The sequence below is a fragment of the Pandoraea soli genome (assembly GCF_902459595.1).
Lineage (GTDB): Bacteria > Pseudomonadota > Gammaproteobacteria > Burkholderiales > Burkholderiaceae > Pandoraea > Pandoraea cepalis.
Genome location: NZ_CABPSG010000011.1, coordinates 57,672 through 115,342, shown reverse-complemented (window position 1 = coordinate 115,342; position 57,671 = coordinate 57,672). Strand labels below are relative to the sequence as shown.

Below are 57,671 nucleotides of genomic sequence, written 5' to 3'. Positions count from 1 at the left end.
CGACGCTTTGCACCGCCGCACGCCGCTCCGATACCATCGTGCTGCGTTCATGCCAGGCGGCCCAGCCGCCGAAAATCAAAAGACCGAGCCACATCAGCGCAAGCGCGGACCAGAGTTTTGCCTTGAGACTCAATTGCTTCATGATGTGACCCTCCACTACCCGCACGTCGCGTGCGCGATGCACGCGGCGGCTTTCGTCTTGCCGATTGTTGCCACTTGCCGACACGCGCCCCGTGACCTCCGGTTCGTCCCGCGATGGGGAGTGGCGCGTGCACCGTTCCAATAGTTGTTAACGAGTTGCCCGAGTGAGCGCGCGCGGCGCGATCAGAAGGTCTCCCAGTCGCCGCTGGCGTCATCTGTGCCGGTGCGGGCGCTTGCCGCCGGGGCAGCCGCCGCCGGCGCCGGTCTGCGCAGCGCAGCGGTCGCGGCCTTCGGGGCCACGGCTGACGTCGGTGCGGACGCAGCGGGCGCCGTCGCCTTCGCCTTCTTCGCCACAGGGCGGGCCACCGGGGCAGCCGCGAGCGTCGGCGCCGTGTGGCTGGACGCCGCCTGGCTGGCGTCCAGACGGAACACCGAGACGACCGTCTTCAATCGATTGGCCTGCTCTTCGAGCGAGCCGGCTGCCGCCGCCGCTTCTTCCACGAGCGCCGCGTTCTGTTGCGTGACCTCGTCCATCTGCGTGACGGCGCGATTGACCTGTTCGATGCCGCCCGACTGCTCGCTCGACGCCGCCGAGATCTCGCCCATGATGTCCGTCACGCGCTTGACCGCCTGCACGATCTCTTCCATCGTCTGACCGGCTTGCTCGACGAGCGACGAGCCGTCCTGAACCTTGTGGGAGGAGTCTTCGATCAGTTCCTTGATTTCCTTGGCCGCGGCCGCGCTGCGCTGCGCCAGCGTGCGCACTTCGCCCGCCACCACCGCGAAACCACGGCCCTGCTCGCCGGCGCGCGCGGCTTCCACCGCCGCATTCAGCGCGAGAATGTTGGTCTGAAAGGCAATCCCGTCGATCACGCTGATGATGTCGACGATCTTGCTCGAGCTGGTCGAGATGCCCTGCATCGTGCCGACCACGCGGCCCACCACTTCGCCGCCGCGTGCGGCGATGTCCGACGCGGTCACGGCAAGCTGGCTCGCCTGGCGCGCGTTGTCCGCGTTCTGCTTGACCGTGGCGGTGAGCTGCTCCATCGACGACGCCGTCTCTTCAAGCGACGCGGCCTGCTGTTCGGTGCGTGCCGACAGATCGGTATTGCCCGCGGCAATCTGCTGCGCGGCCGAGGTGATCGACTCGGTACCCGAGCGGACCTCCGTTACAGTGCGCACGAGGCTGTCCTGCATATGCTTCACGCCCTTGAACAGACGCCCGGTTTCGGTGTCGTTCCACACTTCGATGCGCTGCGTCAGGTCGCCGCCCGCGATCTTCTCGAAATGCTTGATGGCGTCGTCAATGGGGCCGACGACCGCGCGCGTGAGCGTGATCTGCGTGATGATGCCGACGAGAAGTCCAATGACCAGGCCGATACCGACCAGCCACATCACCAGCGTGTAGCGAGCCTGGGCGGCCAGGTAACGGTTCTCGGCACTCTTGTTCTGCAAGTCGGCCAGCGTCACCATCGCCTTGGTGTAATCGGAGAAGAGGCGCGGCACGTCCATGACCGTCTTGGCGTGGAAGTCCGGGATATCGCCCGACTCAATGGCCTTGAGTGCGGGCACGATGCCCTCGTTGACCACCTTGCCACGGGCGGAGATCACCGCATCGGCCAACGGCTTTTCGCTGTCGGACATCGGTTTCGCCGCGTAAGCACCCCACGCGTCATCCGCCGCCTTGAGGTTCTGACGTACGCGGTCGATTGCCGTCTTGATCTCGGTCGGATCGGCAATGAACTCGATGCGCGAGAGCGTCACGCGCGCCGACAGGGTGGAAATCGTCGTCTGTGCGAGGGAGCGCGACGACGCCATGTCGTTCCTGTAGATATCGCGCAGCGACGCATTGCTTTGTTGCAGCGAGAGGAGACCCGCCGCGGCGCCGACGACCAGCAGCACCATGAAGAGTCCCAGCGCCAGCGTCAGCCGTGCCCGGATGGTGACATTCTTAAACATAACGATCTCTACCTCGTGAAGACCGGCCTGCGGCCGGCGTATCCATCTCAACTATCCGAATTACCGACCCGTCAAAATTCTTCCCACTCGCCCGAATCACTCGTGTTTGCGCCCGACTTCGATCCGGCCGATCCGCCCGCCGGTGCCTTGCCTCGACGCGCGGCCAGTTGCAGCACCTGCGCGTCCTCCGGCGTGCCGGCGGCGGGCACCGTCGGCGCGGGTGACTGCGGGCGTCGCGTGACGGTGCGCGTGGCGCCGCCTGCGCTGGCCCGTGCCGGCGCCGCGCGGGCCGCCGAGACCGCCGGGACCGACGTCGAAGCGGCCTCCGGATGGCGTTCCGCGGACGCGCTGTGTCGCGCGGCCGTGTTGTGCGCCGCATCTGCCTTGAAGGCGTCCCCGACACGGAAGACGGCCACGGCGTCGCGCAAGCGACCCGCCTGATCTTCGAGCGAGCCGGCGGCCGCCGCCGCCTCCTCCACGAGCGCCGCGTTCTGCTGCGTGACTTCGTCCATCTGGGTGACGGCGCGATTGACCTGTTCGATGCCGCTCGACTGTTCGCTCGATGCCGCCGAGATCTCGCCCATGATGTCGGTCACGCGCTGCACCGCCTGCACGATTTCCTCCATCGTGTGACCGGCCTGCGCCACCAGCGTCGAGCCGCTCTCCACGCGCCCGACCGAGTCTTCGATGAGCACCTTGATTTCCTTGGCCGCCGCCGCGCTGCGCTGCGCCAGCGTGCGCACTTCGCCGGCCACCACGGCAAAGCCGCGTCCCTGCTCGCCCGCGCGCGCCGCTTCCACCGCCGCGTTCAACGCAAGGATGTTGGTCTGGAACGCGATGCCTTCGATCACGCTGATGATGTCGACAATCTTGTGCGAACTCGACGAAATCCCGTGCATCGTGTCGACCACGTTGCCGACCACGCGGCCGCCGCGGGCAGCGATCTCAGAGGCGTTCACGGCCAGCACGCTCGCCTGCTTGGCGTTGTCGGCGTTCTGCTTGACCGTGGCCGTGAGCTGCTCCATCGACGACGCCGTCTCTTCCAGAGAGGCCGCCTGTTGCTCCGTGCGCGCCGACAGATCGGTGTTGCCCGCCGCGATTTCGTGCGAGGCCACGTTGATCGATTCGATGCCTTCGCGCACATCCGAGACGATGGACAGCAGGCTGTTCTTCATGACGGTGAGGCCGAAGAGCAACTGGCCGATCTCGTCGCGGCCCGTGCCTTCCGCCTTGACGGTCAAGTCGCCCGCCGCGATCTGCTTCGACATCGAGAGCGCCACGCGCAGCGGGTGATTGATCGCGCGGCGCAGCACGCTGCCGAGAACGAACAAGAGGATGATGCCGCCGATCACCGCGATCACCGTGGCCGCACGCACGAAGGTGTGGGCTTTCTGCGATTGCTGATACAGGTCGGTCGCCTGGGTGAGTTCAAGGCGTGTGAGCACGTTCAGCTCGTCACGCATCGGGCCATAGGCCGGCTTCACCTTTTCGAGATACGTCTGCTGTGCGCCTTCGGCCGAGCCGGCCTTGAGCATCTCGACCGTCTGTTGCAGGCCGTCGGTCGTAAAGCGCTGGCGAATCGTGTTGAAGCGCTCGGCTTGCGCGCGCGTGTCCGGGTCGACCGACGCCATGTATTCGGTCCACTCGCGGTTGATGTCGTCGAGGCTGCTCGTGATTTCGTCGCCCGCGCGTTTCATGGCGTCGAGGTTCGGGCTGCCCACGGCTTCGGCCACGAGCAAGACGTCGCGGTCGAGCTTCTGGCCGATGACGGCCAGCGTACTCACCGGCACCATGCCGTGCTGATAGACGCGCAGCAGTTTCCCGTTGCTGCTCGACATCCCCCACAGGCCCAGACCGCCGACCACGGCCAACAGCGTCGCGCCGAGCACGATGATGCCGGTCAGCCGCGCGCGCAGCGTGTCCAGGCGGATTTTGCGCGCCACCGCAGCGAATCCGCCGCGCTCGATCTGGCCGCCGCGAATGCGCAAGTTGCCGGCCTGCCCGCTGCGAAAGCGTGCGTAGATCGTGTCGGCCTGCGCCGTCGTGCCCGCCGCCGGACGCACGCGCACCGACGTGAAGCCAACCACGGCGCCGTTCTCCAGCGTCGGCGTTACCGTGGCCAGCACCCAGTAGAAATCGCCGTTCTTGCGGCGGTTCTTGACCAGCCCGGTCCACGTATCGCCGCGCTTGATCGTCTCCCACAGATCACCGAACGCTTCCGGCGGCATATCCGGATGGCGAACGATGTTGTGCGGAGCGCCCAGCAGTTCTTCACGCGAATAGCCGCTCACCTCCACGAAGGCGGGATTGGCATACGTGATCCGCCCCTTCAGATCCGTCCGTGAGATCAGGTACTGATGCTCGCCGATGACGAATTCGTTCTGGGTAACGGGCTGGTTATTGCGCACGTGCTCGGTCTCCGTGGATTACAGGTCGGGGGGTCTCGGGTCTGTCGGGTGGCGCGCCGGGTCTCAGCTCGCCAGACGCTCGATAAGCGCCATGTCGCTGCTGGTCATGAGCTTCTCGATGTCCATCAGGATCAGCATGCGGCCTTCGACGGTGCCCAGCCCGGTGATGTACTCGGTGGCCAGTTGCGCGCCGAATTCCGGCGCCGGCTTGATTTCGCCACGGGCGAGCGTGAGCACGTCAGAGACCCCGTCGACCACCATGCCGACCACGCGGCCCGCCACGTTCAGAATGATCACGACCGTCTGCGTGTTGTACTCGACGCGGCCCAGACGGAATTTGATCCGCATGTCCACGATCGGCACGATGATGCCGCGCAGATTGATCACGCCCTTGATGAAGTCCGGCGCATTGGCGATGCGCGTGACCGCGTCGTAGCCGCGAATCTCCTGCACCTTCAGGATGTCGATGCCGTATTCCTCTTCACCGAGCGTGAAGACCAGAAACTCCTGACCGTCGCCATCGGTCTGCATGGCGCCACCCTGGCGCGACACGGCATGCTCTTGCGAAAGGTTGTCCATCTGACGCGTCTCCGACTTCAGTTGAAGATGGTGGCGGCCGCCGAGCGCTGGCCGCGCTGAAGCGCCGCCACGTCGACGATCAATGCCACACTGCCGTCACCCATGATGGTGGCGGCGGAAATACCGTGAATACGGCGGTAATTGGTTTCGAGATTCTTCACCACGACTTGCTGCTGGCCGACCAGTTCGTCGACGAGCAGCGCAAAGCGGCGGCCTTCGGCCTGAAGGATCACGATGATGCCCTGCGTGGGATCGGCGCGCGCCTCCGGCACGTCGAACGCGCGGTACAGCTCGACGAGCGGCAGGTATTCGCCGCGCACCAGCACGACCTGACCTTCGCCGGTCACGGCACGAATGTCGTCGCGACGCGGCTGCAGCGACTCCATCACGAAGTTCAGCGGCAGGATGAAGATCTCCGGTCCGACCTTGACGGACATGCCGTCGAGAATCGCGAGCGTGAGCGGCAGCACGATGCGGATCGTGGTGCCCTTGCCGCGCGAGGACAGAATCTCCACGTGCCCGCCCATCTGCTGGATGTTGCGCTTGACGACGTCCATGCCCACACCGCGGCCCGACACGTCGGTGATCGCCTCGGCGGTGGAGAACCCCGGCATGAAGATCAGTTGCCACACGTCTTCGTCGGACATCGAGTCCGAGACCGGCAGCCCCTGCTGCTGCGCCTTGGCAAGGATCTTTTCGCGGCGCAGACCTGCGCCGTCGTCGCTCACTTCGATCACGATGTTGCCGCCCTGATGCGCCGCGGACAGCACGAGCTGACCGACCGGGTCCTTGCCCGAGGCCAGGCGCAGCTCCGTCGTCTCGATGCCGTGATCGAGGCTGTTGCGCACAAGGTGCGTGAGCGGATCGATGATGCGCTCGATCAGGCTCTTGTCGAGTTCGGTCGCCTGACCGAACGTGACGAGTTCGATCTGCTTGCCCAGCTTGGTCGCGAGGTCGCGCACCAGGCGCGGGAAGCGCGAGAACACGTAATCCATCGGCATCATGCGGATGGACATCACGGCCTCTTGCAGGTCGCGCGCATTGCGCTCGAGCTGGCCCATGCCGTTGAACAGGCGATCGTGAAGCATCGGATCGAGGCTGCTCGCCGTTTGCGCGAGCATCGCCTGCGTAATCACCAGCTCGCCCACCAGGTTGATGAGCTGATCGACCTTCTCCACGCCCACGCGAATCGAACTGTTCTCGTGTCCGGCCGCGCCGCCTGCCGGTGCGGCCACGCGCTTCTCGGCCGGCGGATGCGCACCATTGCCACCACTGCCACCGGCAGCGCCGGCATGCGCGGCGGGCGCCTCGGGCGGCACGATGATCGGCTCGGCCGCAGGTGGCGGCACGGGTGCCTCCGGGGCAGCCGCCGCCACCGGGGCGGCGACCGGCACTTCGATCGACGGCGCGGCGACTGGCGCCGGCGCAAAGATTTCCGAGGTCTGGACCGGGGCGGCCACCGGCGTCTCGACCGGCACCGCGGCGGCCATTGCCGCTGCCGCCGTCGCGGCGTCCTGCACGTCGATCTGCGACGGCTCGATCACGAAACAGCACACCGCGAGAATGTCGTCGGCGCCGCACGTGGTATCGAGCCACAGGTGCAGCGTGTCGCCGCTCGACTGGCGGCCAGCCACGTCGCCCAGGTTGCCCAGCTCTTCCGCGAGCAACGTCTGGTCCTTCTCGCCCACGCCGGTGAGCGCGACCTTCAGACGCGTCTGGCCCGGCGGGACAGCGCTTGCGGGAGCGCCGCTCGCGTCCGTCGCCGCCATGGCTTCGGCCGGGGGAGCGGCGGGCGCGGCAGCCGTTGCCGATGCGGCAGGCGCCACGGGGGCGGCAGGGGCGGCCGGAACACCGCTCTCTTCGGCGGCGAGTTGCTGAAGGACTGCGCAGATGCGCTTCATCGCCTCGGCATCGGGCTCACTGGAGGCGCGGTAGGCATTCAACTGTTGATGCAACACGTCTTTGGTTTCCAGGAAGGTGTCGACCATCTCGGTGCGCAACTGCAATTCGCCGCGACGCGCGCGGTCCAGCAGGTTTTCCAGCAGGTGAGTGGTCTCGGTGAGCGCGGTGAATCCGAACGTCGCGGCGCCGCCCTTGATCGAGTGCGCCGCACGGAAGATCGCATTGAGCTGCTCGTTATCGGGTGCATTGATATCGAGCGCGAGCAGGAGATGCTCCATCTCGGCGAGCAACTCTTCCGCTTCATCGAAAAAGGTCTGGTAGAACTGGGTGATATCCACCGATTTCCTCGTCCTAACTTGGTTGTGCCATCGACGACATCGTCATGCGCCTTCGCCGACGAGCGAGCCCACTACGTCGACCAATGCCTCGGGGTCGACCGGTTTGATCAGCCAGCCGCTGGCGCCCGCTTCGCGGGCCGCGGCTTTGTACGCGCCGTCGACTTCGGTGGTGAGCACCAGAATCGGCGTTTCGGCAAACGTGTCGAGTTCGCGCAGCGCGCGAATGAGCGACAGGCCGTCCATGCCAGGCATGTGCTGGTCGGTCAGCACCAGATCGAACGCCGTGTTCGACGCGAGCGCCAGGGCCTCCTGCCCGTCGCGGGCAGTCGTCACGGCGTAGCCGGCCTCGTCAAGCGTGGCCGCCAGTATCTGGCGCATCGACGCAGAATCGTCGACGGCGAGAATCGTGTTGCGTAGGGCCTGCATGCGTCTCCTCTTGTCCGTTATCGCAGAGCGGCGTCGGGTGCCGCCGGGGGGGCAGGCGGCGCCGGCAGCTCGCCGTTGATGAGGGCGTTCACGGCATCGCTGCCGGCGCCGCGGGCGTTCGCTGCGTCGATCGTCGGTTGGTCGGCCTCACGCTTGACCGACTGCTCCGCGCGCCGATTGAGCACGATGATGCTGATGCGGCGATTGATCGGGTTGTACGCGTTATCGCGATCAAGCGGCACGGTGGACGCCAGGCCCACCACGCGCAGCACCTTCTCGCCATCGAGACCGCCGGCAATCAGTTCGCGACGCGACGCGTTCGCGCGATCGGCCGACAACTCCCAGTTGCTGTAGCTCTTGTCGCCCTGTGCGTAGGCCGTGGCGTCGGTGTGGCCCGACAAACTGATGCGGTTCGGCATGTCGTTGAGCGACTTGCCGATTTCGCGCAGGATGTCGCGCATATACGGCTGCACCTGCGCGCTCGCGTTGGCGAACATCGGCCGGTTCTGGTCGTCCACGATCTGGATGCGCAAGCCCTCGGTCGTCACGTCGATGAGCAACTGCTTGCGGAACTGCTTGAGCGTAGGATTGTTTTCGATCGCCTTCTCGATGCGCGCCTTGAGTTCGCGCAAACGCTGCGCTTCGGCCCGCTCGGCCAGCTCGGCTGACATCGCCTGACGCGATCTGGCTTGATCGCCGCGCGATTTCTGGCCGTCGGTGCGCGTCGTGTCGGGGCCACCGCCGGGAATGACGCCGCTATTGTCTGCGGCGTTATGTCCGCCGGAGAGTGCGACCATGAGCGGCGTGCGGAAGTATTCGGCAATCCCCGTCAGCTCCTTGCTCGTCGCGGAACTGAGCAGCCACATCAGCAAGAAGAACGCCATCATCGCCGTCATGAAGTCGGCGTACGCAATCTTCCACGCGCCGCCGTGATGGCCGTGCGCGCTGCGCGCGCGGCGCTTGACGATGATGGGCCGCTCTTCTTTCTCGCTCATTGCTGCGACCCGTCAGCGTGCCTTGACCTGTCGCACGTGCTCTTCAAGCTCGGCGAACGACGGACGGACAGTGGAATACAACACCTTGCGGCCGAACTCGACCGAGAGTGCCGGCGCGTAGCCGTTCAGACTGGCGAGCAGCGTGACCTTGATGCACTCGTAGAGCTTCACGGATTCGTTGATGCGGTGTTCGATGAGTTGCGCCAGCGGCGAGATGAAGCCGTAGGCGAGCAAAATGCCGAGGAACGTGCCCACGAGCGCCTGGGCGATCAGCGCGCCCAGCACCGCCGGCGGCTGGTCGGCCGACGCCATCGTGTGCACCACGCCCATCACGGCCGCCACGATACCGAAAGCGGGCATGGCGTCGCCCGTCTTCTGCAGACAGTGCGCGGGGACTTCGCCTTCATGACGGTACGTTTCGATTTCGTGATCCATCAGGTTCTCGATCTCGAACGCGTTCATGTTGCCGCTGACCATCAGGCGCAGGTAATCGGTGAGGAATTCCATGATGCGCGGCTCGCCGAGAATGCGCGGGTACTGCGAGAACACCGGGCTCGATGCCGGGTCTTCCACGTCGCCTTCGATGGCGAGCATGCCGTCCTTGCGCGCTTTGGCCAGCAGCACGTACAGGAGCGCCATCAACTCCATGTACAGATCCTTGGTGTATTTCGAGCCCTTGAACAGCATCGGCAGCGCTTTCATCGTCGCCTTGATCGCCTTGCTGTTGTTGCCCACCACGAACGAGCCGATGCCCGCGCCACCGATGATCAGCAGCTCAGTCGGCTGAAACAGCGCGCCCAGGTGGCCTCCGCCCATGACGAAACCGCCAAAGACCGATGCCAGAACGATGATGTAACCAATGACGACAAGCACTGCCGGATACCTCTCGCAAAAATACGTCTACGGAAAATTGTCCGTCCTGTTCAGAGGGCTTAACGGCAGACACGCAGGGAAACTGTAGGGGGTGCGACCTCGTGACGTAGGCTTGCCTAGGCGGCCAGCGGAGAAATATCGGTGACCGGTGCCAGATCGGCCGCATGCGCATGCTTCGCCTTGCGGGTCTTGCCGGCGCGCGACGGCGGCTGGCAAAGCCCGCAAACGTACTGGCCATGCGGTTCATGGGCGTGCGTGACGAAATGTCCGCTGCAGCGCGTGCACGGCGTCATCTGCAACATCTTGCTGTCGAAGAAGCGCACGAGCGTCCACGCGCGTGTAAACCCGAGCACCGCTTCCCAGTCATGCAACTCCACATGCTCCATGTACAGGCGGTACGCCTTGACGATGGCTTCGATGCCCTGGCACCCGCCGTGCTGCACCAGGTGGCGATAGATATTGTGGAAAAGCGACGAATGGATGTTGGGCAGCCATGTCACGAACCAATCGGTCGAGAACGGCAGCATGCCCTTGGGCGGCGATGCCCCCTTGAGTTCTTTGTAGAGTTTGATGAGCCGGTCACGGCTCAGGCTCGTTTCCGCTTCCAGCAACTGGAGGCGGGCGCCGAGTTCAATCAGCTCGATGGCCAACTGAATTTCACGGGCCTCGAGAACGACGCTTTTGGTACGCATGGGCAAACTTCCTGGCAAGTCACGCGAAGCGCCGCCCACCGGGCGGCGTAGCGTGCGTGGCGTGCTTAGCCGATCTGCTCGACGGGTTGCCCCGCCAATAGAATCGAAGCGTGCGACTGCTGCATACCCACGTCTTTCGCACTGTGCGTGAGACTCGACAGCATCACGTGGTCGTCAAAGCGAAATCGGCACAGAAGCTGGTTCGACCCCGCGAATTTGACGAGTTGAGCCAAGGTGAGACGGCCGAGCACGTCGGCCAGTTGGTCGCTGATCCCCATGCGGAACATTGCCGTGGCGCGATCCTCACGGATCAGGCGCTGAGCCAGGACGAGATAAGAGAGATTCAATTCACGAATCTCATTGAGTGTTTCGTTGTTTCGCATGCGGCCCCCCGGCGCAATGGATGGATCTGGCGTACGACTGCCCAGTCCCTCGCATTGTGGGCAAGGGCGAAAGATAAAGAAATCGGAGAAAAACTACGTGAGGCAGTGAGAAAAGCGGAAGTTTTTTGTAGGAGTTTTTCCTACAGGCGGGGCGCGAGCGTCCCCTTCGATGCGCTTGGGGATAGCGATCGGTGGCGAAATTATGTCGACGTCATGAAGACGTCATCAAGCTGCGCTTTACTACTTGACTGTATTTCGGCAGGCGGGTGCCGAACTTTAGCCATTCTTGCAAAAAATTTCCGGGGGCTTTGCAGGAGGGCTATGAATCGCACTTTGCCTATCGCGCCAGCGCGCGAACAGTTCAATTACAAACTGTTACAGGTGGCATGACCCGTTTCGAATGTCAGGGTTGGAAGCCAATTTCGCGCATCGGTTCCCCGAAAATCTTCGGCGTCGGCGTTCAACCGCCTTTCGCCCCCTTCCCGGTGTGGCGGGAATCCAACACTCGATGCTGCCGGGTGCGGCGGCGTTGGTGACTTTCGGCGACGTAGCGTGGGATCAAGCCGGTCCTGCGGCGGGAGGCGACGCCCGGGCTACGCGACGGATCAGTACCGTGTGGAAACACCACGACAGCACACCGCACACGGCCATGACGGCCGCCATCGGTACCGCCGAGCGGGCGTGCATCAGACCGACCGCGGCCCCGGCGCTCGCAGCGGCGAGGAACTGCAGCGCACCCAGCAGGGCCGAGGCCGCCCCGGCGCGTTGATGCTGCCGGTTCAGCGCTTCGGCCACCGCATTCGGCTGGGAAAAGCCCAGGCTCGTGACATAGGCGAACAGCGGCACCATCAACCCGACCAGTCCGCCGAGCTTCAGCGCCGCCACCGCCAGCATCAACAATCCCAGCACGGCGACCAGGTTGTTGGTTCGACGCAGCACGTCGGCCGGACGGCGTTTGCGCAACAGGTGGGCGTTGACCTGCGAGCCGGCAATGATGCCGCACGCGTTCAACCCGAAGAGCCAGCCGTAATGCGCCGGGTCGACCCCATACAGGTTGATGAACACGAAAGGTGAGCCGGTGATGTAGGCGAACATGCCCGCTTGGGAGACGCCCCCCGCGAGCGCATTGCCCATGAATTCGCGGTCGCGCACGAGTGCGCCGTAGTTGTGCCACGCCGTAGCGAGCCAATGGCGGGCCTGCTTTGCGGCCGCGCGCGTCTCCGGTAGCCAATAGACGGACATCGCGAAGCACCCGGCACCGAACACGGTCAGGCCCCAGAAGATCCAGCGCCAGCCGACGAACAGCAGGACTTGCCCGCCGATCAGCGGCGCGAGGATGGGGGCCGCGCCCATGATGAGCGTCATGCGCGACAGCACACGCGCGACGGTGCTCGTGTCAAACAGGTCGCGCGCCATCGCCCGCGCGATCACGAAGCATGCGCAGCCGCCCACCGCCTGAATGAAGCGACAGACAATCAGCGTCTCGATATTCGTGGCGAGCGCACAACCGGCCGACGCGATCGTATAGAGCGCCAGACCGGCGTAGAGCGGCCGCTTGCGCCCGTAACGGTCGGCCAGTGGCCCGTGCAGCAATTGACCCAGCCCGAGACCGATAAAGAACGACGCCAGCGAGAATTGCGCGGCGGCGTCCGTCGTATTCAATTCGCGCGCAATGCTCGGCAGCGCGGGCAGATACATGTCGATCGACAGCGAGCCGATGGCCGACAGAATGCCGAGAACGAAAACCGTGCGGAAGGTGTGGGCAGGCATGGCGCGAAACCTAGGGTAATCCCGAATCATACGGCATTGTCCCCGGGCGCGCTCAAAAAATAAGCAAAGGCCCGCCGGTCACGCGGGACCCGACCCGGCGGCGGTCAGGCTGTCTTCGCTTCCGACAGCCCCAGCGATTCGACCATCTGCTCGCGCATGACGAACTTCTGCACCTTACCCGTGATCGTCATCGGCATCTCGGTCACGAAGCGGATGTAACGCGGAATCTTGTAGTGCGCGATCTGATCCTGGCAGAAGGCGCGGATATCGTCTTCCGTCGCGCTCTGTCCCGGTTTGAGAATGATCCAGGCGCATACTTCCTCGCCATACTTCGCATCCGGCACGCCAAACACCTGCACCGCCTGCACCTTCGGATGACGGAACAGGAACTCCTCGATCTCGCGCGGGTAGATGTTCTCGCCCCCGCGAATGAGCATGTCCTTTACCCGGCCGACGATATTGCAATAGCCGTCCTCGTCGATCGTAGCCAGGTCGCCCGTGTGCATCCAGCCGTCGCGGATCGCCTCACGCGTGCGCGGCTCGTCGTCCCAATAGCCCTGCATCACCGAGTAGCCCTTTGTGCATAACTCGCCCTTTTCGCCCACCGGCACGATCTCCCCGGCAGCATCCACGAGTTTCACTTCGAGGTGCGGCTGCACGCGCCCGACGGTCGTCACGCGCTTCTCTAGCGGATCGGTCGTCGTGGTCTGGAACGACACGGGACTCGTCTCCGTCATGCCATAGGCGATCGTGACTTCGCGCATGTGCATTTGGCTGATCACGCGCTTCATCGTCTCGATCGGGCACGGCGAGCCGGCCATGATGCCCGTGCGCAGCGTGTCGAACCGGTAGATGTCGAAGTCCGGATGATCGAGCTGGGCGATGAACATCGTCGGCACGCCGTGCAACGCGGTGCAGCGCTCTTCCGACACCGCGGCCATCGTCGCCTTCGGGTCGAACGCCTCGCCCGGGAACACCATCGTCGCCCCGGTCGACACGCAGGCGAGCACTGCCAGCACCATGCCGAAACAGTGGTAGAACGGCACCGGAATGCACAGGCTGTCATGCTCCGAGAAGCGCATCGCCATGGCGATGTAACGGCCGTTGTTGACGATGTTGTGATGCGTGAGCGTGGCGCCCTTCGGGTTGCCGGTGGTACCGCTCGTGAACTGGATATTGATGGCGTCGAAGCAATCGAGCCCGTCGGTGATCTCGCGCAGCGCATCGAGATTGGCGTCCGCACCGAGCGTGACCACGTCGCTGTAATTCATCATGCCCGGCGTCACGCTCGAGCCCATGCGAATGACGGTGCGCAACGTCGGCAGCTTCGCCGAGTGCAATTGACCGGGAGAACTCTCCGCCAGCTCAGGCGCGAGCGTGTTGAGCATGTCGAGATAACGCGACGTCTTGAAGGACTCCGCGGCGATGAGCGCTTTGCATCCGACCTTGTTGATCGCGTATTCGAGTTCGGCCAGCCGGTACGCCGGATTGATGTTCACCAGAATCAGGCCGATGCGCGCCGTGGCGAACTGCGTGACCAGCCACTCCACACGGTTCGGCGACCAGATGCCCACGCGATCGCCCTGCTTCAGGCCCAACGACATCAGCCCGGAGGCAAACGTATCCACGTGCGCGATGAATTCCCGCCACGTCCAATCCACGCCCTGCTCGCGGAACACGACGGCCTGCCGCTCCGGATATTTCGCCGCCGTCTCGGCGAGCAGACCGAACACCGTCAGCGTCGATAGCGGAATGGTGGTGTCACCCTTCACATACGACAGTCCATTACGAGGTACAACGCCCGAACCTTCCCGGCTTTCCATGCGCTTGTCTCCTGAGGCAATGCTGAAGGGGTGAAATGCTGATGTTCGGCGCTCGCCCGCGTAAATGGCCCACCTGCCGTCTCATGGAACAACGGGGGCGCTAGTCATAACAATAGCGCGCGATGCTGACTTGACGTTTACGTTAACGGAATTCCGGTAACGGCACGAGTGGGGATGGCCCTGAGTCGCGCAAAGAATACGCGGGGCGGCGGACACGCGGGGCCCCCCGGTGGCGCGCAGGCGCCGAGTAAAACAAAAGCCCCACGCACTTGCATGCATGGGGCTTTTGGCCGCGGCGTGGCGATGGTCGTCGCGAAGACGGCCCCCGTTGCGCTACGGCGAGCATGGCGTACAGCGCCGACCGTGAGGCCGTCGCCGCAACCATGCGGCTTTACTTCACCTTGCGGAACTTCTGGATCGCAGCGAGTTGGGCGATGGCTTCGGCCAGTTCGGCTTGGGCAGTCGCATACTCGATGTTCGAATCCTTGTTCGACAGCGCTTCTTCGGCACGGCGCTTGGCTTCGGCCGCCTTGGCCTCGTCCAGATCCTTGCCGCGAATTGCGGTATCGGCGAGCACGGTCACCGTACCCGGTTGCACTTCGAGAATGCCGCCGGCCACGAAGACGAAGTCCTCGTTCCCTGCCTCGTCCTCGATACGCACCGCGCCCGGCTTGATGCGCGTGATCAGCGGCGTGTGGCCGGGCAAAATGCCCAGTTCGCCGGCTTCGCCAGGCAGCGCCACAAAGCGCGCCGGTCCGGAGAAGATCTGCGCTTCGGCGCTGACGACGTCTACTTGAATGGTTGCCATAATCGCTCCCGTTGAGTGTGATGAAGCGGCAGGCGCGCCAGTCCGGACATTGCCGTCCTCGCTTCGCTACCCCGCCCCGCAACAGTCACCTGCCGGCGTGCGGTGGCGTCTCTCGCGAGACCCCGCCGTCGCGCGGCACTCAACCGTTTACTGCATCTTCTTGGCTTTTTCGAACGCTTCGTCGATCGTGCCAACCATGTAGAACGCCTGTTCCGGCAGGTGGTCGCACTCGCCATCGACGATCATCTTGAAGCCGCGGATCGTTTCCTTGAGCGGAACGTACTTGCCCGGCGAACCCGTGAACACTTCGGCCACGTGGAACGGCTGCGACAGGAAACGCTGGATCTTACGCGCACGGGCCACGGCGAGTTTGTCGTCCGGCGACAGTTCGTCCATGCCCAGAATCGCGATAATGTCGCGCAGTTCCTTGTAACGCTGCAGCGTCGATTGCACGCGACGGGTCACCGTGTAGTGCTCTTCGCCAATCACGTTCGGGTCGATCTGACGCGAGGTCGAGTCGAGCGGATCGACGGCCGGGTAGATACCCAGCGAGGCGATGTCACGCGACAGAACGACGGTGGCGTCCAAGTGACCGAAGGTGGTGGCCGGCGACGGGTCGGTCAAGTCATCGGCAGGCACGTACACGGCTTGCACCGACGTGATCGAGCCGGTCTTGGTCGACGTAATGCGCTCTTGCAGCTTACCCATTTCTTCCGCCAGCGTCGGCTGGTAGCCCACGGCGGACGGCATACGGCCGAGCAGTGCCGAGACTTCGGTACCGGCCAGCGTGAAACGGTAGATGTTGTCCACGAAGAACAGCACGTCGCGACCTTCGTCACGGAAGTGCTCGGCCATCGTCAGACCGGTCAGCGCCACGCGCAGACGGTTGCCCGGCGGCTCGTTCATCTGGCCGTACACCAGCGCGACCTTGTCCAGAACGTTCGAGTCCTTCATTTCGTGGTAGAAGTCGTTCCCTTCACGGGTACGCTCGCCCACGCCGGCAAACACCGAATAACCGCCGTGTTCCTTGGCGATGTTATTGATGAGTTCCATCATGTTCACGGTCTTGCCCACACCGGCGCCACCGAACAGACCCACCTTGCCGCCCTTGGCGAACGGGCAGATCAGGTCGATCACCTTGATGCCGGTTTCGAGCAGTTCGGTCGACGGCGACAGTTCGTCGAACGCCGGTGCCTTCTGGTGAATCGAACGGGTGTGTTCCTTGGCGATCGGACCGGCTTCGTCGATCGGACGGCCCAGCACGTCCATGATGCGACCCAGCGTCGGCTTGCCGACCGGCACCGTGATCGGCAGACCGGTGTTTTGCACCTTCATGCCGCGGCGCAGGCCTTCGGAGGAACCCAGACAGATGGTACGAACCACGCCGTCGCCCAGCTGTTGCTGGACTTCGAGCGTCAGTTCCGACCCTTCCATGGTGAGCGCGTCGTAGATCTTCGGCATGCTTTCGCGCGGGAATTCCACGTCGATAACGGCGCCGATGCACTGTACGATTTTGCCTTCAATCAAAGCAGTACTCATCGCTTTTCCTTTAGATACTCAAATTCATTTCGCCTTGCGGCGCATCGGCCCGTGCCACCGCTCAGACTGCGGCGGCGCCACCCACGATTTCGGACAGTTCCTTCGTAATCGCGGCTTGACGACCCTTGTTGTAGATCATCTGCAATTCACCGATCACGGTCTTCGCGTTGTCCGATGCGGCCTTCATGGCCACCATACGGGCGGACTGTTCCGACGCCATGTTCTCTGCGACAGCCTGGTACACGACAGCTTCGACGTAACGCACCAGCAGGGCATCGACGACCGTCTTCGCATCCGGTTCGTAGATGTAGTCCCACGAATGCTGTGCCGGCACTGCGCTCGCGTCTTCCGACTCGCCCACGAACTTCTCGGGCAGCGGCAGCAGCTGTTCGACCACGGCTTCCTGCTTCATCGTGTTGACGAAGCGGTTGTAGGCCAGGTACACGGCGTCGAGCTTGCCTTCGGCGTACGCATCGAGCTGCAGCTTCACTGCGCCGATCAACTTGTCCAGATGCGGCGTGTCGCCCAGTTGCACGACATGCGATACCACCTTCGCGCCGATACGGTTCAGGAAACCGAAGCCCTTGCTGCCGATGGCAGTGGCCTCGATCTTCAGGCCATTCGCTTCGATGTCCTTCATCTTGGCCACCACGGCACGCAGCACGTTGGTGTTCAAGCCGCCGCACAGGCCCTTGTCCGTCGTCACCACGATGAAGCCGGCCGCTTTCGCGTCGGCATGCTTCACCATGAACGGGTGGTGGTATTCCGGATTCGCCTGGCCCATATGCGCGGCGATCTGGCGCACCTTGTCCGCGTACGGCCGGGCGTGACGCATGCGTTCCTGCGCGCGGCGCATCTTCGACGCAGCCACCATTTCCATGGCCTTGGTGATCTTGCGCGTGTTTTGCACGCTCTTGATCTTGCCGCGAATTTCCTTCATTCCAGCCATTGCTTACTCCTTGTCTCGGCGCGACGTTCGCTGTTGGCTGAACATCGCGCCTTCCCGGGTCCGTTGAACAGTTACCGATTCAACCGGATTAGTAAGCGCCGGTCTGCTTGAAGTCCTTGATCGCAGCGTGCAGGGCGGCTTCGTCGTCCTTCGAGAGATCTTTGGTCTCTTCGATACGGCCGATGAGCGCGCCGTGGCTGGTCTTCAGAACTTCGCGCAGACCCTTCTCGAACGGCAGCACCTGAGCGATTTCGAGGTCGTCCAGATAGCCGTTGTTGGCGGCGAACAGCGACACAGCCAATTCCCAGACTTGCAGCGGCTGGTATTGCGGCTGCTTGAGCAATTCGGTCACGCGGCGGCCGCGCTCGAGTTGCTTGCGGGTGGCTTCGTCCAGGTCCGACGCGAACTGCGCGAACGCAGCCAGCTCACGGTACTGTGCGAGGTCGGTACGAATACCGCCCGACAGCTTCTTGATGACCTTGGTCTGCGCCGCACCGCCCACACGCGACACCGAGATACCGGCGTTGATTGCCGGACGGATGCCTGCGTTGAACAGATCGGTTTCCAGGAAGATCTGACCGTCGGTAATCGAGATCACGTTCGTCGGAACGAACGCGGTCACGTCGCCGGCTTGCGTTTCAATGATCGGCAGCGCCGTCAACGAACCGCTCTGACCCTTGACTGCGCCCTGCGTGAACTTCTCGACGTACTCTTCCGAGACGCGAGCGGCGCGCTCGAGCAGGCGCGAGTGGAGATAGAACACGTCACCCGGGTAGGCTTCACGGCCCGGCGGGCGGCGCAGCAGCAGCGAGATCTGGCGATAGGCCCAGGCTTGCTTGGTCAAATCGTCATAAATGATCAGCGCGTCTTCGCCGCGATCGCGGAAGTACTCGCCCATCGTGCAGCCGGCGTACGGTGCGATGAACTGCATGGCTGCCGAGTCCGACGCCGTCGCCGCCACCACGATCGTGTATTCCATCGCGCCGTGCTCTTCGAGCTTGCGCACCACGTTCATGATCGACGAGGCCTTCTGACCGATCGCGACGTACACGCAGGTCATGCCCTTGCCCTTCTGCGAGATGATCGCATCGATGGCCACAGCGGTCTTACCCGTCTGACGGTCACCAATGATCAGCTCACGCTGGCCGCGGCCGATCGGCACCATGGCATCGATTGCCTTGATACCGGTCTGCACCGGTTGCGACACCGACTTACGCCAGATCACGCCCGGGGCGATTTTTTCGATGGCGTCGGTCAGCTTGGCGTTGATCGGGCCCTTGCCGTCGATCGGCACGCCCAGCGCGTCGACGACGCGACCCTTCAGTTCCGGGCCGACCGGCACTTCCAGAATGCGACCCGTGCACTTGACGGTGTCGCCTTCCGAGATGTGCTCGTATTCGCCCAAAATCACGGCGCCGACGGAGTCGCGCTCGAGGTTCAGTGCCAGACCGAACGTATTGCCCGGGAATTCCAGCATTTCGCCCTGCATCACGTCCGACAGGCCATGGATGCGGCAGATACCGTCAGTCACCGAGATCACGGTGCCTTCGTTACGGACTTCGGCGCCGCTCTCGAGACCTTGAATCCGGCTCTTGATCAGTTCGCTGATTTCAGAGGGATTGAGTTGCATATGTGCTCCTGATATTCAATTCTTGCCGTCGCAGTCGTATCGCGCCGGCCTCAGGCCGTCAGCGACGTCCGCATAGCTGCCAGGCGGGCGCGCACCGAAGTGTCCAGCACCTCGTCGCCAACCACCACACGCACGCCACCGATGAGCGACGGGTCTACCGTCACGCTCGCGTTGAGCTTGCAGCCGAACTTGTGCTCGAGGCCCTTGACCAAAGCGGTCAGTTGCTCGCCTTCGAGCGGGAAGGCGCTTTCGATCGTGGCATCCGCCGAACCGGAGGCAGCGTTCTTCAACGCTTCAAACTGTTCGGCGATCTCCGGCATGGCGGCCAGACGGCCGTTCTCGACCACAGCGGCGACGAAGTTGCGCACTTCGGCGTCGGTCGATTTCACGGCCGCAGTCAGCACATCGACAATTTGCGCCGGCGTGATTTTCGGATCGTCGGCCAGATTGGCCACTTCGGACAGCGCTGCCACTTGCGCCAGTTCACGCACCAGCCCAGACCAGCGATTCAGGTCGCCGGTCTTGGCCACGCGGAACAGCGCTTCGGCGTACGGACGAGCGATGGTTGCGAGTTCGGCCATGATCAGAGCTCTGCCTTGAGTTGGTTCAGCAGGTCGGCATGGGCCTTGGCGTCAACTTCACGCTTCAGGATCTGCTCGGCGCCCTTGACAGCCAGACCGGCAACGTCTTCGCGCAGCGATTCACGGACCTTGACGGCCTGGTTCTCGGCTTCGGCTTTGGCGTTGGCGATGATACGGGCGGCTTCGGCTTGCGCCTGGGCCTTGATTTCGTCGGCCACGGCCTGAGCACGCTTCTCGGCGTCGGCAATACGCTTCGCGCCTTCGTCGCGGGCTTCTGCGAGGGCTTGCGTGGAGCGCTTGTTGGCGGCGTCCAGTTCGGCCTTACCCTTGTCGGCGGCAGCCAGACCGTCAGCGATTTTCTTCGCGCGTTCGTCGATAGCCTTGATCAGCGGCGGCCACACGAACTTCATCGTGAACCATGCCAGGATCAGAAACACGACGGTTTGCGCGAACAGAGTTGCGTTTATGTTCACGGTGTTTCCTTTCGGTGATGCGAGTCGATTGGCAAAACAGCGCGCCCCATGGTGCCAGCTGGCTTGGGCGCGCCGTTCATGTCCAGTTGGCCGCGCGGATCATTGCGCGACCGGCCGAAAGAAACTTAAGCGAGCTTCGACAGCAGCGGGTTCGCGAACGCGAACAGCATGGCAACGCCCACGCCGATCAGGAATGCCGCGTCGATCAGGCCGGCCAGCAGGAACATCTTCGTTTGCAGCGGGTTCATCAGCTCGGGCTGACGGGCGCACGCTTCGATGTACTTACCGCCCATCAGCGCGATACCCAGGCAGGCGCCGATAGCACCCAGACCGATGATAATGCCGATAGCGATGGCGGTCAGACCCTGGATGTTGGCGATGAAAGCTTGCATGATTACTCCTTTTGGTTAGAGACTTGAAACTTTAAATTTAAAAAACTGTGAAACCGGGAAACACGTCACTACCTGCAACGACCGATCAGTGATGGTCGTGCGCCTGGCCGATATACACCAGCGTGAGCATCATCATGATGAACGCCTGGAGCAACACGATCAGGATGTGGAAAATCGCCCATGCGGTGCCGGCAATGATGTGACCGACAAAACCCAGCACCGACGCATCCGCGCCAAAGCTCCAGATGCCGCCCAACAGAGCGATCAGCAGGAACAACAGTTCGCCGGCGTACATATTGCCGAACAGTCGCATGCCGAGCGACACGGTCTTGGCACAGAATTCAATCAGGTTGAGCAGCAGGTTCGGGATCCACAGCAGGAAGTGGTTACCGAACGGTGCCGTGAACAACTCGTGCATGAAACCACCCGCGCCCTTGATCTTGAAGCTGTAGTACAGCATCAGGATCAGCACGCCAACGGAAATACCGAGCGTACCGTTCAGATCGGCCGTCGGCACGATGCGGTGATGGGTAATGATGTCGCCCAGACCGACCCACCCGATCACCTTTGACGGCAGATCGACGGGCAGCAAGTCCAGCGAGTTCATGAGGGCGACCCAGACGAAAACGGTCAACGCCAGCGGTGCAATGAAGGCACGATTGCCGTGCACGATGCTCTTCGACTGGTCTTCCACCATTTCGACGAGCATTTCGACCGCACCCTGGAACCGGCTCGGCACGCCCGAGGACGCTTTACGGGCAGCCAACCAAAGCACGAAGCAGCCCAAAACGCCCATCGCGATCGACCAGAACATCGTGTCCCAGTTGATGATCGAGAAATCGACGATCTTGGTTTGCGTCGAACTCGCAAGGTTTTGCAGGTGGTGCGAAATGTACTCCGACGGGCTCGGAGCGTGGCCGGCTTCTAATGACATAGCGATCAAACACCCAATTATGAAAATCCGCACACGGTAGCGTGTCGACGCGCGAGCGGATTCTCACCGCTACTTCAGTGCCATCGCAAGCCAATAGACTTTGAGCGTGAGCACGAAGGTGACCAGCAACGCTATCCAGTGAACTCCTGGGTAGCCGAAGGCTATGGCCACAAACAACGCAATCGTCGTTGCTACCTTGACCGCCTCTCCCACCATCAACGAACCGACGGAGAGGCGATCACCTGACATTCTTAGCCGCAGCGCAAACAATGCGCCCGGCAACCAACCGATCATTCCACCCAGCCATGCGGACACCGCCGCGTCTCGTGGCGATGCCGAGAGTAACCACCAGGCCAGCGCCGCTACCAGCGACAGCAGTACCTGGGCTCCCACCACCCTGAATGGAGTCACACGGGACACGCGCCCCACATCGGGACCGAACAGGCGCTCAGCCTGCGCACGTGTGAGCGGAACGATGGTTTCTTGCGCCTGCTCGTCGTCCCAACCCTCTGATGTTGCACGTGCCGGCGCTTGCGGTTTCGGTTCCAAGTTCGACCGCTTTTCGTCGGTCATCTCGTAGCCTCCCCGCCCGACTCGTGCAAAACGAATGGGCTCTTCAAGCAGATAAATCCGCGAGATTTTACGGGAAATTACGAACCCCAGTCAATCGAAACACGCAACAAATTCGCCGAAATTGTGCAGTGCATGCTCCGATTTGGCGCCAACTCTCAAGGAGCCCGATTTTCCTCATGGTGCAGTGCGGTAAATGCCGCAAACGCTGCGCAATCGCTGCGGCTTGACGGCATTCGGTGCGCGATTATCCCCATTTGAGGGCAACATACCCGAGGCACAGCGCCACCAGATAAAACGGGAGGGAGAGCCAATGAAAGCGCCACCAGATCCTGTCCGATTTCGCCATGCGCAATGCGATCAGGTTAGCCAACGAACCGATTGCAAGGCCAAAGCCACCGACCGCCGCGCCATGCGCAAGTGCCGGCCAGTTGTGGCTGTACTCCGCGAGCAGGATCGCGGCGGGAACGTTGCTGATGAACTGCGACAGCACCGCGGCCCCCACATAGGCCATGCCGGATCCGGACAAATCCACCTGACCGAGCGTCGCGCGCACCTCGGGTAACCCGGCCACACCGCGCAGCACCACGAACATCAGCACGAAGATGGCGAGCAGCAACCAGTCGATACCGAATACCGCGTTGCGCCGTGCGACCAGCAGGACGGCCGCCACCCCCGCGCAGGCCCAGGTGGCAGCGCCGTGATCCGCCAGCACCACGAACGCCACGAACAGCGCCAGGGCGACCCACAGCAACGGCCACCGCACGTCATGCGCGGGGCCGCGCCGCTGAAAATGCAGGACACGGGAATCGAACGCCATCGCACACGTCATGAGCAACACGGCCATGAGCGCCAACGTCAGAGGCGTCATCATGACGACGTAAGCACCGAAGCCCATGCCACTGTGCTGCCAGAGGAAGAGATTCTGCGGATTGCCGAGCGGCGTGAGGCTCGAGCCGGCATTGACCGCCAGCGCGAGGAAGATGATCAGCCGTTCAATCCGCACCGGCGCAATGCGTGCGAGCGACTGCGCGAGCGGCACGACGGCAAAGAGGGCGACGTCGTTGGTCAGCAGCGTGGAGAGGGCGGCAGCGAACGCCACCATCAACAGCGCGAGACGTCGCTCGGTGCGAAACGCCCGCAGCAACCGCTGGGCAAGCCAATCGAGGAAGCCGCTCTGATCGATCGCGCGCGTGAGCATCAGCAAGCCGGCAAGCGTGAGAATCGTGTGCTGATCGATGCGTGCGAACAGTTCCCCAAGGCTCGCAGGCCGGGCAACCTGCAAGGCGACGAATCCCACGAGCAGAATGACCAGCACGCGATCGCCACGCACACGCTCGTAGGTTGCACGCAGGGCGCGCAATGCGCGCGTTGCTGCGGTGCCGTGCTGTGACGGTGACGATGACGCAGCCACGGCCGACGTCTGCGACGGGCTCGCCTGCGTCGGCTCCACGGACTTGCCGGCGGGATCGCTCACGACAGGACGCTCAGCACACCGACGTCATTCGGCACGAATGCGCGCGAGAATGCCATCGAGCGAGTCGAGGCTGCCGAATTCAATCATGAGTTGTCCGGCGCCTTTGCGGCCGACCTTGATCTTGACGTTCGACGCGAGCAAATCCGACAACTCTTCTTCGAGACGCGTCACGTCGCGACCGCCCTCTTCCGCCGAGCGACGACGAATCCCGTCTCCCTGCGGCTTGAGCGACGCATTGACGATGCGCTCCGTGTCGCGCACCGACAGGCGCTTGTTCACCACTTGATTGGCGAGCGTGATCTGCGTGGCGGCGTCGACGGAGAGCAGCGCACGCGCGTGCCCCATGTCGAGATCGCCCGCGAGCAGCATCGTCTGCACCGGATGCGCGAGATTGAGCAGGCGCAACAGGTTCGACACCGCGCTGCGCGAGCGGCCGAGCGATTCGGCGGCTTGCTCGTGCGTGTAGTTGAATTCGCCGAGCAGGCGCTGAATGCCTTGCGCTTCTTCGAGCGGATTCAAGTCTTCGCGCTGAATATTCTCGATGAGCGCCATCGCGGCGGCAGCTTCGTCGGGCACGTCGCGCACGAGCACCGGCACTTCGGCCAGTCCGGCGATACGTGCGGCACGAAAACGTCGCTCGCCCGCAATAATTTCGTACTTCTCACCATCGACGGGACGCACCAGAATCGGCTGCATCAGGCCCTGCGCGCGAATGCTCGCGGCGAGTTCCTGCAATGCGCCCTCATCCATGCGCGTGCGAGGCTGATACTTGCCGGCCTGAAGGCGCTCGAGCGCCATGACCGACGGTGCGCCGTCGGCGCGCGCGTCGGTCGCGCCGTTGTGATTATCGGCGTGGGCGCCGAGCAGGGCTTCGAGGCCGCGGCCCAGGCCCTTTTTCTTCAGTGCGGTGGTCTTGGTCGCCATGTCAATGCGTTCCTGCGCGAATGCGCCTTACATAGTTTGGATGCGAGCGATCATTTCCGCGCCGAATTGCAGATACGCCTTCGCGCCACGCGATGCGGGATCGAAGACGACGCCCGGCATGCCGTAGCTCGGCGCTTCGGCGAGTCGCACATTGCGCGGAATGATCGCGTTGAATACCTTGTCTCCGAAGTGCTCCTTGAGCTGGTCCGAGACTTGTTGCTGCAGCGTGATGCGCGGATCGAACATCACGCGCAGCAGGCCAATCACCTGCAGATCGCGGTTCAGATTCGCGTGCACCTGCTTGATCGTATTGACGAGATCCGACAATCCTTCGAGCGCGAAATATTCGCACTGCATCGGAATGATGACGCCGTGCGCCGCGCACAACCCATTGAGGGTGAGCAGCGAGAGCGTGGGCGGGCAGTCGATGAGGACGAAATCGTACGCGTCGTCGACTTTGGCGAGCGCCAGCTTCAATCGCGTGTCGCGATTCTCGAGCGAGACGAGTTCCACGTCCGCCCCCGCGAGTTCACGGTTCGCGGGCAGCACATCATAACTCCCCGACTCCGAGCGCTGGCAGTTCGCGACCACATCGGCACCGTCGACGAGCACCTCGTACACGCTCGATTCGAGAGCGGCTTTGTCGATGCCGCTGCCCATCGTCGCATTGCCCTGCGGATCGAGGTCGACCAACAGGACACGCTGCCCGTGCGACGCCAGTCCGGCAGCGAGGTTCACCGTGGTGGTCGTCTTGCCGACGCCGCCCTTCTGATTGGCCACGCAGAAAATTTTCGCCATGCCGATGTAGTCCTCCGAATGCTGCCGTGTTGATGCGATTGATGCAGATGATGCCGGGATGAACCCGGTGCGAACGCGCCGTGCCGCCAGCGACCGCTGACTGGCTGAGGCCCCGCGTGCGCTATTCGCTCCGTCCCGCAAATTCGATTATCTGAGCAAAGCTCAGTTACTACCTTCGCTGACCGGCGTCAGACGCGCCGGCGGGCGGCGCGCCTGGGGTGCCCGCCTTTTGGGGCGTCAACACCAGTTTGTCAGTGTCGTAGCCCTGCTTGCGCAACTGGGCACGCATTTGATTCAGTGCGTTGTCGTCCATCGACGGCGTTCGCGAGAGGACCCAGAGGTACTCGCGACCGGGCTCTCCGACAGCGGCAAACTGATAGTCGTCGTCGAGCACGATAACCCAGTAGTTCGCCCAAAGCCAGGGAATCCAGTGCAACCATTGCGGCGCGAACGTCACCTTGAAGCGCGCCGTGCCGGTGCCCTGCCCGTCGGTACGTGCCAGACCGGTATCGCTGACCCAGCTACCGTCGTCCTTGCGGCAACGGTTGGTGACTTCGATCCGTCCGTCCGGTCGCGCGGCATACTGCGCGGTCACGTCAGACACACATTTTCGCTCGAAGAAATTCGGGTAGCGTGCTATTTCGTACCAGGTACCGATGTAGCGCGCTTTGTCGATCTTCTGCACCGGGCGCACGCGTGTCGTCAGCGATTCTTGTCCCGATTGCCCCCATGCGACCGCTGCAACCACCGAAAAACTGACCATGACGGCCCCTGTCCAGCGGGTCATCTTATTCATGCTGTTACCTTCACGCGAAGCAAATGACGCTCGGCGTCGAGAAATGGGACGTTCAGGGCCAGACGCTCAACCAGTGCGTAGCCGTTAGGCAGCGCGAGTTCGCTCTCGGACGCCACGCCTTTCATGGCCCAGAAGCTGCCATCGGGAGCCAGCAAGGCTCCCGCGAGGGTGACGAAATCGGTTAGCTCAGCAAAGGCGCGCGACACGATAGCGTCGAAAGGTGCGCTCACTTCCTTGCCCACAACGAGTGACTCGACCCGGCCGGTCACGACCGTCAGATTGGTCAACTTGAATGTCGCGCGGGCCTGGGTGAGGAACGCTGTTTTTTTGTGCACGATGTCGTTGACCGTCACTTGCCAGTCGGGCCGCACGATCGCGAGCACCACGCCGGGTAGTCCGCCGCCTGAGCCCACGTCAAGCACACGTGAAATCGGCTCACGGTCAAGGCGAGGCAGAATGGAGAGCGAATCGAGCAGGTGCTTGACGACCATTTGGCGGGGATCGCGGATGGAGGTCATCTGCAACGAGGCATTCCATTTCGCCAGCAACGCCTGATAGTCGAGCAGGCGCCGCTGTTGTTCTTCGCTGATGGACAGGCCGAGTTGCCGGATGCCGTCGGCCAAGAGCACAGCCAGGTCATTGCCGCCGTTGGCGGCGGAACGTCGCGGATCGGTCATGAGGGCTCCGCGTCAGGCTGCGTGTGCGTCGCCGTCATCGGCGGCTGCGGTCGCTTCTCCTGACGCGCGACGGCGTCCGAGACCCTTCTTAAGGTGGATCATCAGCAGCGAGATCGCGGCGGGCGTCACGCCGGAGATGCGCGATGCCTGGCCCAGTGTCTCGGGCCGCTGCGCTCCCAGCTTCTGGCGCACTTCGATCGACAGCCCGCGAACTTCGTTGTAGTCGATGTTGGCCGGCAGCACTGTGTTTTCGTTGGCTTCCTTGCGTACGATTTCGTCGGCCTGGCGGTCGATGTAGCCCTGGTACTTGGCGGCGATCTCGATCTGCTCGCGAATCTGGTTCGCTTGCAGCGGATCGTCGGAGAGCGGTGCTTCAGCGGCAAGGCGGCCGCCCTGCACTGCCATGAGGGCGTCGTAGCCGACTTCCGGGCGACGCAGCAGATCGGCCAGGGAGTATTCGTGGTCGATGGCTTTGCCGAGCAGCGGCACGGCATCGTCGGCCGGGAAGGTTTTCGGTGTGACCCACGTCGATTTGAGGCGTTCTGTTTCACGTGAAACAGCGTCGCGTTTGCGGCAGAACGATTCCCAGCGAATATCGTCGACGACACCGAGTTCGCGGCCGACTTCGGTCAGGCGCATGTCGGCATTGTCTTCGCGCAGCGACAGGCGATACTCGGCGCGGCTGGTGAACATGCGGTAGGGCTCGGAGACGCCACGCGTAATCAGGTCATCGACGAGCACGCCGAGGTACGCCTGATCGCGGCGCGGGCACCAGGCATCGCGGCCTTGTACTTGCAACGCGGCGTTGATGCCGGCGAGCAGCCCTTGGGCGGCAGCCTCTTCGTAGCCGGTTGTTCCGTTGATCTGACCCGCGAAGAAGAGCCCAGCAATGACGCGCGTTTCGAGCGAGCTGCGCAGCCCACGGGGATCGAAGTAGTCGTATTCGATGGCATAGCCCGGGCGCAGGATGTAGGCATTCTCCATGCCTTTCATCGAGCGGACGAGTTCGAGCTGTACATCGAACGGCAGGCTGGTGGAGATGCCGTTGGGGTAGAACTCGTTGGTCGTGAGGCCTTCGGGTTCGAGGTAGATCTGGTGCGATGTCTTGTCGGCGAAGCGGTGAATCTTGTCTTCGATGGACGGACAATAGCGCGGACCGACGCCTTCGATGACGCCGGTGTACATGGGCGACCGGTCGAGTCCGCCGCGGATGATCTCGTGGGTGTGCTCGTTGGTATGCGTGACCCAGCACGGCACTTGGCGCGGATGTTGTTCGGGGCGGCCGAGGAACGAGAACACGGGGACGGGATCGAGGTCGCCGGGCTGTTCTTCGAGGACGGAGAAGTCGATGGAGCGGCCGTCGATGCGCGGCGGCGTACCGGTTTTCAACCGGCCTTGCGGCAGTTTCAACTCTTTGAGGCGAGCGGACAGGCTGATGGCGGCCGGGTCTCCGGCGCGCCCGCCAACGTAGTTGTTCAGCCCGACGTGGATTTTGCCGTCGAGGAAGGTGCCGGCGGTGAGGACCACAGCGCGGGCGCGGAACCGCAGCCCCACTTGGGTGATGGCACCGACGACACGTTCGCCTTCGACGATGAGGTCTTCGACGGCTTGCTGGAAGAGCCAGAGATTGGGCTGATTCTCGAGGCGATGGCGGATAGCCTGCTTGTAGAGAATCCGGTCGGCTTGCGCACGGGTGGCGCGCACGGCCGGCCCTTTGGACGAATTCAGGATACGAAACTGGATACCGCTCTCGTCGGTCGCGGCGGCCATGGCCCCGCCCAGTGCATCGACCTCTTTGACGAGATGGCCTTTGCCGATCCCGCCGATGGAGGGATTGCAGCTCATCTGACCGAGGGTCTCGATGTTGTGGGTGAGCAGCAGCGTCTTGCAGCCCATGCGGGCGGAGGCGAGCGCAGCCTCTGTGCCGGCATGGCCGCCGCCCACTACGATCACGTCGAACTCGGTCGGATAAAGCATCGTCATTTTGCCGCTTACGGCAAACTCTCTGGATTCGGTAATGGCGAAATTATAGCGGTATTGCGGTGCATCATTTGTAACCACTGAGGTGTTTCACGTGGAACATTAGCAAAACGACGGTATTGGGGACGGTTTCACGTGAAACGTCGCTGGGTTGGATGGGTGGATGCTTGGGTTCTGAAGCGTGGCGAAGGTCTTCCTGCACCACCCCAACCTTGAATTCCGCCGTCGCCCCCACTCACCTCCGGGCAGCGGAGATCACCGGCACCCCGACTACGCTCCACTTGAAAGTCGCTCCGTCAGGGCACCGGCAATCTCCGCCAATCCATTGCCCGAGTCCAACCACCGCTAGATCGTCGCGCTGTGTTTCACGTGAAACGTGGCCGGGGCCGATTCGACGGATGTATTGGCCTGGCTGCGACGTGCCGGTAAGACTGCACCACCCGACACTCGTATTCCGCCCTCACCCTCACTCACCTCCGGGCAGCGGAGATCACCGGCACCCCGACTACGCTCCACTTGAAAGTCGCTCCGTCAGGGCACCGGCAATCTCCGCCAATCCATTGCCCGAGTCCAACCATCGCCAGATCGTCGTGCTGTGTTTCACGTGAAACGTGGTCGGGAGCCGATTCGGCGGATGTTTTGGCCTGGCTGTGCGGTGCCGGTAAGACTGCACCACCCCACACTCGTATTCCGCCCTCACCCTCACTCACCTCCGAGCAGCGAAGATCACCGGCACCCCGACTGCGCCCCACTTGAAAGTCGCTCCGTCAGGGCACCGGCAATCTCCGCCAATCCATTGCCCGAGTCCAACCATCGTCAGATCGTCGTGCTGTGTTTCACGTGAAACGTTGCTGGGTTGGTTCGACCGGTGCGACGGTGCTTCGTGAGGTAAAGGCACGCCTGTACCACTCCGCCCTCGAACTTCACCGCCCCCCTTTCCCCATCTTCCCGGTAACTGGTAACTGAGCGCATCGGCAAACCGCTGACCTTGGCAGCGCGCACGGACTTCAATGGTGGACGCGGTTGGGAACCCGAACGTTGGAGTGGCGGGGATTGGCGGTGCCCCGATGGAGTGACTTGAAGTGGAGCGCAATCAGGGTGCCGACAATCCCCACTGCCCGGATGGATGAGAGCACGACACCTGATTGCAGGGACGCGGCGTTTCTGTCTCACCATTCCCCATCACGCTCTACGTGAAAACCTGGGATACGAAAACGACGCTTGAAAATCGAAAGCGCCTCCTGGCAGCGTGCTTTGAAAGCAGCGTATCCACAGGTGCCCTCTTACCTCCAAAATCGCTTTCGGGAATTTGCTTTTCTGTGGATAACCTCAAATGTCATTTCCACAAGATTCTCGAAGATATCGCCAAACCCCTTATTGCGGCAGTGCGCCATGGATTTTGCGGTGCTGCAAATATCCACAAGCAACTGTGAATAAGTGAGTCCGCCAGCGCTGCGGATGACGCCCCTCACTTCTTCAAAAAATAGGGGCAGATAACAGTCACCGACAGCGGGCCTTTCGATCTCCGGATATAAAAAGCCCGCCAAACTGGCGGGCTCTCCGGGGGTACCAACGCGCCAAGCGACGCCCTTCAGGCAGCCTTCTTCGCCAGCCCCAGATACGTTTCGATGACTTTAGGATTGCTGGCCAGTTCCTGCGCCGGGCCCTCCAACGCCAGTTCGCCCGTCTCGATGACGTAGCCGTAATCGGCCACCTGTAACGCCGCGCGGGCGTTCTGTTCGATCAGCAGCGTGGCCACACCGGTGTTACGCAAGTCGCTGATGATGTGGAAGATTTCCTTGACGATCAGTGGCGCCAGCCCGAGGCTGGGCTCATCGAGCATCAGCAACTGCGGCTTGGCCATCAATGCACGGCCCACCGCGAGCATTTGGCGCTCACCGCCCGACAAGGTCCCCGCTTGCTGCTTCTGGCGCTCTTTGAGACGCGGGAACAGGGCGTAGACGACTTCCATCTGGTCGAGGAAGTTCTTCTCCCCCGCCCGCTTGCGACGGTACGCCCCCAGCAACAGGTTGTCCTCGACGGTCATCGTCGAGAATAACTCGCGCTTTTCCGGCACCAGACACATGCCGCGGGCCACGCGGGCTTCGATGCCCAGCGCCGACATCTCGTGACCGAGATACGCCACGCTCCCACGGCTGGAGCCGTTGTGCGGCAACGCCCCCATGATGGCGTTGAGCATGGACGATTTGCCCGCTCCGTTCGGACCGATCACGGTGACGATCTGGCCCGCCCCCACCCGCAGATGCGCACCGTGCACCGCTTCGACTTTGCCGTACGCCACGGCGAGGTCCTTGACCTCCAGAATCGCGTCTGCCATCACTCCACTCCTCCCAGGTACGCTTCGAGCACCGCCGGGTTCTTCTGCACGTCTTCGGGCAGGCCCTCGGCGATCTTGGTGCCGAACTCCATCACGACGAGGTGATCGGTCAGGTTCATCACGAAGTCCATGTCGTGCTCGACCAGCAGCACGCTCATCCCTTCGTCCTTGAGCTTCCTGAGCAAATCGGCCAGGGCCTGCTTCTCTTTGTAGCGCAAACCGGCCGCCGGCTCGTCGAGCAGCAGTAACGTCGGATCGCACGCCAATGCGCGTGCAATTTCCAGAATACGCTGCTGGCCCAACGCGAGACTACCCGCCTCGTCATACATATGCGCGCCAAGACCCACGCGCTCGATCTGCCGCTTGGCTTCGTACAGCAACATGGCTTCTTCCTGACGATCAAGACGCAGCACGCTGGACCACACGCCCCCCTGGGGACGTCGGCGCAGCCCGTTCTTGTCTCGCAGATAGGCGCCAATCGCGACGTTCTCGAGCACGCTCATCTGCGGCATCAAGCGCACGTGCTGGAATGTACGGCCAATTCCGCGCTTGACGATCTCGCGCGACGGCAGCCGATCGATTCGCTCGCCGAGGAAGGAGATCTCGCCGCGGGTGGCCTGCAGCACGCCGGTCACAAGGTTGAACGTGGTCGACTTGCCCGCGCCGTTCGGCCCGATCAGCCCCACGATCTCGCCCGCTTTGACCTGGAACGAGACGTCGTTGACCGCCACGAGGCCACCGAACTCCTTGCGCGCCTTCTCCAGCGTCAGCACCACTTCGCCAACCACCGGCTTGGCACGATGGCCCAGCGGATCCGCTTGCTCCGGCGCCTTCGCGACACGACGCGCCGGGAAGATCTTGCCGAAGAAGGGCCACACGCCATCGCGCGCATATTGCAGCAGCAGCACCAGCAACACGCCAAAGACGATGGTCTCGAAGTTGCCATTCGCACCCAATAGCATCGGCAGGATGTTCTGGAGGTAGTCCTTGAGCACGGTCAGGATCGCCGCGCCGAGCACTGCGCCCCACACATGCGCGACGCCCCCCACCACGGCCATGAACAGGTATTCGATGCCGTGGTTCAGGTTGAACGGCGTCGGGTTCACGGCGCGTTGCAAATGCGCGTACAACCAGCCCGAGATGGCGGCGAGCACGGCGGCGTACACGAACACGACCACTTTCATCCACGCGGTGTTCACGCCCATCGCCTCGGCCATCACGCCACCGCCCTTGAGCGCACGAATGGCGCGGCCAGGACGCGAATCAAGCAGGTTCTTGACCGATACCACCGCCAGCACCACGACGATCCAGATCAGGTAGTACATTTGACGCCCGCTCGCCAATTCCTTGCCGAAGAGGCTGATCGTCGGGATATCGTTCAGTCCGTCGTACTTGCCCAGGAACTCCAGGTTGCCGAACAGGTAGTACAGCGCCAGGCCCCATGCAATCGTGCCCAGCGGCAGAAAGTGCCCCGACAGGCGCATGGTGATCGCGCCGATGACAAGCGCTGCCGCCGCCGTGATCACCACACCGACGATCAGGCCGACCCACGGCGACGCGCCATAGGCGGTCGTCAGATAGGCCGTCGCGTAGGCGCCCAGACCGACGAAGGCGGCCTGTCCGAACGACGTCATACCCGCCACGCCGGTCAACAGCACGAGACCAATGGCCACAATGCTGTACAGGCCAATGTAGTTGAGCAGCGTTACCCAGTACTCAGGCAAACGCACGGGGGCAGGCAGCACCGGCAACACGGCCAGCACCACCAGGAAAATCAGGAAGTATTTGTTTTTCATTCTGTGGTCCGCCCCGGCTTATTCCTCGTCTTCTTCCACATGCTTGCTTGTGAGCGACAGCCACAGCAGCACGGGAAGGATCAGCGTGAAGACGATGACCTCTTTGTACGCACTCGCCCAGAAGGACGAGTACGACTCCAGCAAGCCCACCAGGATGGCGCCCAGCGCCGCGACCGGGTAGCTCACCAGACCGCCGATGATCGCGCCCACGAAGCCCTTGAGGCCGATCAGGAAGCCCGACTCGTAATAGATCGTCGTGATCGGTGCGATCAGGATGCCGCACAGCACGCCCAGCACGGCCGCCAGCGTGAACGCCAGACGCCCCGCCTGCACCGTGCCGATGCCCACGAGCCGCGCGCCCAGCCGATTCACGGCCGTCGCACGCAACGCCTTGCCCGAGAGCGAACGGTCGAAGTAGAAGTACAACGCCAGGATCATCACGACCGAGACACCCAACACCCACAGGCTCTGGCCAGACACCATCACGGTGCCGATGTTGAAGTTGGCGTCGGAGAACGCCTGCGTGCGCGAGCCCTCCGCCCCGAACATCACGAGCCCCAGACCCGTCAGCGCAAAGTGCACGCCGACCGACACGATCAGCAGCAACAGCGTGCTTGCCTCCGCCAGCGGCTGGTACGCGAGACGATAGAGCATCGGCCCCATCGGCACGACGAGCAGCAGCGTGAGCGCAATCTGCACGAGCATCGGCAGATTCATCGGTGCCAGCGCCCTGACGACGAAGAACGCGGCAATCGGAAACACCAGGTACTTGCCCGCAAGCCCCGGCACCAAGCGCCCCGCCAGCTTGCGACGCTCGCTGTGACGCAAGACGCCAGCCGTCTCCACGACGAACGTACATACGCCCATCGCCACGAGCAACCAGCTCGTCAGCGGAAACTTCTGGGTTTGCAGTGCCGCCAGCGTGAGCGCGCCATACGACACGAACTCGCCCTGCGGAATAAAGATGACGCGGGTGACGGAGAACACCAGCACCAGTGCCAATGCCAGCAAGGCATAAATCGCACCCGTGGTGATGCCGTCCTGCGCCAGGATGGCTGCAATCGAAAGATCCATGCTCCTCTCACTTCGTTTGAGTACTTCTTGAACCGGCTGGCGAGACAGCCGGTGTGATGCACGGCGCAGCGCGCTGCCACCCCGTTCCCCTTCACATCCATACGCCCCACGGTCCCCGTGTGGCAGTGCACAGAATTATGTATTGTATAAATGATTATGCATTGGTAAAACTCGGGCGACTACTGAGTCATCGACGTCTTGTTTCCCGTGACGTCGCTGCCTGCCATGTCGTCCGCGCTACCAGCACCGGGCATGCACCGGTCATCCCTGCAAAGCCAAGCACCCCGCAAACGATCATTCCGCGACCTTGCGACGGCGACGCGGCTTGGCGGGCAGCGACGGCGCAGCGGCCAGCACCTCCGGCGGCAGGGCCTCGCGCACGACGTCGAGCAGCCGGTAGATCTCGGCGAGCGTGTCTCGCCCGACCTTGTCTTCCAGATAGCGATAGCGCGCCTCGACCAGCGGCCCGAGCTTTTTGCACAGCGCGCGGCTCGATGGCGTCAGCGACACCATCACGCGACGCTGATCGACAGCCACCCGGCGGCGCATGACGAGGCCCGACGCTTCCATCCGTTCCAGCATGCCGGACAGGCTCGGACTGAGGATGCAACACTCCCGTGCGACCTGCCCGATTTCCATTTCCCCGGATTCGCTATCGTTGACGGCCCTTATGACACGCCATTGTTGCTCGGTGATGTCGTAACGATTGAGCAAGGGGCGGAACAGCCCCATTGCCGCTTCCCGCGTCTGTAACAACACCAACGATAGGTTGCGGTGTTCGAATTCGCCCGTCATGGATTTACGCTCGAAAGGATCGCCCGGCCAGCCCCCCGGCGGCGGCGATCAGGTTGGGACAATGCGGCCTCTCAGGTGCCGCTCGCAAACGCATGTCCTGCCGTCTCTTTGCGAAGCGCGAAACTACCACGCTCAAAAAAAACGGGCGCGAACGCCCGTTCTCCCGGCCCGATCAGTCCGACCGGGCGCAGATACCGCAGATCCATCGGATGGTGACAGCGGGGCATGCCTGTGAGCTATAGGCAGCCCCGGCGCCCATCAGTTCGCCAATTTCCACTTGCCGTTGACGATTTCCACCATCACGCGCGAGCGCTGGTCCAGGCCGTTGTGGTCCTTCGCGCTCATATTGAAGATACCCGCGGTGCCCGGCATGTCCTTCACGTTCTCCAGGGCCTCGCGCAATGCCGCACGGAACTCGGCCGTGCCCGGCTTGGCCTTCTTCAGCGCAACCGGAATGGCCTTCTGCAGCAACAGACCAGCGTCCCACGCGTGACCGCCAAAGGTCGAGATGGAGCCCGCGCCGTAAGCCTTCTCATAAACGACCTTGTAGGCAGCGGCCGACTTCTTCACCGGATTGTCGGCGGGCAGTTGGTCGACGACGAGCAGCGGGCCGGCCGGCAGATACGTGCCATCGCAGTCCTTGCCGCAAACGCGCAGGAAGTCGTTGTTGGCCACACCGTGGGTCTGATACAGCTTGCCCTTGTAGCCGCGCTCCTTGAGCGTGCGCTGCGGCAGCGCTGCCGGGGTGCCCGAACCGGCGATCAGCACCGCATCCGGATTGGCCGCCATGATCTTGAGGACCTGGCCCGTGACCGACGTGTCGGCACGATTGAAGCGCTCATTGGCCACGACCTTGATCTTGTTCAGATCGGCAGCCTTCTGGAACTCCTTGTGCCAGCCTTCGCCGTAGGCGTCGGAGAAGCCGATGAACGCGACCGTCTTCACGCCGTTGTCGGCCATGTGCTTGGCAATGGCGGTGGCCATCAGAATGTCGTTCTGCGGGGTCTTGAACGACCAGGCGCGCTTGGCGTCCACCGGTTCGACGATGGCAGCGCCGGCGGCCATCGAGATCATCGGGGTCTGTGTCTCTGCCGCCACGTCGACCATCGCCAGGGAGTTCGGCGTGACCGTCGAGCCGAGCACGGCGTCAACGTGATCTTCGCTGATCAGCTTGCGCATGTTCTTGACGGCCGTCGTCGTGTCGGTCGCGTCGTCGAGCAGGATGTACTGGACCGACTGTCCGCCGATCGTCTTCGGCAGCAGCGAAATGGTGTTCTTCTCGGGAATGCCCAGCGAAGCCGCCGGACCGGTCGCCGACAGCGACACGCCAATCTTCACCTGGGCGCTCGCAACGCCCGTAGCCAGCATCATCGCCGACGCCACGCACAGCAACTTCAGTTTCATTTGGGTCTCCTCGCAAAAATTATGAATTCGTTGTTCTGACCATTGTTGAACCCGCTGGCCGGATATTAACCGACCGCGCAGTCGGCAAATTGTCGCTCATCTTACGGGCACCGGCGCCTTCTCGTAAAGTGCGGTTTCCCCACCTGTGGCTTCAACCGCAACGGATCACGTCCGAACGGCGCCCGGCACCGCCTCCCCCCCTTCCCCCCTTCACCACCGAGGCCTCACTTACGCACGCGCGATGCTGCCCGGTCTCCCGTCAGCCGCGAATCAATGCGTCATAGTCGGTCTTCACGATCAGCACGGCGAGCACACACAGAAACATGCGTCGCACAAAACCCACGCCGCGCTTGAGCGCGAGCCGGCTGCCCACCTGGCTGCCCAGCACGTTCATGACCGCCATGCCGAGGCCAACCTGCCACGCAACGTGCCCGCCCATGCCAAACAGCCACAGCGCGGCCAGGTTGGTCGCCACGTTCACGATCTTCGCCGACGCCGAGGCGTTGACGAAGTCCTGACCAAACAGGCGAACAAACAGGAAGACGAGGAAGCTGCCCGTGCCGGGGCCGAAGAAACCGTCGTAGAAGCCGATGGCGCCGCCCACGGCGATAGCCATGAGGGTCACCCCCGCACCACCCGTCACAGGGGCGTGAACCGTCCCGAAATCCTTCTTGCGCAGGGTGTAGATCGCCACGCCGGTCAGCACGAACGGCAGCAGCTTGCGAAGCACGTCGGCCGGCACATGGGAGACGGCGTACGCACCACAAAACGAAAACACGAAGGCGGCGACGGTGGCCGGTAACAGAATGGCCCAGCGCAGTTGAATGCCGCGCGCATAGCGCAGCGCAGCCGATGCCGTGCCCCAGATACCGGCCAGCTTGTTGGTGCCGAACAGCAACGGCGGCGCCGCGTTCGGGAAGACGGCGAAAAGCGTCGGTACGGAGACCAGCCCCCCACCTCCAACCACCGCATCGACCAGACCGGCCACAAACGCCCCGACCGCGAGCATCAGCCAATCGGTCAGCACCCAGCTCGTCAACATCCGTCCCCCCTATCGGTGAACAGGCATTTTTCGGGACGTGCACCGACCGCCGCAATGAAACGCCGGGCACGGGGGCGTGAAAATGCTGATGAGGGAACGTGAGGGGGGCGGGACATGCAACCTGGACTGTCGAGCGACGAGAATCGGGCTTCTGCGGATGACGGCCTCGCACTGCGGCGAAGCCCAATATAAAAAGCGCTGTTGGAGTTCTCTCCAACAGCGCTTCCTTTTTGGCGGTGCGCGTTATCGCGCTTATTGTCTCCTCGATCCTCGCCCCTATATCCTGCCGTGACGCGAATTGAAGGAGAGAATAAAGGAGCACCCGATGCACCACAAGTCAGCATTTACCCCTACGGATTAGGTTTTTTCCGACACGCGTGCGCCAGGGTGAAGAGCGAGCGCCCCAAGCCGGTGCGCCCGCGCACCCGTCAAGACGATTGCGCCGTAGTGCGCGCGGGCCGGAATAACCGGCTGCGCGCCACCAGCTCGCCCACCAGACCGCGGCGGAAGGCCAGCACGCAGATGATGAAGATCGCCCCGATGACGATCGTCACCGACTCGCCGAGCGTCTGGAACCAGGTCACGCCCGTGGCCGTCGCGAGCCAGTCGCCGATGTCGCCGAGCTTGTTCTCCAGCACGACGATCACCACCGCGCCCACCACCGGCCCAAACATCGTCCCCAGCCCACCCACCAGCGTCATCAGGATCACCATGCCCGACATCGTCCAATGCACGTCCGTCAGCGTCGCGAAGCCCAGCACCAGCGTCTTGGTCGAACCGGCCAGCGCGGCGAGCGTGGCCGACAGCACGAACGCGAGCAGCTTGAAGCGATCGACGTCGTAACCGAGCGAGATGGCACGCGGCTCGTTCTCCTTGATCGCCTTGAGCACCTGACCGAAGGGCGAATGCACGACGCGCATGATGAGCAGGAAGCCCAACGCGCAAATGGCCAGCACCACGTAGTAAAGCGTGAGGTCGGAATCGAGCGGCAGCAGGCCAAAGAGGCTACCGCGCGGCACGCCTTGCAGGCCGTCCTCGCCACCGGTGAACGGCGCTTGCAGGCAGAGGAAGTACAGCATTTGCGCCAACGCCAGCGTAATCATCGCGAAGTAGATGCCCTGACGCCGGATCGCCAGCACCCCGATGACGAGCCCAAGCAACGCCCCGGCCGCCACGCCCGCAATGATGCCGACTTCCGGCGTGAACCCCAGATTGCGCACCACATAACCGGTGATGTAGCCCGCGCTGCCGAAGAACGCGGCATGGCCGAACGACAGCAGCCCCGTGAAGCCGAGCAGCAGGTTGAACGCACAAGCGAACAGCGTGAAGCACAGCACCTTCATGATGAATACCGGATACGCACCGGCGAACGGCGCGACGATCAGCGCCAGTAGCAGGAGGGAATAAAGCACCCGCTGTTGCGTCTCTTGTTGCATGGTTCCGCCCCTTACTTTTGTTTGCCGAACAACCCTGCCGGGCGCAGCAGCAACACGATCACCATGATGACGAACACCACGGTCGCAGACCCTTGCGGGTAGAACACCTTGGTAAAGCCTTCGATGATCCCGAGCATCAGACCGGTCAGGATAGAACCCATGATGGAGCCCATCCCCCCGATCACGACCACCGCGAACACGGTGATGATCATCGACTGCCCCATGAGCGGCGAGATCTGAATCACGGGCGCGGCGAGCACGCCGGCGAACGCGGCAAGCGCCACCCCGAAGCCATACGTCAGCGTAATCATCAGCGGCACATTCACACCGAACGCTTCCACCAGCTTCGGGTTTTCGGTACCCGCGCGCAGATACGCACCAATCTTGGTCTTCTCGATCACGAACCACGTTGCAAAGCACACCACGAGCGACGCCACCACCACCCACGCGCGATAGTTCGGCATGAACATGAAGCCGAGATTGGTCGCGCCGGAGAGCATGTCGGGGGCGTCGAAGGGTTGCCCGGACACGCCATAGATCGAGCGGAAGACGCCCTCGAGCACGAGCGTGATGCCGAACGTCAGTAACAGACCATACAGGTGGTCGAGCTTGTAGATCCAGCGCAGCATGGTGCGCTCGATGACGATACCGATGATGCCCACCGCGATAGGGGCGAGAATCAGCATGGCCCAGTAATTAAGGCCAAGATAGTTGCCGCCCATCCAGGCGAGCATGGCCCCCAGCATGAACAACGCGCCGTGCGCGAAGTTGATCACGTTGAGCAGACCGAAAATCACCGCCAGGCCGAGGCTCAGCATGGCGTAGAACGAGCCGTTCACCAGTCCCAGCAGCAGTTGGCTCAACAGCGCCGGCAGGGGGATGCCTAGTAATTCCATCGAAATCGATTCTCTGCGAGAAAGGTCGCGACGGGACAGGTGTCCCGCCGCTTTCGGAGCATCGTGCTAACGGCGCTTACTTCTTCCAGACCGGACAGGTCGACTCTTGAGGCGTGGTGAATGCCTTGTCACCCGGAATCGTCGCGACGATCTTGTAGTAATCCCACGGCGCTTTCGATTCCTGCTTGGTCTTGACCTGCATCAGGTACATGTCGTGGATCATCGAGCCGTCCTTGCGGATGTAGCCCTTGCTGAACATGTCGTCGATCTTGATCTTGTGCAGCTCGTCCATCACCTTGTCGGCGTCGGTCGAGCCCGCGGCCTGCACCGCCTTCAGATACGTCATCGTGGCCGAATAGTCGCCGGCCTGCAGGCTCGACGGCATCTTCTTCATCTTGTCGAAGTATCGCTTGGAGAAGGCGCGCGTCTTGTCGTTCTTGTCCCAATACCAGCTATCGGTCAAGTACATGCCGCCGGTGTTATCCAGCCCCAGCGAGTGAATGTCGTTGATGAACACGAGCAGACCGGCGATCTGCATCTTGCCCTTGATGCCGAACTCCTTCGCGGCCTTGATGGCGTTGACGGTATCGCCGCCGGCATTGGCCAGACCCAGCACCTGGGCGCCCGACGACTGCGCCTGGAGCAGATACGACGAGAAGTCCGAAGCCGAGAGCGGATGCCGCACCTCGCCCTTCACCGTGCCGCCGTTGGCCTTGACCACGTCGGCCGTGGCCTTCTCCAGCGCGTGGCCGAACGCATAGTCGGCCGTCAGGAAGAACCACGACTTGCCGCCGGCCTTCACGACGGCCGAGCCGGTGCCACGCGCCAGGGCGACGGTGTCATAGGCATAGTGCACGCCGTACGGCTGGCACTGGTCGTTGGTCAGGGCATCCGAGCCGGCACCCACGTTGATGTAGACGCGTTTCTTCTCGGCCGAGACCTTGTTCATCGCCAGGCCCGTCGCCGAGTTCGTGCCGCCGATCAGCATGTCCACGCCATCACGGTCGAACCATTCGCGCGCCTTGGATGCCGCAACGTCCGCCTTGTTCTGGTGATCGGCGGTGACCAGCTCGACCGGCTTGCCGAGGACCTTGCCGCCGAAGTCGGCGATGGCCATCTTGATGGCTTCCGCCCCGCCCGGCCCGTCGATGTCGGTATACAGGCCCGACATATCGGTAATGAAACCGATCTTCACTGCATTGCCGTCGGCATGGGCCTGTGAGGCCATCGCCGCAAAACCTAACGCAGCCGCAACGGCCAACGCCTTCATCCGCATCGTCATCTTTGTCTCCTTCGTGGATTGGATTGCCTGGTTTCATCGCCCGGCAAGCCTGCGCGCCGGGCAACTCACCTCATACCCCTAACAACTCGTGCAGCACCGGCATCTTCGCCTCCAGCTCCGGAGCGCCGAAGCGCTCCACGATCTTGCCGTGCTCCATCACATAGAAGCGATCGGCCAGCGGAGCCGCAAAACGGAAATTCTGTTCCACCATCACGATGGTGTAGCCCCGCGTCTTGAGCGTGGTGATCATGCGTGCTAACGTCTGCACGATCACGGGCGCGAGCCCTTCGGAGATCTCGTCGAGCAGCAGCAGATTGGCGCCGGTGCGCAGAATGCGCGCCACCGCCAGCATCTGCTGTTCGCCGCCCGACAGGCGCGTGCCGGGACTGTGGCGACGCTCCTTCAGGTTCGGGAACATGTCATAGATTTCGTCGAGCGACATTGCGCGCCCGCCGTCGTCGCGATGATGACCTCGCACGCCGATATACGGCGGCAGAAGCAGGTTTTCCTCGCACGACAGGCTCGCGAAAATGCCCCGCTCTTCGGGGCAGTAGCCCACGCCGTGGTGCGCGACCTTGTAGGTCGGCAGGTGAATGGTCTCCTCGCCGCCGATGCGGATCGAACCCTGACGCTGGCCGGTCAGACCCATGATGGCGCGCAGCGTGGTGGTGCGCCCGGCGCCGTTGCGTCCGAGCAGCGTGACGACCTCGCCGCGGCCCACCACCAGATCCACCCCGTGCAGGATGTGCGATTCGCCGTACCAGGCCTGCAGTCCTTCGACTTCGAGTGCAGGCGCATTCGCGCCACCGTTACCGCCGCCGTTACCGTACATAGACGTCCTCACCCGTGCGCTCCCTGCAATTCGCCGTCCGCGGTGCCCATATAGGCTTCCATCACCTGCGGATTCTTCGAGACTTCTTGATACGGCCCTTCGGCGAGCACCTCGCCGCGCTGAAGCACGGTGATGGTGTCCGAGATGCCGGCGATCACGTTCATGTTGTGCTCGACCATCAGGATCGTGCGACCGGCCGACACTTTCTTGATGAGCGCGGTGACACGATCAACGTCTTCGTGGCCCATGCCTTGCGTCGGCTCGTCGAGCAGCATTAGTTCGGGTTCCATAGCAAGCGTCGTGGCGATCTCGAGAGCGCGCTTGCGCCCGTAGGGCAGCTCCACGGTCAGCGTATCGGCGAATTCGGTCAGGCTGACTTCCGCGAGCAATTCCATCGCACGGGCATCGAGCTGATGCAGCGAACGGCTGCTGCGCCAGAAGTGGAACGCGGTGCCAAGGTTGCGTTGCAAGCCGATGCGCACGTTCTCGAGCACGGTGAGGTGCGGGAAGACGGCGGAGATCTGAAACGACCGGATGATGCCGCGTCGTGCGATTTGAGCGGGGGCCTCGCGCGTGATGTCCTCACCGTTGAACGTGATGGTGCCGCCGCTGGGCACGAGGAACTTGGTGAGCAGGTTGAAGCAGGTGGTCTTGCCGGCGCCGTTCGGCCCGATGAGTGCGTGAATGGTACCGCGCGCGACGCGCAGGTCGACCCCGTTCACGGCGGTGAAGCCACGAAACTCTTTCGTGAGTCCGCGGGTCTCGAGAATGTAATCGTTGTTCGCCATGTCTCCTGCCACATTCCTGGTTGGCGGTGCGAGGCAAATGACCGCCTCGGCACCATCGTCTGTGACAACCGCGAGGCAGGCGGACGTCGCTGTGGGTGGCGTCGTCGGCGAGGTGCCCCGCGTCCCGGGGTGTGTCGCCGAATTCTTGGTCCGGTCGCACACTGGGAACCGATATTGTGTGTGGTTTGCTGCAACGCGATCATTGGGATTTGCACTAGGCTTCGCGTCTACCGAAACGCGCGTGCGCACACACTTTGGAGACCCTTCGATCGCGGCGCGAACACGTCCCAAAGCCCTTGCGGCATAAGGCTTTTGCCGCATTCGCAAATGCGCGTCAAATAGCGTTTGACGACACTGTGCCGAGGCTCACGCCAGCGACATTAGGTATTACTACGTAAGTTTTAGGGTAAGTATCCGGAAATCCGGAAAGCATGCCGGCACCGCACGGTGCCATGATCGGCCCCATCCGCTTTACAACGGCGAGGGCCCTCACGCTCCTCATCACGGCCGTCGATCAGCCACGAATTGCGGTACTCGCCGGTCTGCTGATCGCGTGCTCGCTCACCGCCCTGCTTTGCGCGCCGCGCGAATCATGTCGCTCGCGCGCTCGGCAATCATGATCGTCGGCGAGTTCGTGTTGCCCGACGTGATCACCGGCATGACCGACGCATCGACCACGCGCAGGTTCTGCACGCCGCGCACACGCAACTGTGCGTCGACGACCGCCTGGGGATCGTTCGCTCGGCCCATGCGACAGGTCCCCACCGGATGGAAGATCGTCGTGCCGATGTCGCCCGCCGCGCGCTTCAACTCCGCGTCGGTCTGGACCGACGGCCCCGGCAAATACTCGCGCGGTTCATAGCGCGCGAACGCCGGTGCGCCCACGATGCGGCGCGTCAACTTGATGGCATCCGCCGCCACGCGCAAGTCCCCTTCGGTCGACAGATAATTCGGCGCGATGCTCGGCGCAACGCGCGCATCAGGTGAGCTCAGATGGACATGGCCGCGCGACGTCGGCCGCAGATTGCACACCGACGCCGTGAACGCATTGAACTTGTGCAACGGTTCGCCAAAGCGTTCCAGCGACAACGGCTGTACGTGATATTCGAGATCGGGGCGCGCCATATCCTCACGACTGCGAGCAAACGCCCCCAATTGCGACGGCGCCATGCTCATCGGTCCGCGCTGCGCAAACGCATATTGCATGCCGATCTTCAGCTTGCCGAACCAACTGTTGGCGGTGAGATTGAGCGTCGGGACCCCGCGCAACTTGTACACGGTGCGCAATTGCAGATGGTCTTGCAGGTTCTCGCCCACGCCCGGCAGGTCCGAGACGACATCGATCCCGAAACCGCGCAGACGCTCGCCATCGCCAATGCCCGAGACCTCCAGCAGATGCGGCGAATTCACCGCCCCCGCCGCAAGAATCACTTCGGCACCCGCCAGCGCCGTGAAGTCTTCATTGCCGCCGCGATACGCCACGCCCGTACAGCGCGTGCCCTCGAACAGCAAGCGACTCACACTCGCGCCCGTGATGATCGTCAGGTTCGACCGCTGCGACGCCGGACGCAAGAACCCCTTCGCCGCACTCCAGCGCACACCGCGCCGCTGATTCACTTCGAAATAGCCAATGCCGAAGTTGTCGCCTTGATTGAAGTCGTCCGTCTTGGGAATACCCACCTGCTCGGCGGCGTCGGCAAACGAATCGAGCACGCGCCACGACAGGCGCTGCTTCTCGACACGCCACTCGCCCCCGCTGCCGTGAAACGCCGTACCGCCTTTGTAGTGATCCTCGCTGCGCTTGAAGAGCGGCAGCACGTTGTCCCAACGCCAACCGTCATCACCGGTCGCGTCGGCCCACACGTCGTAATCCTCTCGCTGGCCGCGCATGTAGATCATGCCGTTGATCGACGAACTGCCGCCCAGCACGCGCCCGCGCGGATACGCGAGCGAACGTCCATTCAGCCCCGCCTCGGCCTGCGTGCGATACAGCCAGTCGGTGCGCGGATTGCCAATGCAGTAGAGGTAGCCGACGGGGATGTGAATCCAGTGATAGTCATCCTTGCCGCCCGCTTCGAGCAGCAGCACGGTGACGTCGGGGTCCTGCGTGAGGCGATTCGCCAGTACGCACCCGGCCGAGCCGGCCCCCACGATGATGTAATCGAAGCGATCCGGCTTCGCTGCCTGCTTGTTCATTCCCGCCTGTCTCCGTCGATGGCGCAGCACTCGCCATGGTGCGGTGCCAACACTGGTGCGGCACCCGAGTGGGATGGACTGTCGCCACCCGCACCGGGTTCATTTTTGTCGTCAGGTCCGACTTCCGGCGCGACACCCCGGTGCGCGCCGATATGCCGATATGCACGGCATTCGATTATTTCGCCACCGGCATCGTGAATTCCGCGCCCTTGGCGATGCTGTCCGGCCAGCGCTGCATCACACTCTTGAAGCGCGTGTAGAAACGAATGCCCTCCTCGCCATACGCGTGATGGTCGCCAAACAGCGAACGCTTCCAACCGCCGAACGACTGCCACGCCATCGGCACCGGAATCGGCACATTGATGCCCACCATGCCGACCTTCACCTGACGCGAGAACGCACGCGCCACGCCACCATCGCTGGTGAAGCACGAGACGCCATTGCCATACTCGTGCCCATTGACCAGGTCGATGGCTGCCGCAAGATCCGGCACACGCACCACCGCCAGCACCGGACCGAAGATCTCTTCCCGATAGATCGTCATCTCGGGCGTGACGTGATCGAACAGCGTCCCGCCGAGGAAAAACCCCTGCGCGTGGCCCGGCACCTGCAAACCGCGGCCGTCGACCAGCAGCTTGGCGCCCGCGCTCACCCCTTCGGCAATATAGCCCTCGATCTTCGCCTTGTGCGCCCCCGTGACGACCGGCCCCATTTCCGAGGCCTCGTCCACCCCCGGCCCCACGCGCAACGCCTTCACACGCGGCACCAACGCATCGACCAGACGATCCGCCACCTGGCCCACGGCCACCGCGACCGAAATCGCCATGCAGCGCTCGCCCGCCGAACCGTAAGCCGCACCGATCAGCGCGTCGACCGCCTGATCGAGATTCGCGTCGGGCATCACCACCAGATGATTCTTCGCGCCGCCGAGCGCCTGCACCCGCTTGCCGTGACGCGTGCCTTCGGTATAGATGTACTCGGCAATCGGTGTCGAGCCGACGAACGACAGGGCGTCGACATCCGGATGCGCCAGCAGCGCGTCGACCGCGACCTTGTCGCCCTGCACCACGTTGAAAACGCCGTCGGGCAGGCCCGCTTCGCGCAGCAACTCGGCGATCAGCAAGCTGGCCGACGGATCGCGCTCGGACGGCTTGAGCACGAACGTATTGCCACACGCCAGCGCCATCGGGAACATCCACATCGGCACCATCACGGGGAAATTGAACGGCGTAATGCCCGCACACACGCCAACGGGCTGACGCAAATGCCAGTTGTCGATACCGCCGCCGATGTTGTCGCTGTGCTTGCCCATGAGCAGGCTCGGCGCGCCGCAGGCGTACTCCACGACTTCGATACCGCGCGTGACTTCGCCGAGCGCGTCGGAGAACACCTTGCCGTGCTCCCGCGTGATGATGCGTGCCAGATCGTCCTGATGCTCGTCGAGCAACGCCTTGAACTTGAAGAGCACGCGGGCGCGCTTGAGCGGCGCCATCTCCGCCCACGCCGGCAGCGCAGCCTTGGCCGACGCCACCGCGGCGTTCACGTCAGCGACACCGGCCAGCGCCACTCGCGCACTGACGGCGCCTTGTGCCGGATCGAAGACGTCGCCAAAACGCTCGCCATCGCCCGCCACGCGGCGCCCGCCGATGAAGTGGCCTACTGTCGGAATATCAGCATTACTCATGTTTATCTCCCCCAAATCCGGCCAAGTCCGCGACACGGCCACGACCTTGTTTCGCCAAACGCTCGCCCACGGCTCACGCCACATTAAGCGCCAAGCGTACTGCTGTGCACCGACGCAATCCAATGAGAAATTATCAAAAGCAATATAAGATTCACTTATGTTGCTCTCCCTTTCCCGATAATGCACGCCTCGGGCACCGCCCGTGAATGGCCTCCCCATGGAACTCGCCCATCTTCGCGCTTTCGTCGCCATCGCACACGAGGGCAACCTCACCCGCGCGGCGCAACGCCTGCACCTGACGCAACCGGCGGTGAGCTTGCAAGTCAAGGCGCTTCAGGAGGCGCTGCGGCTCACCCTCTTCACACGCACAGCGCAAGGACTGACGCTCACGCGCGACGCACAGGCCCTGTTGCCGCTGGCCGAGCGCATGCTCGCCGCGCTGGCCGATCTGCAGCAGGCGGCCGGTGCGATGCGCGACACGGTGCGTGGACGGCTGCGCATCGGCACGATTCTCGACCCCGAATTCACCCGGCTGGGCGCCTTTCTCAAACGGCTGGTCGAGTCATATCCGCAGATCGAGACGGCGCTGCGTCAGGGGATGTCCGGCTCGGTGCTGCAACAACTGGGGCGCGGGGAACTCGACGTCGGCTTCTATCTCGGCCTGCCTGACCCCGAGCGCTTTCACGCCATCACGCTCACGCCGTTCTCGTATCAGGTGCTCGCGCCCGCCGGCTGGCGCGAGCGCGTGGCCCGGCGCGGATGGCGCGAACTCGCCGCGTTGCCGTGGATCTGGACACCCCCCGAATCGGCCCACAACCGCCTGCTCTCGGAACGGTTCGGCGCCCTGGGTGTGTCGCCCACGAAGGTGGCGGAAGTGGATCAGGAGCCGTCGATGCTCGATCTGGTGAAGTCCGGCGTCGGGCTGTCGCTCGTGCGCGACTCGATTGCGTTGCGCGAGGCGCACGCCCACGGTCTTGTGATCGCCGACGGCGTGAGCGTGCCGACGGAACTCACGTTCGTCACGCTGGCCTCGCGACGCGACGAACCCGCCATCGCCGCCGCCTTGCAATTGGTGACGGCGGTATGGGCCTGAACGCACGAGCCACGGTCACGGCGCGCCCCCGCCCGGCGCCCTCGACCCACGGTTCCGGCGCATAATCCGTGGCTTGGGCATTCGGGTTCCGAACCTACGATAAGCCCCTGTCCCCGCGGTTCACTCCCACGTCGTGGCGCATTCCGGAAGACGCTGCCATGCCGGATCCCTGTGAAAGCCCTAGAATTTAACTCTGTCTTCGAGGAGTCGATCATGTCTGTGAGAATGGAACGCGATACCTTCGGCGAAATTGCGGTGCCCGCCGAACGTCTCTGGGGTGCGCAAACGCAGCGCTCGCTGCAGAACTTCAAGATTTCCACCGAGAAGATGCCGCGCGAACTCGTGCGCGCGCTCGCTCGCGTGAAACGCGCCGCCGCCGAGGTCAACAAGGGCCTGGGCGTGCTCGACGCGAAAAAGGCCGACGCCATCCTCCAGGCCGCCGACGAAGTCATCGCCGGTCAGCATGACGATGAATTCCCGCTGGCCGTGTGGCAAACCGGCTCGGGTACGCAGTCGAACATGAACATGAACGAAGTCCTCGCGAATCGCGCCAGCGAATTGCTCGGCGGCGTACGCGGCGAAGCGCGTCTCGTGCACCCCAACGACGACGTGAACAAAGGCCAGTCGTCGAACGACGTATTCCCGACGGCCATGAACGTGGCGGCCCTCGACGCCCTCGTCAATCACCTGAAGCCCGGCGTCGGCCAACTGCGCGACACGCTCGCCGCCAAGGCCCGCGCTTATGACGATATCGTCAAGATCGGCCGCACCCACCTTCAGGACGCCACGCCGCTCACGCTCGGCCAGGAAATCTCGGGGTGGGTCGCGCAGATCGACCACGGCCTGAAGCACGTCGACGACGCCCTGCCCCACGTAGCGGAACTCGCGCTCGGCGGCACGGCGGTGGGCACGGGCCTGAACGCGCATCCGGACTTCGCGAAGCAAGTGGCCGCCACGCTCGCGCGCGACACCGGCCTGCCGTTCGTCACGGCGCCAAACAAGTTCGAAGCGCTGGCGGCCAACGACGCCATCGTCAACGCGCACGGCACGCTCAAAACGCTCGCCGCCAGCCTGATGAAAATCGCCAACGACGTGCGCTGGCTGGCCAGCGGCCCGCGTTGCGGCATTGGCGAGCTGATGATTCCGGAAAACGAACCGGGCAGCTCGATCATGCCGGGCAAGGTCAATCCGACCCAATGCGAAGCGATGACGATGCTGTGCGCCCAGGTGCTCGGCAACGACGTGGCGATCAACATTGGCGGCTCGATGGGCAACTTCGAGCTGAACGTGTTCAAGCCGATGCTCATCCACAACTTCCTGCAAAGCGTGCGCGTGCTGGCCGACGGTGCGGTGAGCTTCGACGACAACTGCGCCATCGGCATCGAACCGAACCGTGCGCGCATCGGCACGCTGCTCGAAGAGTCGCTCATGCTCGTGACCGCGCTCAACCCGCACATCGGTTACGATAAGGCCGCGCAGATCGCCAAGAAGGCGCACAAGGAAGGCACCACGCTCAAGGCGGCCGCCCTCGCGTTGGGCCACGTCACGGCCGAGCAGTTCGACGCCTGGGTTCGCCCCGAGCAGATGGTCGGCAAGCGCTGATTCCGCGCGAGCCCTCACCCTTCACTTCGTCACCACGCATGCCCATCTCGCCGTTGCCGCCGCTGCATTGCCTGATTGCTTTCGACGCAGCCGTGCGGCACGCGAGCTTCACGCGGGCCGCCGTCGAACTCAATCTCACGCAAAGCGCCGTGAGCCGGCAAATCGCCCAGCTCGAGGAATTTCTCGGGCGCGCGCTGTTCACGCGCGAGCATCGCACGCTGCGGCTGACGGTGGCCGGGCAACGCTACGCCGAACAGATCCAGCGCCTGCTCGGCGAGTGCGCCGAAGCCACCGCCGACCTGATGAAGCGGCGCGGCGACCTGGAACTCACCGTGGCCTGTTCGTCGGGCGTCGCCGTGTTGTGGATGACGCCCCAACTCATGCGATTTCGCGCCGCGCACCCCGATATCAAGATTCGCGTGATCGTGAAAGACGGCATTACGTCGCTGTCCGCGTCGGAGTTCGATCTCGGTGTCTATTACGTGCGTAACGACCTTCCCCCGGACTTCGCCGGTCGACGGCTCTTCGACGAGGAAGTGTTCCCCGTCTGCTCCCCCGCCTATCTGCGCGGGCGCCAGCTCACCCCAGCCGATCTCGTCGGCGAGACGCTGCTTTTCATCGAAGACGGCCAACGCAAGTGGATGTCGTGGCCCGACTGGTTCCAGCTGCAAGGCGTGAACGCCCCGAAATTTCCGCGCATGGTGAGCGCGAATTACTACCCGCTACTCGTGCAGATGGCCATCGAGGGCGGCGGTTTGGTCATGGGTTGGCGTCACATGATCGATCCATGTCTCGACGCGGGCCTGCTCGTGCAGGCGTGCCATGCGACCGCCAGCCTGGGGGGCGGCTACTATCTCGTGTGGCCTGCCGAGCGCCACGAGCATGCCGCCGCGCGAATTTTCCGCAACTGGATCTACGCGGAATACCGTTTCCCATCATAGGGGTTACACGATTCTTCAGACGTTGCCATGCGTTACACGCATGGCAACATGCGCAATTATCGTTTGGCCTGTCATTTTGTCTGCACTACTTTGTGTCTTATCCGCACACGTTTGTCGATCCCGCTGGGAGCGCAGACGTGATCCGACATAAAAGCAGGCGTATTACCGGTATGACGTAGTCGCAAGGCACGCAACGGACGCCACCCATCTTCCGGGAGACTCAGATGCAGGCGACTTTGGCAGTGCCTCAACAGAACCTGGCCCGTCAGCGCCGTCACGCGATCGTGGCGACGGTGATTGGCAACGGTCTCGAGTGGTTCGACTTCACCGTCTACAGTTTCTTCGCGGCCATCATCGCGAAGCAATTCTTCCCCACCGGCGACGATCTGTCGTCGTTCCTGCTGGCCGTGGCCACGTTCGGCGTGGGCTTCTTCATGCGCCCGGTCGGCGGCATCGTGCTCGGCATCTATTCCGACCGCGTGGGCCGCAAGGCGGCCCTGTCGCTCACCATTCTGCTCATGGCCGCCGGCACGGCGATGATCGGCCTGGCCCCGACCTACGATCAGATCGGTCTGGGCGCGCCCCTCATCATCGTGCTGGCGCGTTTGCTGCAAGGCTTCTCGGCCGGCGGCGAAATGGGCGGCGCAACGGCCTTCCTCACCGAGTACGCGCCCGCCAATCAACGCGCCTACTACTCGGCCTGGATTCAGTCGAGCATCGGCTTTGCCGTGCTGCTCGGCGCAGCCGTGGGCACGTTCGTCACGACGGAACTCGATCACGCCTCGCTGGTGTCTTGGGGCTGGCGTGTGCCGTTCCTCGTCGGCATGCTCATTGGTCCGGTCGGCTTCTACATCCGTAACAAGATCGACGAAACCCCGACGTTCCAGCACGCCGAGAAGTCCGATACGCCGTTGCGCGACGTGCTCTCGCAATATCCGCGCGAGACGCTCGCCAGCTTCTCCATGGTCGTGCTGTGGACGATCTGCACCTACGTGCTGCTGTTCTACATGCCGACGTATGCCCAGCGCGTGCTCAAGCTGCAGGCCTCCGATGGCTTCACGGCCGGCATGGTCGGCGGCGCAATGATTCTCGTGTTCGCGCCGGTGGTGGGACGTCTGGCGGATCGCTACGGCCGCCGTCCGTTCCTGTCCGGCTCGGCCCTACTGATCCTGTTGCTCGCATGGCCGATGTTCACGTACCTGAACGTGGCTCCTGGCCTGCACTCGCTGCTGATATTCCAGATCGTGTTCGGCCTGCTCATCGCTTGCTATACCGGCCCGATTCTCGCGGCGTTCTCCGAGATGTTCCCGGCGAAGGTCCTCTCGACGGGTCTGTCGGTGGCCTATAACTTCGCGGTGACGATCTTCGGCGGCTTCGCCGCGCTCATCATCACGTGGCTGATTGCCCGCACGGGCAGCAACATGGCACCGGCTATCTACGTGATCGTCGCGGCGGCCGTCAGCCTCGTCGGCACGTGCTTCGTGAAGCCGCTGCCCAAGGCCTGAGTCCCCTGTCGTCAAGGCGCGCCCTCACCGGCGCGCCTTATGCATTTTTCCAAGGAATCCCCCCATGTCCGTTACCCTGCTTCGCGGCGGCAATGTGCTCGATGCAGCCGCCGGCCGTCTGCTCGAGCGTCACGATGTCGTTATCGAGGGCAATCGCATTACGGCACTCAGCGCCACGCCGCTCGACATCGACGGCGCGACGGTGATCGACGTCACCGGCAAGACCGTCATGCCCGGCATGATCGACTGCCATGTGCACGTGCTCGCTTCGCATCCCAACCTCGGCACGAACGCCAGCCAGCCGAACGTGCTCACCGTGCTCAAGTCGCTGCCGATCATGCAGGGCATGCTCAATCGCGGGTTCACGACCGTGCGTGACGCCGGCGGCGCCGATTGGGCGCTGCAACAGGCCATCGAGCAGGGTGTGATTCCGGGGCCGCGCATTTTTCCATCGGGCAAGGCGCTCTCGCAGACGGGCGGGCATGGCGACTTCCGTCCCCGCGGCGACACGCTGGAGCCGTGCTCGTGCGCATTTCGCGCGGGGGCGATCGGGCGCGTCGTCGACGGCGTCGATCCGATCCGCCTCGCCGTGCGCGAGGAGATTCAGAAGGGCGCCACGCAGATCAAGCTGATGGCTTCTGGGGGTGTGGCGTCGCCGGTCGATCCCATCGCCAACACGCAGTACTCGGAAGACGAGATCCGCGCGGCGGTCGCCGAAGCCGAGGCGGCCCAAACCTACGTGATGGCCCACGCCTACACCCCGCGCGCAATTGCTCGCGCTGTGCGCTGTGGCGTGCGTACCATCGAGCACGGCAATCTGTGCGACGCCGAGACGGCGAAGCTCATGGCCGAGAAAGGGGCCTATGTCGTGCCCACGCTGGTCACCTACGACGCGCTGGCCAAGGACGGCGCATCGCTGGGCCTGCCGCCGGAGTCGGTGGCCAAGGTGGAGAGCGTGCAGCGCGCCGGTCGCGAATCGCTCTCGATCTATCGCGACGCGGGCGTGAAGATGGGCTTCGGCTCCGACCTGCTCGGCGACATGCACAAGTACCAGTCCGACGAGCTGACGATCCGTGCCGACGTGCTGGGGGCCGCCGAAGCGCTTCGCTCGGCGACGGTCATCGGTGCGGAGATTCTGAATCGCGCGGGCGAGCTGGGTGTGATCGCACCGGGCGCGCTGGCCGACGTGCTGGTCGTCGAGGGGAATCCGCTCGAATCCATCGCGGTGCTGACCGGCCAGGGCGAAGACATCCGCTGGGTCTTCAAGGACGGCAAGGTCGCCAAGCAGCCGGAATAACCGCAATCACCGAATCCGCCGCCCGACAACACGCGCAAGCGCGTTTGCGGTGAGCGGAAAGAGAAGCGCCGCGATGTCTCGCACATCGCGGCGTTTTTTTTCCGGCCGCAGTCGTTGCCGGTGGTGTCTCGACACCCCAATTCCGACAATTCGACGCGCGAATGAAAAGCGCAGTGGGGCACCGCTGCATAGACTCCTCGCAATGTCGCGCAGAAGGTGTCTACCCATGAAGCTCGCTCCGCCATCCTACCTGTCGTTAGGCTTCGATACCGCCGTTGGCGGTCGCGTCGCCAAGCCGTCATCGCCAACTACCCGGTCCGAATGGAAACAGGTCGGGGTTCGGCAGCATGCGCTGGCCCCTGGATCGGCATCGTCGGCCACCGCTGGCGCCGATACCTTACCCACGATCGAAACACTCCGGGCCGACATCGTCGCCAACCTGGCCGCGCTCAAGCGCGACTGGGATGTGGCGGCGCAAGCGGTCAGCCCCGCGGCGGTCCGAGGCAAATTGTCCGGCGAGTACGACGCCATCGCGCGACTGTCAGAAACCATCTCGACGCACGCGGCGTCCGATATTCTCGGCATCGATGCACTGATCGACCAGTTCGAGAAGGCCATCGTGAAAATCGGCAAGGCACGCGATCTGTCGCGCACGTCGTTCATGTCGTTCAAGCGCGTCGACGCGCAACAATCGATCTCCGACACGGCACAACTGACGCCGAAAGCGAAGGCGGCGTTTGACGCGCTCCGTCATTTGAAAGCCGCACTCGACACGATGGTGGGCACGACATCGGCGCGCCGGGTTCTGGAGGACCAGCAGCAGGCCCTGGAGAAGGCGGAGATGACGCCGGCAGCGCTTCGACAAGCGAAGGCAGAGCTATACGCGGCGTTCGTGGTGACGGGCGATCTGTTGAGCAAGACCGAGCCGCTGATCAACCACTATCTGACCGAGGCCCAGACCGCCATCCCGGGAGAGAAGCGGAGATGGAAGACAAGAATCCTGATTCTCGTCTCGTTCCTGGTCATCACCGTCTCGTTAGGGGTCGCGTCGGCGGTGCTTCCCGGGTTGCTGCCCGCAATCGTCGGTCTCGCGCTGGGGTTGAAGCTCGCCTCAACGGCGGCCGGTGTGCTGACGGCCTGCAACGGGATCTTCAACGTCTTCGGTTATGCACGCAATCGCGGCTGGGGCAAGCTATCGAACGAGATCACAGCGATCAAGAACCTGAACGACGCCGTCAATCGCGGGCTGGATGCGCGGCACAGTGCGCATCAATCGGGGGCGACCACCGAGATACAGGCGCGTCTCGACGAGCTCAGTCGTGACATTGCGCGCACCACACGCAATCAACGCGTGCTCAACGAGAATCTCGAGCATCTCGATCACACGTTTGGGAATACCCGGCTTTGACGGCGAGCCGTTGGCTCGGCGAGGGTTCATTCAACACGAGGAGACAAAATCACCATGCGTCCAATCAAGTACGTATCTGCCGCGCCCACCGTCGATTTGGCGCAACGCTATCGGACACTCGCCGCGCAAGGGCAGATCAGGGACGCCCTGACGGAGGCGGAAAGCGGCCTCGCGGAACTGCTGAGCCTGCAGAATGCGGCGCTGTCCCGCGTCGAGCGCCTTGTCCGTCAGGCGAACGCGGGCGCTGCGGCGCACGATGCATCCGCCGACGAGGTGCAACCCCTGCTCAGCGCCGAGTCGTTCAGGAACGACATGGCACAGTGTGGATCGAGCCCCAACGGCGAGACCGCCCGTGTGACCAGAACTGCCGTACAGACGCCTCCCTCTACAACGCCTCGCCCGCTGCCGCGCCCATGAAAAACACCCCAAAGATTGGATTTACGTCCAACTTTTGGGGTGCAGTTCACCGGGCTGCTTTTCTCTTCAAGCAAGACGCCGACGCGGCGGTCGGCGCGACCTTATTTCTTCCACCCGGGCGTGACGAACACCGAGCGCACATCTTCAAGCGTTTGCGAGACCGTCTCACGCGCACGTTCCGTACCGGCGCGCAGCATGTCCCACACGAACTCCGGATTCTTGGCGAATTCCTCGCGACGCTCACGCATCGGTCGCAGCATCTCCTGCAGCCGCTCTTCCAGACGCGCCTTCACCTTCGAGTCGGCCAGACCACCGCGCACGTAGTGATCCTTGAGCGCCTGCAGGCCTTCCTTGTCTTCGTCGAAGGCGTCGAGGTACGCGAATGCCACATTGCCTTCCAGATGCCCCGGATCTTCCACCTTCAGATGCAGCGGATCGGTGTAGCACTTCTTCACGGCGGCACGGATCTCGTCCGGCGTCGACGAAATGTTGATCACGTTGCCCAGCGACTTGCTCATCTTGGCCTTGCCGTCGATGCCCGGCAGACGCCCGATCGGCGGCACCAGTGCCTTCGCTTCGACCAGAATCTCGCGATCGGCCAGACGATTCAGACGGCGCACGATTTCGTTGGTCTGCTCGATCATCGGCAACTGGTCTTCGCCGACCGGCACGAGCGTTGCCCGAAACGCCGTGATGTCGGCCGCCTGGCTCACCGGATACGTGAGGAAGCCGGCCGGAATATCGCGCTCGAAGTTACGCAGCCCGATCTCCTGCTTGACGGTCGGATTGCGCTCCAGGCGCGCCACGGTCACGAGGTTCAGGTAGTAGAACGTGAGTTCGGTCAGTTCGGGCAGCCACGTCTGCACGCAGATGGTCGTGACACTGGGGTCGATGCCGACGGCCAGATAATCGAGCGCCACTTCCGAGACGTTGCGGTGCACCTTGCCGCGATCGTCGGTGTTGTCCGTCAATGCCTGCGCGTCGGCGACCAGGATGAACTGCTTGTATTCGTGCTGATACGCCACGCGGTTCTTCAGACTGCCGACATAGTGGCCCAGATGCAGCGGCCCCGTCGGGCGGTCACCCGTGAGGATCACCTTGCGATCCGCAGGTGCCTTCGAAACACTCATTTTCCTCTCCGTAATCAATCGCTTATGGCAAATCCCGCTGCCGCGTGCGCGATGGACGGCCTCCCGTCGCAACGCCACCACCGGCATCCGGCTCACCCCATTGCGTCAACCGTAACCCCCGAATGGTAGCGCGTCGGCGCGAAGGCGGTACAGAATCGGCTGCAACGCCTGAATGCTTCCCCCGATCGGCAGCTACGAATTCCGGTGCGGTTCATGTGGACAGCGCCACGCGCGTACCGACGCTATCGAAACGGCAAGACCGTTCCGCTTCACGAAGTACTTTCTGAATTTCAACGGCGTCGGCTTCATCAATCGATCGTCGGACCTCGCTCGTGTTGCGCGGGACGTCGGCTTGGACGGTTTCGTTGTCGAAAATCAGCTATACCTGCGCGATCAGCACATCACCGCATCACCAAGAGATTCGCTTTGATTGCTACACGCCTAGCAGGAAACTACTCGCGTTTGCTCGCCTCCCGTGCAATCGGCGCGTCGATCCTATGGATCGACTTCACACTTATCTTCGAAAACCTCGCATTTCGGTGGAATGCCGATGCTGTCGTGATTGGAGTCGCTATGGCGCTCTACGGCGTTCCCGGCGTCCTTGCGGGCCCGTGGATCGGCGCACTCGTGGATCGCCACTGTCCATGGCGGATGTTGCGTTGGAGCTACCTGATTCGCGCTGCCGCGGCGCTGGCGCTCTGGCAAGCCCCTACCGTCGGCATTTTTCTCATCTGCGTCGCATCGAAAGGATTCGCCAATCTCGTCCCCGGCCCCGCCGAACAACAGTTGTTTCGCCGCTTGCTGGCCGACGAGGCACTTCCCGGCAATGCCAGCAAAGTCACGCTCATCGATCAGTTGGCGAAACTGGTAGCACCACTCGTCGCAGCACTGCTGGCGACATGGCACCTTCCGGGTTTTGCCATCTCGGCGGCGCTCAGCGTCATCGGCATCCTGCTCTTGCCAAACGGATTCACCCCAAACACCGGCAAACGCGTCGGGGCTCTCCCCACCGCACGCCCCGTCTGGTCTGTGTTCCACGACGTCCTGAGACATCACCCCATGCTGCGCCGGGTGTTCCTTGTCACGCTATGTCAGGCGTTTGTCCTCGGCTTCTACGACGCACTGCTCGCTCTGTTTCTGAAAGCGCGCGGCTATCCCGACGGGACCTTCGGCAGCATTGTGGGGGGCACGGCAGCCGGCGCAATACTGGGGACATTTGCGTTCAAAGCGGCGGTGAGGCGATGGCCGCCTACAGATCTGCTCGCTGCTTCATCGCTGCTCTTTGGCATCACCATATTGACGCCTGCGGTCATTGTCTACGCGAACGCGGCCTTGCCGGTAGTCGCCATGCTTGGCCTTTGGATCGGTAACGGATTCGGTTACGGACTTGGCGTCATGCTGATGATGCTGACGTTCCAGCGGGAGTGCCCTCGCGAGGTGTTGGGGACCGTGACGTCCACTGGCCGAAGTCTTCAGTTGCTGCTGATGATCATTGCGCCGCTGATCGGTAGTGCCCTTTCAAACCTCACCAGCATCGAGTTCGTGTTTCTCTGCGCAGGAAGCGCCGCTATCGGACTCGCCCTGTTCACCCGCATGGTCCCAGTCGCACAACACCCGCCGCCACACTCGTGAACGGCGAATGAAGCCTAGCCGTCCGACAACCTTCGTACCGTTCATTCCAACAGGTTCGATAGGTAATAGTCGAATGGGGCGCCGTCATGTCTTATTGCAGAAGGCGCCCCCGATCATGCCGATCCCCTTACTTCGCCGTCACCACCGGAATGCCCTTGAGCGACTTGCCGCTGCTGCGTGCGTGCGCCAGCGCCTGCTCGACGGCGTCGCTCGTGGCGGGCGTCACGTTCAGCCGTGCCGCGATCGTGGCCTCGACGCGCTTGGCC

At 63.2% G+C, this 57,671-nt stretch carries 52 protein-coding genes (2 of these 52 cut by a window edge); 10 read left to right on the top strand and 42 right to left on the bottom strand.

All coding sequences use genetic code 11. The features are described 5' to 3' along the window. The 27 genes from PSO31014_RS17920 to mnmG all read right to left on the bottom strand — a co-directional run. Positions 1–142: the start of a methyl-accepting chemotaxis protein gene (locus PSO31014_RS17920; RefSeq protein WP_174976569.1), read on the bottom strand. 1,481 nt of this gene lie to the left of the window's left edge; 142 of the gene's 1,623 nt are visible here — the first part of the coding sequence; it begins with the start codon at positions 140–142; its stop codon lies off the left edge, out of view. A gap of 182 nt (positions 143–324) precedes the next feature. Then, positions 325–2,100 carry a methyl-accepting chemotaxis protein gene (locus PSO31014_RS17915; protein WP_150552851.1) on the bottom strand — a complete coding sequence of 592 codons (1,776 nt, stop codon included), beginning with the start codon at positions 2,098–2,100 and terminating at the stop codon, positions 325–327. Between the two features lie 71 nt (positions 2,101–2,171). Then, the gene (locus PSO31014_RS22845) at positions 2,172–4,508 is read right to left on the bottom strand and encodes a methyl-accepting chemotaxis protein (RefSeq protein WP_150552850.1); all 2,337 of its coding nucleotides are present in this window, start codon (positions 4,506–4,508) and stop codon (positions 2,172–2,174) included. Positions 4,509–4,571: 63 nt separating this feature from the next. Then, a complete protein-coding gene (locus PSO31014_RS17905; protein ID WP_150552849.1) occupies positions 4,572–5,087 on the bottom strand; it encodes a chemotaxis protein CheW in 516 nt (171 codons plus the stop codon). Between the two features lie 17 nt (positions 5,088–5,104). Next, the gene (gene cheA, locus PSO31014_RS17900) at positions 5,105–7,327 is read right to left on the bottom strand and encodes a chemotaxis protein CheA (RefSeq protein WP_150552848.1); all 2,223 of its coding nucleotides are present in this window, start codon (positions 7,325–7,327) and stop codon (positions 5,105–5,107) included. Positions 7,328–7,369: 42 nt separating this feature from the next. After that, on the bottom strand, positions 7,370–7,753 hold the full coding sequence (locus PSO31014_RS17895) for a response regulator (RefSeq protein WP_150552847.1): 384 nt from the start codon (positions 7,751–7,753) through the stop codon (positions 7,370–7,372). A 17-nt stretch (positions 7,754–7,770) separates the two neighbouring features. Then, complete coding sequence (motB, locus tag PSO31014_RS17890) at positions 7,771–8,748, bottom strand: flagellar motor protein MotB (protein ID WP_017233808.1); 978 nt, start codon at positions 8,746–8,748, stop codon at positions 7,771–7,773. Positions 8,749–8,760: 12 nt separating this feature from the next. After that, a complete protein-coding gene (motA, locus tag PSO31014_RS17885; protein WP_017233809.1) occupies positions 8,761–9,621 on the bottom strand; it encodes a flagellar motor stator protein MotA in 861 nt (286 codons plus the stop codon). A 116-nt stretch (positions 9,622–9,737) separates the two neighbouring features. Further along, entirely contained in the window at positions 9,738–10,313 is a 576-nt protein-coding gene (gene flhC / locus PSO31014_RS17880) for a flagellar transcriptional regulator FlhC (RefSeq protein ID WP_150552846.1), read from the bottom strand. 65 nt (positions 10,314–10,378) lie between these two features. Further along, positions 10,379–10,696, bottom strand: coding sequence for a flagellar transcriptional regulator FlhD (gene flhD / locus PSO31014_RS17875; RefSeq protein ID WP_150552845.1), 318 nt, complete (start codon positions 10,694–10,696; stop codon positions 10,379–10,381). Between the two features lie 558 nt (positions 10,697–11,254). Beyond that, complete coding sequence (locus tag PSO31014_RS17870) at positions 11,255–12,466, bottom strand: Bcr/CflA family multidrug efflux MFS transporter (protein WP_150552844.1); 1,212 nt, start codon at positions 12,464–12,466, stop codon at positions 11,255–11,257. A 104-nt stretch (positions 12,467–12,570) separates the two neighbouring features. Beyond that, entirely contained in the window at positions 12,571–14,289 is a 1,719-nt protein-coding gene (locus tag PSO31014_RS17865) for an AMP-binding protein (RefSeq protein ID WP_150552843.1), read from the bottom strand. Between the two features lie 391 nt (positions 14,290–14,680). Next, positions 14,681–15,097, bottom strand: a complete 417-nt coding sequence (locus PSO31014_RS17860; RefSeq protein WP_017233814.1) for a F0F1 ATP synthase subunit epsilon — start codon at positions 15,095–15,097, stop codon at positions 14,681–14,683. Positions 15,098–15,244: 147 nt separating this feature from the next. After that, complete coding sequence (gene atpD, locus PSO31014_RS17855) at positions 15,245–16,636, bottom strand: F0F1 ATP synthase subunit beta (protein ID WP_150552842.1); 1,392 nt, start codon at positions 16,634–16,636, stop codon at positions 15,245–15,247. A gap of 61 nt (positions 16,637–16,697) precedes the next feature. Then, positions 16,698–17,585, bottom strand: a complete 888-nt coding sequence (atpG, locus tag PSO31014_RS17850) for a F0F1 ATP synthase subunit gamma (RefSeq protein ID WP_150552841.1) — start codon at positions 17,583–17,585, stop codon at positions 16,698–16,700. Between the two features lie 88 nt (positions 17,586–17,673). Continuing rightward, the gene (gene atpA, locus PSO31014_RS17845; RefSeq protein WP_150552840.1) at positions 17,674–19,215 is read right to left on the bottom strand and encodes a F0F1 ATP synthase subunit alpha; all 1,542 of its coding nucleotides are present in this window, start codon (positions 19,213–19,215) and stop codon (positions 17,674–17,676) included. A gap of 50 nt (positions 19,216–19,265) precedes the next feature. Then, on the bottom strand, positions 19,266–19,796 hold the full coding sequence (locus PSO31014_RS17840) for a F0F1 ATP synthase subunit delta (RefSeq protein WP_150552839.1): 531 nt from the start codon (positions 19,794–19,796) through the stop codon (positions 19,266–19,268). Between the two features lie 2 nt (positions 19,797–19,798). Next, complete coding sequence (locus PSO31014_RS17835; RefSeq protein ID WP_017233819.1) at positions 19,799–20,269, bottom strand: F0F1 ATP synthase subunit B; 471 nt, start codon at positions 20,267–20,269, stop codon at positions 19,799–19,801. A 125-nt stretch (positions 20,270–20,394) separates the two neighbouring features. After that, complete coding sequence (atpE, locus tag PSO31014_RS17830; protein ID WP_017233820.1) at positions 20,395–20,661, bottom strand: F0F1 ATP synthase subunit C; 267 nt, start codon at positions 20,659–20,661, stop codon at positions 20,395–20,397. A gap of 85 nt (positions 20,662–20,746) precedes the next feature. Then, positions 20,747–21,595, bottom strand: a complete 849-nt coding sequence (atpB, locus tag PSO31014_RS17825) for a F0F1 ATP synthase subunit A (RefSeq protein WP_017233821.1) — start codon at positions 21,593–21,595, stop codon at positions 20,747–20,749. 69 nt (positions 21,596–21,664) lie between these two features. Further along, positions 21,665–22,168: an ATP synthase subunit I gene (locus PSO31014_RS17820; RefSeq protein ID WP_150552838.1), complete on the bottom strand. Its 504-nt coding sequence runs from the start codon at positions 22,166–22,168 to the stop codon at positions 21,665–21,667. Between the two features lie 244 nt (positions 22,169–22,412). After that, on the bottom strand, positions 22,413–23,528 hold the full coding sequence (locus PSO31014_RS17815) for an SLC13 family permease (protein ID WP_150552883.1): 1,116 nt from the start codon (positions 23,526–23,528) through the stop codon (positions 22,413–22,415). A 138-nt stretch (positions 23,529–23,666) separates the two neighbouring features. Next, entirely contained in the window at positions 23,667–24,566 is a 900-nt protein-coding gene (locus PSO31014_RS17810) for a ParB/RepB/Spo0J family partition protein (RefSeq protein ID WP_150552837.1), read from the bottom strand. A gap of 27 nt (positions 24,567–24,593) precedes the next feature. Beyond that, the gene (locus PSO31014_RS17805) at positions 24,594–25,364 is read right to left on the bottom strand and encodes a ParA family protein (RefSeq protein WP_150552836.1); all 771 of its coding nucleotides are present in this window, start codon (positions 25,362–25,364) and stop codon (positions 24,594–24,596) included. Between the two features lie 169 nt (positions 25,365–25,533). After that, positions 25,534–26,160: a lipocalin family protein gene (locus tag PSO31014_RS17800; protein WP_150552835.1), complete on the bottom strand. Its 627-nt coding sequence runs from the start codon at positions 26,158–26,160 to the stop codon at positions 25,534–25,536. Next, entirely contained in the window at positions 26,157–26,837 is a 681-nt protein-coding gene (gene rsmG, locus PSO31014_RS17795; protein ID WP_150552834.1) for a 16S rRNA (guanine(527)-N(7))-methyltransferase RsmG, read from the bottom strand. The genes PSO31014_RS17800 and rsmG overlap by 4 nt, the downstream gene beginning before the upstream one ends. A 12-nt stretch (positions 26,838–26,849) precedes the next feature. Continuing rightward, positions 26,850–28,814, bottom strand: coding sequence for a tRNA uridine-5-carboxymethylaminomethyl(34) synthesis enzyme MnmG (gene mnmG / locus PSO31014_RS17790; RefSeq protein WP_150552833.1), 1,965 nt, complete (start codon positions 28,812–28,814; stop codon positions 26,850–26,852). A 1,148-nt stretch (positions 28,815–29,962) separates the two neighbouring features. On the opposite strand from mnmG, the gene PSO31014_RS17785 reads away from it, so the two are divergent. After that, on the top strand, positions 29,963–30,250 hold the full coding sequence (locus PSO31014_RS17785; RefSeq protein ID WP_150552832.1) for a hypothetical protein: 288 nt from the start codon (positions 29,963–29,965) through the stop codon (positions 30,248–30,250). Between the two features lie 158 nt (positions 30,251–30,408). On the opposite strand, the gene PSO31014_RS17780 is transcribed toward PSO31014_RS17785, so the two are convergent. The 13 genes from PSO31014_RS17780 to PSO31014_RS17720 form a co-directional block, all read right to left on the bottom strand. Continuing rightward, the gene (locus tag PSO31014_RS17780; protein WP_150552831.1) at positions 30,409–31,155 is read right to left on the bottom strand and encodes an ABC transporter ATP-binding protein; all 747 of its coding nucleotides are present in this window, start codon (positions 31,153–31,155) and stop codon (positions 30,409–30,411) included. After that, entirely contained in the window at positions 31,155–32,951 is a 1,797-nt protein-coding gene (locus tag PSO31014_RS17775) for a branched-chain amino acid ABC transporter ATP-binding protein/permease (RefSeq protein WP_150552830.1), read from the bottom strand. Before PSO31014_RS17775 ends, PSO31014_RS17780 begins: the two co-directional genes overlap by 1 nt. 18 nt (positions 32,952–32,969) lie before the next feature. Continuing rightward, positions 32,970–34,025: a branched-chain amino acid ABC transporter permease gene (locus PSO31014_RS17770; protein ID WP_150552829.1), complete on the bottom strand. Its 1,056-nt coding sequence runs from the start codon at positions 34,023–34,025 to the stop codon at positions 32,970–32,972. 294 nt (positions 34,026–34,319) lie between these two features. Next, complete coding sequence (gene hpaR, locus PSO31014_RS17765; RefSeq protein WP_150552828.1) at positions 34,320–34,820, bottom strand: homoprotocatechuate degradation operon regulator HpaR; 501 nt, start codon at positions 34,818–34,820, stop codon at positions 34,320–34,322. 258 nt (positions 34,821–35,078) lie between these two features. Next, entirely contained in the window at positions 35,079–36,224 is a 1,146-nt protein-coding gene (locus tag PSO31014_RS17760; RefSeq protein WP_150552827.1) for an ABC transporter substrate-binding protein, read from the bottom strand. A 259-nt stretch (positions 36,225–36,483) separates the two neighbouring features. After that, a complete protein-coding gene (locus tag PSO31014_RS17755; RefSeq protein WP_150552826.1) occupies positions 36,484–37,266 on the bottom strand; it encodes a sulfite exporter TauE/SafE family protein in 783 nt (260 codons plus the stop codon). A 428-nt stretch (positions 37,267–37,694) separates the two neighbouring features. Continuing rightward, on the bottom strand, positions 37,695–38,702 hold the full coding sequence (locus PSO31014_RS17750; protein WP_150552825.1) for a branched-chain amino acid ABC transporter permease: 1,008 nt from the start codon (positions 38,700–38,702) through the stop codon (positions 37,695–37,697). 11 nt (positions 38,703–38,713) lie between these two features. Continuing rightward, the gene (locus PSO31014_RS17745; RefSeq protein ID WP_150552824.1) at positions 38,714–39,598 is read right to left on the bottom strand and encodes a branched-chain amino acid ABC transporter permease; all 885 of its coding nucleotides are present in this window, start codon (positions 39,596–39,598) and stop codon (positions 38,714–38,716) included. Between the two features lie 76 nt (positions 39,599–39,674). Then, a complete protein-coding gene (locus PSO31014_RS17740) occupies positions 39,675–40,874 on the bottom strand; it encodes an ABC transporter substrate-binding protein (RefSeq protein WP_150552882.1) in 1,200 nt (399 codons plus the stop codon). A 76-nt stretch (positions 40,875–40,950) separates the two neighbouring features. Next, positions 40,951–41,712 carry an ABC transporter ATP-binding protein gene (locus PSO31014_RS17735; RefSeq protein ID WP_150552881.1) on the bottom strand — a complete coding sequence of 254 codons (762 nt, stop codon included), beginning with the start codon at positions 41,710–41,712 and terminating at the stop codon, positions 40,951–40,953. An 8-nt stretch (positions 41,713–41,720) separates the two neighbouring features. Then, a complete protein-coding gene (locus tag PSO31014_RS17730; protein WP_150552823.1) occupies positions 41,721–42,500 on the bottom strand; it encodes an ABC transporter ATP-binding protein in 780 nt (259 codons plus the stop codon). 561 nt (positions 42,501–43,061) lie between these two features. Next, entirely contained in the window at positions 43,062–44,696 is a 1,635-nt protein-coding gene (locus PSO31014_RS17725) for a GMC family oxidoreductase (protein WP_150552822.1), read from the bottom strand. Between the two features lie 175 nt (positions 44,697–44,871). Beyond that, complete coding sequence (locus PSO31014_RS17720; protein WP_150552821.1) at positions 44,872–46,380, bottom strand: CoA-acylating methylmalonate-semialdehyde dehydrogenase; 1,509 nt, start codon at positions 46,378–46,380, stop codon at positions 44,872–44,874. 217 nt (positions 46,381–46,597) lie between these two features. Here PSO31014_RS17720 and PSO31014_RS17715 point away from each other — a divergent pair, with 217 nt between their 5' ends. The 7 genes from PSO31014_RS17715 to PSO31014_RS17685 all read left to right on the top strand — a co-directional run bounded on the left by PSO31014_RS17715 (position 46,598) and on the right by PSO31014_RS17685 (position 54,643). Further along, on the top strand, positions 46,598–47,473 hold the full coding sequence (locus PSO31014_RS17715) for a LysR family transcriptional regulator (RefSeq protein WP_150552820.1): 876 nt from the start codon (positions 46,598–46,600) through the stop codon (positions 47,471–47,473). A 213-nt stretch (positions 47,474–47,686) separates the two neighbouring features. Continuing rightward, the gene (gene fumC / locus PSO31014_RS17710; protein ID WP_246176770.1) at positions 47,687–49,075 is read left to right on the top strand and encodes a class II fumarate hydratase; all 1,389 of its coding nucleotides are present in this window, start codon (positions 47,687–47,689) and stop codon (positions 49,073–49,075) included. Between the two features lie 38 nt (positions 49,076–49,113). Continuing rightward, positions 49,114–50,016, top strand: coding sequence for a LysR substrate-binding domain-containing protein (locus PSO31014_RS17705; RefSeq protein WP_150552819.1), 903 nt, complete (start codon positions 49,114–49,116; stop codon positions 50,014–50,016). A gap of 224 nt (positions 50,017–50,240) precedes the next feature. Further along, positions 50,241–51,521, top strand: a complete 1,281-nt coding sequence (locus PSO31014_RS17700) for an MFS transporter (protein ID WP_150552818.1) — start codon at positions 50,241–50,243, stop codon at positions 51,519–51,521. A 64-nt stretch (positions 51,522–51,585) separates the two neighbouring features. Continuing rightward, entirely contained in the window at positions 51,586–52,818 is a 1,233-nt protein-coding gene (locus tag PSO31014_RS17695; RefSeq protein WP_150552817.1) for a metal-dependent hydrolase family protein, read from the top strand. 226 nt (positions 52,819–53,044) lie between these two features. After that, entirely contained in the window at positions 53,045–54,226 is a 1,182-nt protein-coding gene (locus PSO31014_RS17690; RefSeq protein WP_150552816.1) for a hypothetical protein, read from the top strand. A 54-nt stretch (positions 54,227–54,280) separates the two neighbouring features. Next, positions 54,281–54,643: a hypothetical protein gene (locus PSO31014_RS17685; RefSeq protein ID WP_150552815.1), complete on the top strand. Its 363-nt coding sequence runs from the start codon at positions 54,281–54,283 to the stop codon at positions 54,641–54,643. A 101-nt stretch (positions 54,644–54,744) separates the two neighbouring features. Here the strand turns inward: PSO31014_RS17685 and trpS are convergent, their stop codons facing one another. Beyond that, positions 54,745–55,773, bottom strand: coding sequence for a tryptophan--tRNA ligase (trpS, locus tag PSO31014_RS17680; RefSeq protein WP_017233850.1), 1,029 nt, complete (start codon positions 55,771–55,773; stop codon positions 54,745–54,747). A gap of 172 nt (positions 55,774–55,945) precedes the next feature. On the opposite strand from trpS, the gene PSO31014_RS22450 reads away from it, so the two are divergent. Continuing rightward, complete coding sequence (locus PSO31014_RS22450; protein ID WP_174976568.1) at positions 55,946–56,203, top strand: hypothetical protein; 258 nt, start codon at positions 55,946–55,948, stop codon at positions 56,201–56,203. 32 nt (positions 56,204–56,235) lie between these two features. After that, a complete protein-coding gene (locus tag PSO31014_RS17675) occupies positions 56,236–57,405 on the top strand; it encodes an MFS transporter (RefSeq protein ID WP_174976567.1) in 1,170 nt (389 codons plus the stop codon). Between the two features lie 127 nt (positions 57,406–57,532). On the opposite strand, the gene PSO31014_RS17670 is transcribed toward PSO31014_RS17675, so the two are convergent. Further along, positions 57,533–57,671 carry the 3' portion of an indolepyruvate ferredoxin oxidoreductase family protein gene (locus PSO31014_RS17670; protein ID WP_425494888.1) on the bottom strand. 3,467 nt of this gene lie beyond the right edge of the window, so 139 of the gene's 3,606 nt are visible here — the last part of the coding sequence; the start codon falls outside the window, past its right edge — the gene reads right to left on this strand; its stop codon occupies positions 57,533–57,535.

Bases quoted from the DNA above. Each gene is read 5' to 3' on its own strand.
- PSO31014_RS17915 (WP_150552851.1), bottom strand. From the start codon at position 2,100: ATGTTTAAGAATGTCACCATCCGGGCACGGCTGACGCTGGCGCTGGGA.
- PSO31014_RS17905 (WP_150552849.1), bottom strand. From the start codon at position 5,087: ATGGACAACCTTTCGCAAGAGCATGCCGTGTCGCGCCAGGGTGGCGCC.
- PSO31014_RS17895 (WP_150552847.1), bottom strand. From the start codon at position 7,753: ATGCAGGCCCTACGCAACACGATTCTCGCCGTCGACGATTCTGCGTCG.
- motB (WP_017233808.1), bottom strand. From the start codon at position 8,748: ATGAGCGAGAAAGAAGAGCGGCCCATCATCGTCAAGCGCCGCGCGCGC.
- flhC (WP_150552846.1), bottom strand. From the start codon at position 10,313: ATGCGTACCAAAAGCGTCGTTCTCGAGGCCCGTGAAATTCAGTTGGCC.
- flhD (WP_150552845.1), bottom strand. From the start codon at position 10,696: ATGCGAAACAACGAAACACTCAATGAGATTCGTGAATTGAATCTCTCT.
- PSO31014_RS17870 (WP_150552844.1), bottom strand. From the start codon at position 12,466: ATGCCTGCCCACACCTTCCGCACGGTTTTCGTTCTCGGCATTCTGTCG.
- PSO31014_RS17865 (WP_150552843.1), bottom strand. From the start codon at position 14,289: ATGGAAAGCCGGGAAGGTTCGGGCGTTGTACCTCGTAATGGACTGTCG.
- PSO31014_RS17860 (WP_017233814.1), bottom strand. From the start codon at position 15,097: ATGGCAACCATTCAAGTAGACGTCGTCAGCGCCGAAGCGCAGATCTTC.
- atpD (WP_150552842.1), bottom strand. From the start codon at position 16,636: ATGAGTACTGCTTTGATTGAAGGCAAAATCGTACAGTGCATCGGCGCC.
- atpG (WP_150552841.1), bottom strand. From the start codon at position 17,585: ATGGCTGGAATGAAGGAAATTCGCGGCAAGATCAAGAGCGTGCAAAAC.
- atpA (WP_150552840.1), bottom strand. From the start codon at position 19,215: ATGCAACTCAATCCCTCTGAAATCAGCGAACTGATCAAGAGCCGGATT.
- PSO31014_RS17840 (WP_150552839.1), bottom strand. From the start codon at position 19,796: ATGGCCGAACTCGCAACCATCGCTCGTCCGTACGCCGAAGCGCTGTTC.
- atpE (WP_017233820.1), bottom strand. From the start codon at position 20,661: ATGCAAGCTTTCATCGCCAACATCCAGGGTCTGACCGCCATCGCTATC.
- atpB (WP_017233821.1), bottom strand. From the start codon at position 21,595: ATGTCATTAGAAGCCGGCCACGCTCCGAGCCCGTCGGAGTACATTTCG.
- PSO31014_RS17820 (WP_150552838.1), bottom strand. From the start codon at position 22,168: ATGACCGACGAAAAGCGGTCGAACTTGGAACCGAAACCGCAAGCGCCG.
- PSO31014_RS17810 (WP_150552837.1), bottom strand. From the start codon at position 24,566: ATGGCGACCAAGACCACCGCACTGAAGAAAAAGGGCCTGGGCCGCGGC.
- PSO31014_RS17805 (WP_150552836.1), bottom strand. From the start codon at position 25,364: ATGGCGAAAATTTTCTGCGTGGCCAATCAGAAGGGCGGCGTCGGCAAG.
- PSO31014_RS17800 (WP_150552835.1), bottom strand. From the start codon at position 26,160: ATGAATAAGATGACCCGCTGGACAGGGGCCGTCATGGTCAGTTTTTCG.
- rsmG (WP_150552834.1), bottom strand. From the start codon at position 26,837: ATGACCGATCCGCGACGTTCCGCCGCCAACGGCGGCAATGACCTGGCT.
- mnmG (WP_150552833.1), bottom strand. From the start codon at position 28,814: ATGCTTTATCCGACCGAGTTCGACGTGATCGTAGTGGGCGGCGGCCAT.
- PSO31014_RS17780 (WP_150552831.1), bottom strand. From the start codon at position 31,155: ATGGCAGACGCGATTCTGGAGGTCAAGGACCTCGCCGTGGCGTACGGC.
- PSO31014_RS17775 (WP_150552830.1), bottom strand. From the start codon at position 32,951: ATGAAAAACAAATACTTCCTGATTTTCCTGGTGGTGCTGGCCGTGTTG.
- PSO31014_RS17770 (WP_150552829.1), bottom strand. From the start codon at position 34,025: ATGGATCTTTCGATTGCAGCCATCCTGGCGCAGGACGGCATCACCACG.
- hpaR (WP_150552828.1), bottom strand. From the start codon at position 34,820: ATGACGGGCGAATTCGAACACCGCAACCTATCGTTGGTGTTGTTACAG.
- PSO31014_RS17760 (WP_150552827.1), bottom strand. From the start codon at position 36,224: ATGAAACTGAAGTTGCTGTGCGTGGCGTCGGCGATGATGCTGGCTACG.
- PSO31014_RS17755 (WP_150552826.1), bottom strand. From the start codon at position 37,266: ATGTTGACGAGCTGGGTGCTGACCGATTGGCTGATGCTCGCGGTCGGG.
- PSO31014_RS17750 (WP_150552825.1), bottom strand. From the start codon at position 38,702: ATGCAACAAGAGACGCAACAGCGGGTGCTTTATTCCCTCCTGCTACTG.
- PSO31014_RS17745 (WP_150552824.1), bottom strand. From the start codon at position 39,598: ATGGAATTACTAGGCATCCCCCTGCCGGCGCTGTTGAGCCAACTGCTG.
- PSO31014_RS17740 (WP_150552882.1), bottom strand. From the start codon at position 40,874: ATGCGGATGAAGGCGTTGGCCGTTGCGGCTGCGTTAGGTTTTGCGGCG.
- PSO31014_RS17735 (WP_150552881.1), bottom strand. From the start codon at position 41,712: ATGTACGGTAACGGCGGCGGTAACGGTGGCGCGAATGCGCCTGCACTC.
- PSO31014_RS17730 (WP_150552823.1), bottom strand. From the start codon at position 42,500: ATGGCGAACAACGATTACATTCTCGAGACCCGCGGACTCACGAAAGAG.
- PSO31014_RS17725 (WP_150552822.1), bottom strand. From the start codon at position 44,696: ATGAACAAGCAGGCAGCGAAGCCGGATCGCTTCGATTACATCATCGTG.
- PSO31014_RS17720 (WP_150552821.1), bottom strand. From the start codon at position 46,380: ATGAGTAATGCTGATATTCCGACAGTAGGCCACTTCATCGGCGGGCGC.
- PSO31014_RS17715 (WP_150552820.1), top strand. From the start codon at position 46,598: ATGGAACTCGCCCATCTTCGCGCTTTCGTCGCCATCGCACACGAGGGC.
- fumC (WP_246176770.1), top strand. From the start codon at position 47,687: ATGTCTGTGAGAATGGAACGCGATACCTTCGGCGAAATTGCGGTGCCC.
- PSO31014_RS17705 (WP_150552819.1), top strand. From the start codon at position 49,114: ATGCCCATCTCGCCGTTGCCGCCGCTGCATTGCCTGATTGCTTTCGAC.
- PSO31014_RS17700 (WP_150552818.1), top strand. From the start codon at position 50,241: ATGCAGGCGACTTTGGCAGTGCCTCAACAGAACCTGGCCCGTCAGCGC.
- PSO31014_RS17695 (WP_150552817.1), top strand. From the start codon at position 51,586: ATGTCCGTTACCCTGCTTCGCGGCGGCAATGTGCTCGATGCAGCCGCC.
- PSO31014_RS17690 (WP_150552816.1), top strand. From the start codon at position 53,045: ATGAAGCTCGCTCCGCCATCCTACCTGTCGTTAGGCTTCGATACCGCC.
- PSO31014_RS17685 (WP_150552815.1), top strand. From the start codon at position 54,281: ATGCGTCCAATCAAGTACGTATCTGCCGCGCCCACCGTCGATTTGGCG.
- trpS (WP_017233850.1), bottom strand. From the start codon at position 55,773: ATGAGTGTTTCGAAGGCACCTGCGGATCGCAAGGTGATCCTCACGGGT.
- PSO31014_RS22450 (WP_174976568.1), top strand. From the start codon at position 55,946: ATGCTTCCCCCGATCGGCAGCTACGAATTCCGGTGCGGTTCATGTGGA.